Source organism: Pseudomaricurvus alkylphenolicus, from assembly GCF_011683955.1.
In the GTDB taxonomy this organism is placed as follows: Bacteria; Pseudomonadota; Gammaproteobacteria; order Pseudomonadales; family Cellvibrionaceae; genus Pseudomaricurvus; species Pseudomaricurvus alkylphenolicus.
On the sequence record NZ_JAAQPI010000007.1, the window covers coordinates 230,685 to 288,355 of the forward strand.

Annotated in this window: 39 protein-coding genes (2 of these 39 cut by a window edge); 17 read left to right on the plus strand and 22 right to left on the minus strand. The window is 53.4% G+C overall.

All coding sequences use genetic code 11. The features are described 5' to 3' along the window. Positions 1-457 carry the beginning of an aminotransferase class III-fold pyridoxal phosphate-dependent enzyme gene (locus HBA55_RS18755; RefSeq protein ID WP_166994600.1) on the minus strand. It extends 776 nt beyond the left edge of the window, so the window shows 457 of its 1,233 coding nt (coding positions 1-457); the start codon lies at positions 455-457; its stop codon lies beyond the left edge, outside the window. A gap of 126 nt (positions 458-583) precedes the next feature. Here HBA55_RS18755 and HBA55_RS18760 point away from each other — a divergent pair, with 126 nt between their 5' ends. Next, positions 584-1,630 carry an AraC family transcriptional regulator gene (locus HBA55_RS18760; protein ID WP_166994602.1) on the plus strand — a complete coding sequence of 349 codons (1,047 nt, stop codon included), beginning with the start codon at positions 584-586 and terminating at the stop codon, positions 1,628-1,630. A gap of 495 nt (positions 1,631-2,125) precedes the next feature. On the opposite strand, the gene HBA55_RS18765 is transcribed toward HBA55_RS18760, so the two are convergent. From HBA55_RS18765 to pdxR, 8 genes are all read right to left on the minus strand, one after another. Then, entirely contained in the window at positions 2,126-3,457 is a 1,332-nt protein-coding gene (locus tag HBA55_RS18765) for a DUF58 domain-containing protein (RefSeq protein ID WP_166994604.1), read from the minus strand. Further along, positions 3,454-4,437 carry an AAA family ATPase gene (locus HBA55_RS18770; RefSeq protein WP_206019880.1) on the minus strand — a complete coding sequence of 328 codons (984 nt, stop codon included), beginning with the start codon at positions 4,435-4,437 and terminating at the stop codon, positions 3,454-3,456. The genes HBA55_RS18765 and HBA55_RS18770 overlap by 4 nt, the downstream gene beginning before the upstream one ends. 5 nt (positions 4,438-4,442) lie before the next feature. After that, on the minus strand, positions 4,443-5,822 hold the full coding sequence (locus tag HBA55_RS18775) for a DUF4350 domain-containing protein (protein ID WP_166994608.1): 1,380 nt from the start codon (positions 5,820-5,822) through the stop codon (positions 4,443-4,445). After that, positions 5,815-7,371 (minus strand): hypothetical protein, encoded by a 1,557-nt coding sequence (locus tag HBA55_RS18780; RefSeq protein WP_166994610.1) that lies wholly within the window; start codon positions 7,369-7,371, stop codon positions 5,815-5,817. The genes HBA55_RS18775 and HBA55_RS18780 overlap by 8 nt, the downstream gene beginning before the upstream one ends. After that, a complete protein-coding gene (locus HBA55_RS18785) occupies positions 7,358-8,320 on the minus strand; it encodes a stage II sporulation protein M (protein ID WP_166994612.1) in 963 nt (320 codons plus the stop codon). The genes HBA55_RS18780 and HBA55_RS18785 overlap by 14 nt, the downstream gene beginning before the upstream one ends. Before the next feature lie 3 nt (positions 8,321-8,323). Continuing rightward, positions 8,324-9,025 carry an RDD family protein gene (locus HBA55_RS18790; protein WP_240946166.1) on the minus strand — a complete coding sequence of 234 codons (702 nt, stop codon included), beginning with the start codon at positions 9,023-9,025 and terminating at the stop codon, positions 8,324-8,326. Positions 9,026-9,085: 60 nt separating this feature from the next. After that, positions 9,086-9,832: a DUF2189 domain-containing protein gene (locus tag HBA55_RS18795; protein ID WP_166994616.1), complete on the minus strand. Its 747-nt coding sequence runs from the start codon at positions 9,830-9,832 to the stop codon at positions 9,086-9,088. A 75-nt stretch (positions 9,833-9,907) separates the two neighbouring features. Beyond that, positions 9,908-11,395 (minus strand): MocR-like pyridoxine biosynthesis transcription factor PdxR, encoded by a 1,488-nt coding sequence (pdxR, locus tag HBA55_RS18800; RefSeq protein WP_166994618.1) that lies wholly within the window; start codon positions 11,393-11,395, stop codon positions 9,908-9,910. 125 nt (positions 11,396-11,520) lie between these two features. Here pdxR and HBA55_RS18805 point away from each other — a divergent pair, with 125 nt between their 5' ends. Next, complete coding sequence (locus HBA55_RS18805; RefSeq protein WP_166994619.1) at positions 11,521-11,976, plus strand: GNAT family N-acetyltransferase; 456 nt, start codon at positions 11,521-11,523, stop codon at positions 11,974-11,976. Between the two features lie 45 nt (positions 11,977-12,021). Here the strand turns inward: HBA55_RS18805 and HBA55_RS18810 are convergent, their stop codons facing one another. The 6 genes from HBA55_RS18810 to HBA55_RS18835 all read right to left on the minus strand — a co-directional run bounded on the left by HBA55_RS18810 (position 12,022) and on the right by HBA55_RS18835 (position 20,872). Then, positions 12,022-12,783, minus strand: a complete 762-nt coding sequence (locus tag HBA55_RS18810) for an SDR family NAD(P)-dependent oxidoreductase (protein ID WP_166994620.1) — start codon at positions 12,781-12,783, stop codon at positions 12,022-12,024. A gap of 15 nt (positions 12,784-12,798) precedes the next feature. Then, the gene (locus tag HBA55_RS18815) at positions 12,799-13,992 is read right to left on the minus strand and encodes a thiolase C-terminal domain-containing protein (protein ID WP_166994621.1); all 1,194 of its coding nucleotides are present in this window, start codon (positions 13,990-13,992) and stop codon (positions 12,799-12,801) included. A gap of 36 nt (positions 13,993-14,028) precedes the next feature. Further along, on the minus strand, positions 14,029-15,582 hold the full coding sequence (locus tag HBA55_RS18820) for a class I adenylate-forming enzyme family protein (RefSeq protein WP_166994622.1): 1,554 nt from the start codon (positions 15,580-15,582) through the stop codon (positions 14,029-14,031). Positions 15,583-15,585: 3 nt separating this feature from the next. Beyond that, on the minus strand, positions 15,586-16,692 hold the full coding sequence (locus HBA55_RS18825; protein WP_166994623.1) for a saccharopine dehydrogenase family protein: 1,107 nt from the start codon (positions 16,690-16,692) through the stop codon (positions 15,586-15,588). A gap of 44 nt (positions 16,693-16,736) precedes the next feature. Further along, complete coding sequence (locus tag HBA55_RS18830) at positions 16,737-18,011, minus strand: acyl-CoA dehydrogenase family protein (protein ID WP_166994625.1); 1,275 nt, start codon at positions 18,009-18,011, stop codon at positions 16,737-16,739. A 113-nt stretch (positions 18,012-18,124) separates the two neighbouring features. Beyond that, entirely contained in the window at positions 18,125-20,872 is a 2,748-nt protein-coding gene (locus HBA55_RS18835; protein ID WP_166994627.1) for a winged helix-turn-helix domain-containing protein, read from the minus strand. Positions 20,873-21,191: 319 nt separating this feature from the next. Between HBA55_RS18835 and HBA55_RS18840 the strand changes: the two genes are divergently transcribed. The 9 genes from HBA55_RS18840 to HBA55_RS18880 all read left to right on the plus strand — a co-directional run bounded on the left by HBA55_RS18840 (position 21,192) and on the right by HBA55_RS18880 (position 45,069). Next, positions 21,192-23,540, plus strand: coding sequence for a TonB-dependent receptor (locus HBA55_RS18840; protein ID WP_166994628.1), 2,349 nt, complete (start codon positions 21,192-21,194; stop codon positions 23,538-23,540). A 296-nt stretch (positions 23,541-23,836) separates the two neighbouring features. Beyond that, on the plus strand, positions 23,837-24,691 hold the full coding sequence (locus tag HBA55_RS18845; RefSeq protein WP_166994630.1) for an alpha/beta hydrolase: 855 nt from the start codon (positions 23,837-23,839) through the stop codon (positions 24,689-24,691). A 375-nt stretch (positions 24,692-25,066) separates the two neighbouring features. Beyond that, the gene (locus HBA55_RS18850) at positions 25,067-26,518 is read left to right on the plus strand and encodes an HAD-IB family hydrolase (RefSeq protein WP_166994632.1); all 1,452 of its coding nucleotides are present in this window, start codon (positions 25,067-25,069) and stop codon (positions 26,516-26,518) included. Next, positions 26,511-28,307 carry a WS/DGAT/MGAT family O-acyltransferase gene (locus tag HBA55_RS18855; protein ID WP_166994634.1) on the plus strand — a complete coding sequence of 599 codons (1,797 nt, stop codon included), beginning with the start codon at positions 26,511-26,513 and terminating at the stop codon, positions 28,305-28,307. Before HBA55_RS18850 ends, HBA55_RS18855 begins: the two co-directional genes overlap by 8 nt. A gap of 63 nt (positions 28,308-28,370) precedes the next feature. Further along, the gene (locus HBA55_RS18860; protein WP_166994636.1) at positions 28,371-29,351 is read left to right on the plus strand and encodes an alpha/beta fold hydrolase; all 981 of its coding nucleotides are present in this window, start codon (positions 28,371-28,373) and stop codon (positions 29,349-29,351) included. A 65-nt stretch (positions 29,352-29,416) separates the two neighbouring features. Continuing rightward, positions 29,417-31,849 (plus strand): 1-acyl-sn-glycerol-3-phosphate acyltransferase, encoded by a 2,433-nt coding sequence (locus HBA55_RS18865; protein ID WP_166994638.1) that lies wholly within the window; start codon positions 29,417-29,419, stop codon positions 31,847-31,849. Positions 31,850-31,861: 12 nt separating this feature from the next. Next, entirely contained in the window at positions 31,862-32,863 is a 1,002-nt protein-coding gene (locus tag HBA55_RS18870; RefSeq protein ID WP_166994641.1) for an NAD(P)H-dependent glycerol-3-phosphate dehydrogenase, read from the plus strand. A gap of 273 nt (positions 32,864-33,136) precedes the next feature. After that, positions 33,137-34,624, plus strand: coding sequence for a DUF3336 domain-containing protein (locus HBA55_RS18875; protein WP_166994643.1), 1,488 nt, complete (start codon positions 33,137-33,139; stop codon positions 34,622-34,624). A 155-nt stretch (positions 34,625-34,779) separates the two neighbouring features. Beyond that, entirely contained in the window at positions 34,780-45,069 is a 10,290-nt protein-coding gene (locus tag HBA55_RS18880; RefSeq protein ID WP_166994645.1) for a pre-peptidase C-terminal domain-containing protein, read from the plus strand. 269 nt (positions 45,070-45,338) lie between these two features. Here the strand turns inward: HBA55_RS18880 and HBA55_RS18885 are convergent, their stop codons facing one another. Together HBA55_RS18885 and HBA55_RS18890 are read right to left on the minus strand one after the other, a co-directional pair. After that, entirely contained in the window at positions 45,339-46,121 is a 783-nt protein-coding gene (locus HBA55_RS18885; RefSeq protein WP_166994647.1) for a substrate-binding periplasmic protein, read from the minus strand. Between the two features lie 126 nt (positions 46,122-46,247). Beyond that, positions 46,248-47,414: a hydroxymethylglutaryl-CoA reductase gene (locus tag HBA55_RS18890; protein WP_166994649.1), complete on the minus strand. Its 1,167-nt coding sequence runs from the start codon at positions 47,412-47,414 to the stop codon at positions 46,248-46,250. 134 nt (positions 47,415-47,548) lie between these two features. On the opposite strand from HBA55_RS18890, the gene HBA55_RS18895 reads away from it, so the two are divergent. Then, entirely contained in the window at positions 47,549-48,226 is a 678-nt protein-coding gene (locus HBA55_RS18895) for a Crp/Fnr family transcriptional regulator (RefSeq protein WP_166994651.1), read from the plus strand. A 51-nt stretch (positions 48,227-48,277) separates the two neighbouring features. Next, positions 48,278-48,844, plus strand: a complete 567-nt coding sequence (locus HBA55_RS18900) for a gamma-glutamylcyclotransferase (protein WP_166994653.1) — start codon at positions 48,278-48,280, stop codon at positions 48,842-48,844. A gap of 75 nt (positions 48,845-48,919) precedes the next feature. Here the strand turns inward: HBA55_RS18900 and HBA55_RS18905 are convergent, their stop codons facing one another. Both HBA55_RS18905 and HBA55_RS18910 read right to left on the minus strand, forming a co-directional pair. Then, on the minus strand, positions 48,920-49,603 hold the full coding sequence (locus HBA55_RS18905; protein WP_166994655.1) for a YiaD family glycine zipper/OmpA-like lipoprotein: 684 nt from the start codon (positions 49,601-49,603) through the stop codon (positions 48,920-48,922). 120 nt (positions 49,604-49,723) lie between these two features. Next, a complete protein-coding gene (locus tag HBA55_RS18910; protein ID WP_166994657.1) occupies positions 49,724-50,398 on the minus strand; it encodes a hypothetical protein in 675 nt (224 codons plus the stop codon). Positions 50,399-50,532: 134 nt separating this feature from the next. Here HBA55_RS18910 and HBA55_RS18915 point away from each other — a divergent pair, with 134 nt between their 5' ends. Beyond that, positions 50,533-51,507, plus strand: a complete 975-nt coding sequence (locus HBA55_RS18915; protein WP_166994659.1) for a helix-turn-helix domain-containing protein — start codon at positions 50,533-50,535, stop codon at positions 51,505-51,507. Between the two features lies 1 nt (position 51,508). Here the strand turns inward: HBA55_RS18915 and HBA55_RS18920 are convergent, their stop codons facing one another. Continuing rightward, entirely contained in the window at positions 51,509-52,903 is a 1,395-nt protein-coding gene (locus tag HBA55_RS18920; RefSeq protein WP_166994661.1) for a tetratricopeptide repeat protein, read from the minus strand. 154 nt (positions 52,904-53,057) lie between these two features. Here HBA55_RS18920 and HBA55_RS18925 point away from each other — a divergent pair, with 154 nt between their 5' ends. Further along, positions 53,058-53,234 (plus strand): hypothetical protein, encoded by a 177-nt coding sequence (locus tag HBA55_RS18925; protein WP_166994663.1) that lies wholly within the window; start codon positions 53,058-53,060, stop codon positions 53,232-53,234. Positions 53,235-53,237: 3 nt separating this feature from the next. Beyond that, positions 53,238-54,014: a CLCA_X family protein gene (locus HBA55_RS18930; protein WP_166994667.1), complete on the plus strand. Its 777-nt coding sequence runs from the start codon at positions 53,238-53,240 to the stop codon at positions 54,012-54,014. Here HBA55_RS18930 and HBA55_RS18935 read toward each other — a convergent pair. Both HBA55_RS18935 and HBA55_RS18940 read right to left on the minus strand, forming a co-directional pair. Beyond that, positions 53,965-55,287 (minus strand): malonyl-CoA decarboxylase, encoded by a 1,323-nt coding sequence (locus HBA55_RS18935; RefSeq protein WP_166994669.1) that lies wholly within the window; start codon positions 55,285-55,287, stop codon positions 53,965-53,967. The two genes, HBA55_RS18930 and HBA55_RS18935, sit on opposite strands and share 50 nt — an antisense overlap. 5 nt (positions 55,288-55,292) lie before the next feature. Next, positions 55,293-56,825, minus strand: coding sequence for a malonate--CoA ligase (locus HBA55_RS18940; protein ID WP_166994671.1), 1,533 nt, complete (start codon positions 56,823-56,825; stop codon positions 55,293-55,295). Between the two features lie 147 nt (positions 56,826-56,972). Here HBA55_RS18940 and HBA55_RS18945 point away from each other — a divergent pair, with 147 nt between their 5' ends. Beyond that, positions 56,973-57,671: the 5' portion of an AraC family transcriptional regulator gene (locus HBA55_RS18945; RefSeq protein WP_166994673.1), read on the plus strand. Its footprint extends 318 nt past the window's final position; the window shows 699 of its 1,017 coding nt (coding positions 1-699); the start codon lies at positions 56,973-56,975; the stop codon falls past the right edge of the window.

The window sequence follows — 57,671 nt, forward strand, 5'->3', positions numbered from 1 at the left end:
ACCAGGGGTCCACACCGTGATAGGTGCCTTCCGCCATCAAGATGGTGTTGCGGCCGGTCTGAGCACGGGCGATCATCAGACAGATAGTCGTGGCATCGGAGCCGTTCTTGCAAAACAGACTCCAATCCGCATGCTCACCTTTTTCAATCATTTTTTCGGCCAGCTCTACCATCACTGGCGAGGGGCCGGTGGTGCAATCGCCCTGCTCCATTTGCCTGCGCACCGCCGCCTCGACCTTGGGGTGCTTGTAGCCGAGAATATTGGGGCCATAGGCACACAAAAAATCGATATATTCGTAGCCGTCCACGCCCCACAAGCGGCCACCTTCAGCTTGGGCAATAAACTGCGGATAGTTATCCGGCAATACCTTAGTACTCATATGACCGTAAATTCCCGCCGGGAAAGCGGATTCCGCACGCATTCTCAGCGCCTTATCTTTATCAAGCGTGTAAGCCATTTCGAACTCCTGTTTGTTATTCACTACCAGTAGGATATGGCTTACCTTATCTCGAACCCCGACGCACGACTTGACCTTTGCGGCACGATAATTGACAATTTCGGCCAAGGCGATTGCGGGGTCTACATGAAAAAGGGCGCTATGCAGAACAACACGTTAAAAGCAGTCCGTAGTGGCCTGCCGGCGGAATGGTTGCTGAGCGCCTTGTCAAAACGTGGTGTCGGCCGCGACGAAATCTGCCAGTCGCTGGGGCTCCAAGACTCGATCTTCAACACGCCGGCCACAGTGCTGTCGCTCGAGATTTACAACCGACTCTTCGAGTGGGGAGCCGAGCGGGTTGGCGACAGCGCCTTGGGCATTCATATGGCTGAAGAGGTTGAATTCCACCAATTTGGTTTGTTGGGTTATTTGAGCAGCAATGCCGCGACTCTAAGAGATTGGAGCGAATTAATAGAGCGGTATCACTGTATATTTTCTCCAGAATTCAGCATCACATTTCGGCATCAGGCGAAGACCTGCTATTGCGTGTATCAGGAAGCGAAACTCCCGGACAGCGACACCCGTCAGGATATTGCTTTCAGCATGGCTCTGATGATACAGACGATTCGCAGAGTGCTGGAAATCGATTGGATACCGGAACGTTGCGACTTTACCTACTCGGCACCGCAAGATCTGGAGGAACACCATCGGTTTTTCGGCCCGAACCTGCACTTCGATCAAGCCCACAATACCATCAAGTTGGAAGAGGATTTATTGGAGACTCCTGTGGCGACAGCGGATCCCAACCTGCTGCTTATCCTGAAGCAACAGGCTAACCAGCTGTTTGATCAGATTGCAGGCACGCAGGATTTGGTGCGGCATGTACGCGTGTTGCTCACCACAGGTCTGGGCAACAAGGAGCTGACCACAGAAACCATGGCGCGGCAATTGAATATGTCTGTGCGGAATTTACACCGGCAGCTGCGTGAGAGAAATACATCTTTCAGTGAGCTGCGGGACGAGACTATATTGCAAGTCTCCAAGGAGGCGTTGCTGGAAACCGATGCCAGCATCACCGATATTGCCCTTAAGCTGGGTTACTCTGAGGCCAGTGCGTTTGTGAGAGTTTTTAAACGCCTGTCAGGTAGCAGCCCTTTGCAATTTCGTAAACACTCTTCGCAAAAAGCTCCTTAGATAATATTATGGCCTTCGGGATAAATTATGGGTTGTTTGGGTTCGGACCACGGCGGCAAAGTGCCATAACCGGTCTTAGAAATTCGCAGGATTGGTACTCTGACGGCGTTGTTTATGCGTAGGGCGGATTAGGCGCTTGCGCCGTAATCCGCCGGTTCTGCCGGAGATGTTCGTTGGCTGCGGCCCAGTTTTTAACACCCTTGAATGTGCCTGCAGCAGGTGATTTGTACACGGCCGCCGCCAATTTAAACCTTCGGCGGATCGGTGGATTACGAAGCGCAAAGCGCTTCTATTCCACCCTACGTCGTGCGGCCGTTGCGGACATTATCGAACGCCCATGGTGCCCTGAACCAGGATTATGAACTTCCGGTTATGGCACTTTGCAGCCTATCCGGTCCTGCCAGCGCTTGCTGAAAATAGTGCGCAAAGAGAAAGCTCGACCTTCAACGTCAAAGCCGTTATTCAGGTCATGGTCGTTACCGCACCCAACCACAATCAAATCCGGCCGCTTCGCTTGAGCTCTAGATATTTATTTACCAAAGCAATATGCAGCTGCGAGGGCATATCATCGAGCACAATAGCGCCAGATGAGACCAGACGCTTCAAACTGGCCTGACGCTTGAGCTGAAAATCCAGGGCACTGGAGTAGCTCAGCGCCCCCATAAAATCCTTCACCGGCGTTTCCAGCTGCTGATCAATTACATATTCGCGAAGACACGCAAACATCACCAAGTGATTTCGGGACAAGAGCGCGTAGGCAGACAGCAGGTCTTCGTTGTCCTGACCATTAACATTGGAAACGATGATGATCAGCGATCGCTTGCGATGCTTGTCCATCAGGTTTTGTGCCGCAGACAGGTAATCACTGGTGGCGACGCTACTGTGCAGATCATAAACCTGATGCAGCAGCGTGTTAAGGTTGTTTTTGCCCTTCACCGGATTCACCCATTTTTGGTCACTGCCGAAGATCTGGAGCCCTACGGCGTCACCTTGGCGCAGAGCCACATAGGCGGTCAGCAAAAACGCATTCAGGCAATGGTCAAAGTGGCTGAGTTCACCGTCTTTGGCACGCATGCGACGGCCGTTATCGAGCAGGAAGATAATGTCCTGGTCCCGTTCATCCTGAAACTCGCGGGAAATGGGTTTGTGAGTTCGGGAGGTAGCCTTCCAGTCAACCTGCCGGAGTGAGTCGCCCGGACGGTACTCTCGCAACTGATGAAAATCCAGCCCCTCACCACGACGTTGGTTCAGATGGATTCCCAGTTGTCCCGCCTGCTGGCCGTGTGCCAACAATTCAAAGTTGGAAATGGCGGTAAAGTTGGGAAAGACCTTGACCACAACCGCTTCCAGAAAGGTTTCGCGCCTGGCCCATAAACCCCAGCGGGATTCAATGAGTACATCCACGCCGCTGAAGTTGGTATCACCACGCCTCAAAGGATAGGCATGCGGTTTGACTTCAACGGTTTCTTCCGGTGCCAGGGTCAGAGCCAGTGGCAGACCTTCGATCTGCATATCGTCTTGCGTCAACTCGGTAACCCGTAGATTCACTGTATTGAGGGTGAGGTTACTCAACCGCAGTGTAAATTCATTGCGGGTGCCAACCGCCAACCCCTGAGGCAATTCTCGCTCAACATCAAGCGGCTGTGTCTTGCGCAGTACCAGTGCATCGATCGCGCCAACCACCAACAAAACAGCCATCAACCACCACCAACCACTAGTAGCCTGCTCCAGGGATCCGGCCACAGAATAGGCCGTGAGCCCGCCCAGCAAAAGGGCGACAACCCAGCCGGCCAGCAACAGATACAGCAGTTTTTTGGTCGGCCTCATAGGCGTGGCGCTTCGATTTTGTCCAACAGATTATGCAGCATTTCATCTGCGGTGACGCCATCAATTTCGGCATCCGCAGCCAGGGTGATTCTATGGCGCATCACAGCAACCGCCACCGCCTTGATATCGTCCGGCAGCACAAACTCCCGCCCCTGTAGCACCGCATTGACCCGTGCGCAGCGCACCAGCGCAATAGAAGCACGGGGGCCAGCGCCCTGGCGAATAGCCGTGTTTTCACGGGTGGCGCGCACCAGACGAACCGCATAATCGACCACTTGCTCATCCAGTGTCACCTGGTTGATCGTATTTTGAAGCAGCTGAAATTGTTCGGTATTCAGCAACTGCGCGCCATTACCACTGTCGGGATCGTCGCTGGTGGTTTGGGTGATCATACGGGTCAGTTGCACTTCGTCGCTCTCATTGGGGTAATCGATGAGCACTTTCATCAGAAAACGGTCCAGCTCCGCCTCAGGCAACGGATAGGTTCCCTCTTGTTCCAGGGGATTCTGGGTTGCCAATACCATAAAGGGCAAGGGCACTGCCTGGCTCTTGCCTTCAATCGTCACCCGTCTCTCCTGCATAACCTCCAACAGCGCCGCTTGGGTTTTGGCAGGCGCGCGATTGATTTCATCCGCCAACAGCAAATTGGTAAACACCGGACCCTGGCGCACCCGAAACTTGCCCTCTTTCATGTCGAACAGCGCATGACCGGTGATGTCGGAGGGCATAAGATCCGGGGTAAACTGAATGCGTTTGAAGGTCCCGCCAAAGGTCTGGGCCAATACCCGCACCAACAACGTTTTGCCCAAACCGGGCACCCCTTCGAGCAGAACATGGCCACCTGCAAACATGGCGATCAGTACTTGCTCCACCACGGCCTGTTGCCCGATAAGTGACTTTCCGATCTGCTGAGTGAGTTTTTCCAGCAGCTCACTGGCCTCGGCAAAACTCGGCTCGGTAACCGAGCCCGGTGTGCTCATGTCGTTCATAGTGATTTCCTTAGGATTTGCAGTGCTTTCACCAGATTCAGGTATTGGGTTTCCTGAAAATTGATCTTGCTGTTCATGGCACTGTCGATAGTAATGGCGGGCAGTACACCGAGCGAAGCCAGGTTGCGGGTTTGCTCCGCCCGGTTGAGATTGGGAAAGTCCGGCCAGCGCCGGTGCGCACGGCGCTGAATATCCTCACGCATATGCGCTACCAGACCTTCATCGTCTTTGATCTTCCAGCGGTACTGGGCCAGCGCTGAAAAGTTTTGATGGCGGGAGCGACGCACGGCATCGCTCGCCCCCTGCACTGGACCAAAGCGTCGACCGAAGTAGAACAAGGCGCTAATGATCAGCATGGCACTGGCAACCAGCGCTTCGAAAAAATAACGATAAATCAGCGTGCCCAGGGAGGGCATGTCTTTGCCGTACAGAATCAGTACGTCGCTGTCTTCATGCACAAAGATATCCAGTAAATAAGCATGGTCGAAGTGGCCGATGCGGTAATTGTTCCAGATATTGGTGCTGCTCATTACCGTGATCAGCCCCTGACCGTATTCGAGTTGGGCGAAGTGTACGCCCCGTCCATCTCCCGTCCAGTACACCAGTTCATTGGTCTCTGGCTCCTCTTCCGATATCTCCGGGTGATCCAGTACCTGGCTGCCCCAGAAATGGGCCTTTAATTCTGCGTCTATACCATCAAAAGTCAGAACGGTGGTCTGACGTTCAGTAATTTCAGGTTCAGATCTTGGCTCGCACTGATTGAGTACCGTCGCACAGCGCGGCACATCCGGCCCGGCATCGGCAGGGTTTTGCTTTTGTTCAGCGCGGCGTTTGCGAATGCGTTCGTTCTCCTCCCGGAGTCGCTCTGCCAGGGACTTTTCTTTATCCTCGGTACGGTCTTTGTCTTTTTCCTGTTGTGGCGTTTCTTCGTCGCCGTGGCCCCTGACCTCAACACGATTATCAATGAAGGCTTCTTCATGCTCGTCGTCCTGAACATCACCAAAGGTGGTACTGAAACCCAAATCGGACACCAGGGTGTCGGGGTCGCCTTCATCAGCACCGATAATGAGTACTCCGCCTTCTTGAACCCATTGCAGAAGACGGCTTTTCTGTCGGTCAAAATTCAAGTGGCTGGCCTCGGATACCAACATCACGGAATAGCCGCTGAAATCTTCATCCCGCTCTACTTTCGGGGCACTGGTAACACGGTGAACCCGAGTTTGCAGATACTGTTCCGCTGCCAGATAAGGGTTACGCAGTGCTTCCACACTCCAACCCTTGTTGATGAGTTCATTGTAAAATTCGAGATTGCGATAAATCAGCCAGCCGCTTCCAACGACCAGCAACACCACCAGGCAGATTAGCAATCTAGGCATGGCGGAAAGCCTCCGTCCAGCCTTCGCACAGCGACTGGAACTGTTCCTGCTGGCAATCTTTGTGGGCATAGGCGATAGACAGCCACTGGCGGGTAAGCGCCTGAAAGTAACCGGCAATTTTCTGAATATCGCCCCCTGAAGGATCAACCAAACCGGCTTGATTCACAATCTGAGCGCATTCCAGTTCCGTATGCCCTTCCTGAAAAGGACAGCGATGGTCATGAATCAATTTGATGATCGATGAGCGTAGCAGTATTCCGATGGCCTGGCGCTGTTGACCGGATTGCCACTGCGACTGCGCTGCAGCGATAACATCTTTGGGTAAGCTGTCTTTGGTCACGTCCAGCCCGAACAGTACCTCCGGAGGCTCTACATCCAGGTGACCCTGATCTCTATCACTGCCCATAAATTGCCGCAGTTGCTGCCGATACCGGTACAGCACGTAGATCACAATACTGATGAACGATATCCAAAGCAGAAATTCGAGAATGGATGCACCTGATCGGAAAAAGTCTGCCAATGCCGAGAAGAAGCCGCCGTGTTTGTCCAACCATTCGGCGAATTCGATCAACCAGTCCGGTATTGTGGCTTCTTCTTCATCTTGCTTGTCCTTAAAGCGCCAGCCTTCTTCGGTTTCAATGCGGCGAAAATCTTCTCCCTCCAGCACCGCTTGAATATCTGCCTTGGCCCTTGTCTGTGCCGATGGGAACGCGCTTTCATCCTGCGCGTAGGCGATGTTAGTATCAAGGACGCCCATCAGCACGGCCAGTCCCAGACCGATGACGGCCAGACGAGGGCGCCCACCGCCGGCACTGCTGCGCCGCTTGGCCAGTTGACGGAAGTTGATTTCAATGTCCCAGCCTTCCAGATCGATCCGCCGTTGCAGATACAGGAAGAATCCACAGCAGACGTAAAAAGGCGCTATCAAAGCCATGGTCAGCACCCAGAAGGTGTTGTACAGATGCGAGCTCAGGGTCTCCTGCTCTGTCACCAGCTCGTTCCAGTTCAATTCCACACCCTGAGGCAACAAAAAGTACAACCCGGTTAGAAACCCGAACAGCAAGAAGCCTTCGATATGAAACAAGGTAATCAGCAACCAGGAGGCGCCGCTGCTAAAGCGTCGATGCAATAAACCAAGTCGCTTTTGTCGCTCCTTACCCTTTAGCCCTTCCAGCAAGGTCACCGGCATATCGAAGGCCCGGTAGATGGAGAATCGACGCAAACTGAGCCATAGAAACCAATCGGTTTTGATCATACTGAGGTATTGGCGAACCACCTGACGCGGACTGACTTGCTCATCAAATAACTGGCGGCTGGCGATAAACAGGATAGGGCGCTCCCACAGCGGTTTACACCACCAGATAATGAAAATCGAGATCCAGGTGCTGTCCCAGAAGAAAAGCAACAAGACACTATAGACCAATACAGCCGGCACCGCCCAAGCCACCAGCAACTTGAAATACCATGCCCGGGCCATCACGATACCCAGATCAATAGCCTGCCATTCGCTGCGGGGCCGGGCAATCGCTTTAAACTCACTCAGCTGCATTGCGAGAGCGCCCCGAGAACAGAATGTAGATGATAGTCAGTGCCCAAAAACCGGCACCCACGGAGTATTTGACTGAAATGGGCAGAGTCGAACTTGAGGACCAGAAAGCCTCGATAAATGCCGCCAATAACAACATCGCAGTGGTGCCATACACCATAATCACCGCATCCTTCGCCGCCAGTTTAAGTGCCATGAGACGCTTGTAGGGACCAGGGCTGATCAGCGCCCAGCCCAGTTTCAGTCCGGCAGCGCCGCTAAAGGCGATGGCGGTCAGTTCGAAAGCACCATGCCCCACCACAAACGGGAAGAAGGTGTCGGTGTAACCCACTTGAGTGATATGGCCGGCGGCGGCACCAATAAAAATGCCGTTGTAAATCAGAAAGAACAAACTGCCCAAACCAAAGAAGATGCCGCTGGCAAAGGTTTGAAAGCTGATGCCGATATTGTTGTAGATGTAAAAACAAAACATTTTCAGATCGGTATCCGACTCACGTGTTCTGCCCAAGGCCCGCGAACCGGGATCATACATGCGCTCGAAATCCCTGACCTGGTCATAGGACATCAGGCTGTAGATCAACTCGTCGGACGTCAGGCATAAAAAGAAGAAGATAAAGCCAGGAATAAAAAACAATGCCAGCCCGGCCCAAACGAAAGGTGCGTTGCTGCGAATTGCCCGTGGAAACCCCACATAGCATTGATAGAAAAAGTTGGCCCGAAAACGGGGCAGGTCACCGTAGAACCGTTTGTGCCCCTCGACTACCAAATGATTCAGTCGGTGAATCAGGTTGGTGCTATAGCGGCGCTGCTTTGAGATGGCCAAGTGGTGGCTCACTACCTGATAAAGATCCGGAAGGCGCTTGCGATCCAGGGTTTTATCATCGCCTTTCAGTAATTTACTGAATTCATCCCACAGGGGTTGGTGCTGTTGTTCAAAGTCGTTTTGTTTCATAGGTTATCGAGAACCCAGTAGCCAGGCGCCAATGCTGCGTAAGTAATTCAATGCGGAGTCCGGCTTTTTACCCATAGTTTCCGCAACGATGGCAGCCAATTCCTGTTGCCGGCTGTCAGTTAATGACTCATGTCGCAGTGACAGCTCCACAACTGCAGTTTGCTCGGATTCATGCAGCTCAAACGGGGGCGGAGCGGGTGTAGTGTCCGGCAGGCTCGGGGCACTGGTTTCGGCGGCTTTGTGAATAACCAGTGTGCCGGCGGCGATATCCCCCAGCCGCTGAAATTGCGGATGCATCGTCATGGAGATAAGGCCAAATGTATAAAACGACGGCAGAAAATCGGCGGCCCTGAGCAGGTTTCTGATCAGGGAACCTCCCAGAGTAACGGGCGTCAAATCATCGTTGACCACGGTAATGCCCATGGCTTTTTTCCCCGGGGTCTGGCCACCACGAAAGGTTTCAAACAGAACCGGATACCACCACTCCACTAGAAAGTAGAACAACAGCCAAACGGCCCAACCCACGTTTCCGCCCAGCAAGAGAGCGGCAATCATGATGATGAACATCGCCAGACAGCGAATGCTGAAGTCAATAACAAACGCCAGGGACCGAACCACCGGTCCGGCAAGATCAGCCTGCATATCCACCCCCTCGGGGGTTTCTACTGCATGACTGATGTCAAAAAGAGAGCGGGATGGGTTCAAGCAAAATCCTATGTGACGGCCGTTGCGGCCGCCGACCATTCTATCAATCTAAACGAGCAGTTATTCTGCCGCCAAAGTGTCCTGTTCGACGCCAAAGATAATACGGTAGGTGGTTCCAAAAGCGATCAATGCCCAGGGTAGTGTCCAGATGAGGCCGATCAACAGAGGAATCATGGAAATAACCACGGCCAACCAGGTGACAAAGACAATACCAAACACCGTGAACCAGTTTTTGGTGACCGCTTTTCTCGAAGCTTCCATGGCCTCCCAGGGCCCCAGATTCTTTTCGACCACCAGAGGGATGGCGAACATATAGGCAACAGACAGGTAAATGCCTGGAATAATCAGTAACAGAAAGCCGATCATAAGCATGACATAGACCAGGATCATGCAGATAAACAACGGCAATATCATACCGAAGTAATCAAACACGGAGCTGGAACGAATACTGGCATTGGAGGCACGACGAATACCGATAATCAGCATGCCGGCGGTCAACGGAGTGGTCAGCAGCGTAATCACCACCTGAGACAGGATGGCAGGAAAAAGCGCCGCTTCGGCACCGGAGGACATCATGCCGGCAACAAACTGGCAGACACCCGACACCACCATGGTGACGACGATCATGATAATACCCGCGACAAGAATGGTGGTCTTGGCGCCTTTGGTATTGTTCCAGGCTTCGCTGAGCACACTGCCCAGTCTAAGATCGTAATCGCCCGCAATCCCTTGCTCCAGCGAACCAAACTGGCTGCCTGCGTTCGATTCGGTCAGCTCGGACTCGGGGGCAGAATAGATATCACTCATACACCATTACTCCTTTATTGGCCGATTGATACACCCTGCCAGAATCATACGCCAACGGGATGCCAGAAAAAAGTGTCAAAAGCTCAGCTCGGTACGGTGATCTTCCAGAATGCGTTCCAACTGTTGGCAGCCCAGCTGTAATTGCTCTTCGTTGGAATGGGTAAATCCCATCATAAGCCCCTGGCGCGCCGGTAGCGTTCGGTAATAATGCGATAAATACCCGCAACCCAGCCCGGCTTTTGTAAGCGCCGGCGCCAGCTGTTGATCCTCCACGCAAGTAAACACAGGTACGTGCAGCCCCCCGGGATTGAGCTTCTGGCGGGCACCCCGTATACGCTGCAACTGCTCTTCGAGACATTGGCGTCTGGCGCCGTATAAATGACGCATGCGCTTGATATGATTGGAAAAATAACCTCGACTGATCATCTCTGCCAGCGCCGCCTGGGTGGCGACGCTGCTTTCATTGCCGAGCATCGGATAGACACGCCGAAAACCATCAATCAGCACCTCGGGCACAACGATATAACTGCACCGCAGAGTCGGCAAAAGGACCTTGCTGAAGGTCCCCATATAGAGAGTGCGTTGGTTTCCTTTCAACCCCGCCAGTGCCGGTATCGGACTGCCGTGATAGCGAAACTCACCGTCGTAGTCGTCTTCCAACACCCAGGCGTCATGGGCTTGTGCTAATGCCAACAGCTCCAATCGACGCGCCATCGACAGTGTGTGGCCGAGAGGATACTGATAAGAGCTGGTCACATAAATCAGGCGTGGGGGAGGCGCTTGTGCCTGACAGCCTGGCAGTATGCCCTGATCATCCACGGGCTTCGATTGCAGTTGCAGGTCGGCCATTGCCAGGCTGGTGCGCGCGACGTCGTAACAAGGGTCCTCAACCCAGGCCGTGTCACCGGGATCAGTCAATACCCGACTGGCGAGTAACAGCGATTGCGCCAGACCGGCGGTAATAAATATCTGCTCCGGCTGCGCGCTCACTCCCCGTGATACCTTCAGGTACTGGGACAACGCCAACCGCAATGGCAGATGACCGGCACACAGATCCAAATCGCTGAAGGCCTGCCCGATATGGCGATTATGCCGATTGTACAGTCGGCTCCAGACTTTGTAGGGAAATTCGTTTAAATCCGGCAAACCCGGCAAAAACGTCGCACCGCCAATGCCTCCCTGCAATAAAGGCAATGTTCGCACACGCTGCGCCAGCCGCGGGAGCGGCTCAGTCTGTTTCTCCTGATCACGCCCTGCCCCGCTGCCCGCCAATGGTTTCACCATATTTGCGGGCAGGGACGCAATGCGCGTGCCGGAACCCTGGCGGCTGACCAACAGTCCTTCCGCCTGTAACTGTTCATAAGCGGTAATAACGGTATTGCGGGAGACACCCAGTTGTTTGGCCAAATGGCGACTGGGCGGCAGGGGCGTATCCGCCGTCAGACGTCCGTCCAAAACGGCACTGCGGATGCGTCCATAGATTTGGCGGTGACGCGGTTGACCGGCATCGCCGGCGTCTTCGAACCCCAACAGGTCCTCCAGAAGGGTGTGAGCGGTCTTCATAATTGGACCCTTATATATTCCAAAAGCGGATCTTTTCTATAGGTCCATTTAATTTAGACTGATTTCTACCGGATCACAATCCAACTGATAAATACACACAGTCGACACTTGACGAGGAATCACCCATGACCATTGCCATCCGTTCCCTGACCGCAAACGATTATGCTCAGTGGGCCCCTTTGTTTGAGGGCTATTGCGCATTCTACGAGCAAGACTGCGATACCCAGAAAAAAGAAACCATGTGGGGCTGGCTGCAGGACCCTGAGCACATGCTCGAAGGGGTAGTCGCCGAAGATGAAAACGGTAACCTGCTGGGGTTGGCCCATTTTCATGAGTGGCCCATCAGCATCTACGGTTGTAACAGTTGTTATCTAAGTGACCTGTTTGTGAGCCCGGCTGCACGGGGCAAGAGCGTTGGAGAAACACTGTACCGCTGGTTGATGGGCGAGAGCGCTGAGCGCGGCTGGCCAGTGCTGACACTGTTAACCCAGGACGGCAACCGCGTGGCTCGTGGGCTCTATGACAAATATGGTGAGAAATCGGAGTTCGGGTTTTACATCACTCCAACCGTTGCTGATTAATTCTGGCGGGCATTGCAGCAGCAGGCTCAGAGAGCCTGCCCTTTATTACTGCTCCATTGAAACACCGGCTATAATCCCACCATCTACCTGATGGAATGAACCCGTCACATAAGAGGCCTGATCGGATGCCAGCCACACCACCAGATTGGCAACCTCCTGAGGTTCTGCACCTCGCTTACCGAGCGGCACCATATTGGCCAGTCCGTCCAGCTCCTCCCGGGCAAAACCACCGGCAGTCATATCGGTTTTGATATAGCCCGGTGCTACCGATACACAGCGGATATTGTCCTTGCCGTACTCCAGCGCCACCGTTTTGGTAAAGCCGATGACCGCGTGTTTGGTGGCAACATAAGGTGAGATACCGCCCATACCGATCAGACCATCTACTGAAGCGGTATTGATAATGACTCCTCCACCGGCGTTTTGCAGATGAGGCAGTGCTGCGCGGGTACCATAGAAAACACCGTTGAGGTTAATGTCGACCACGCGCTGCCAGTTTTGCAGGGATTGTTCGGCAGTGTAGGCACGATCTCCGGCGATACCGGCATTGTTAAAGATAACGTCCAGGCGACCAAATTTTTCCACCGCGAGTTCCACCATATCGCGGCAGGATTGCCAGTCGGCCACATCCACCTGGGTGGCGATAGCCTTGTCACCAATGATTGCAGCCGTTTCCCGCACACGGGTTTTATCAATATCCGCCACCAGAACCTTGGCGCCTTGCCCGGCAAAGGTGATTGCGGCCGCTCGACCGATGCCACCGGCGGCGCCTGTGACTATAACTGCTTTTTGATCAAATGAAGTCATCGCTGTTACCTCTTATTACCTTTGTCTCTGAATGATATTTACGAAGCCGGCGCTGCCCAGGCCGCCATTGTGTTGCAGAGCGGTGCGCGCACCCTGCACCTGGCGAACACCAGATTGACCGCGCAGTTGCTCCACCAGCTCTGTGATTTGAGCGAGCCCGGTGGCGCCCAGTGGATGACCTTTGGCGAGTAATCCACCGGACGGTCCAATCACGTAACGCCCGCCGTAGGTGTTTTGCTTTTCCAGAATAAATTTTTCGACTTCATCGTCTCTGCAAAGCCCCAGGGCTTCATAGGTAATGGCTTCATTGCTGGTAAAGCAGTCGTGCAGCTCGATCACATCGATAGCTTCCGGACCTATGCCGGCCTCTTCGTAGGCTTGATTGGCCGCCTCCCTGCTGAGCGCGCGGAACATAATGTCGAGTGGGTCACTCTCAAAATATTCCTGCTTATCGCTGCACCAACCGGAGCCAATCAATCGAATATCGCTACGAACACCATGACGCCTGGCAAAGCTTTCATTGCAGACGATAACCGCCGCCGCGCCACAGCTTGGCGGACAAGCATAGAGTTTGCGCAGGCCTCGATAGATGGGTTCGTCCGCTAGAATGTCATCTTCGGTCAGAGGCGAACGAAATATCGCATTGGAATTGTGTTGCGCGTGGCGACGGGCCTTGATGGAAATCTGAGCGAGTGCGCTGTCACTGAGGCCGTAGGTTTCTTTGGCCAATTCCACCTGGCAGCCGAACAACATCACCGCCGGCGGCAGTTTTTGTTCTTCTTCCGACAGGCCCAACAGCTCAGCCGTTGCTTGATTGTGACGATGCAAGGGACTGATGCGGTCGGGAAATACCATGTCCAGCGCACCGGGCATCATTTGTTCAAACCCCATAGCCAGCGCGCAATCCACCGCTCCGCTTGCCACCGCCTGAGATGCCAGAGCAAAAGCCGTAGATCCGCTGGCGCAATTGTTATTGACATTGACAATCGGCACGCCGGTAATGCCCAGGTTGTAGAGCGCGGCCTGACCGGCGCAACTGTCGCCATAGACGTAGCTCGCATAAGCCTGTTGGATTTTTTGATAGTCCAGCCCGGCATCCGCCAACGCCGCCCGGGTGGCCTTGCTACCCATCTGGTCGTAGCTATCGCTCTGACCGGGCTTTTTAAACGGGATCATACCGACCCCGGCGATCACGACTTTGTTTGTCATAAATAGATCCTTGGTGTGTCCAGGCAAAAACTGTCACTAATTCACTGCGCGTGCCTGGCCCTGCCAGTAACGCTTACGCAGTTCGGTTTTAAGCACTTTGCCCACCGGACTGCGTGGCAGATCATCAATAAAATCGATGCTTTTGGGGGCTTTAACGCTGCCGAGTTTATCCTTGGCAAGAGCAATCAGTTCCTGCCCGGAAATTAGCGCACCGGGTTTGAGTTGAATCACGCCCTTAACGGCCTCACCCCACTTTTCATCCGGCACTCCGATCACGGCACAGTCCTGCACAGCCGGATGATGGGTGAGCACCTGTTCGATTTCGTTGGGGAAGACATTAAAACCGCCGGAAATAATCATGTCTTTCTTGCGATCCACAATGGTGATGTAGCCATCCTCACTCATCACTCCGATGTCTCCGGTGTGGTGCCATCCAAATTCCCTGGCTTCGGCTGTGGCCTCGGGGTTTTGATAATAGCCGGGTGTCACCAGGTTTCCCTGCACGCAGATTTCGCCGGCCTCACCGCGAGGAACTTCAATGCCTTCGTCATTCAATATGGCGACTCGATTGAACACACAAGGGCGGCCAATGCTGTGCAGCCGCGACTCATTGATGGAACCGTCGGGATTGAGATAATCCCAGGGCGCCTTGGCGGTAATGGATGCCGGTGCCTCCGTCTGCCCAAAGGCTTCGGTCATGACCGGACCAAACACCTGCAGCGCTTCTTTCAGTTTTTGCAAAGACGTGGGGGCCGCACCGATAAAGATATGATGCAATGAGGAATAGTCGAATTCCCCCACGTTTGGCAGCGCCAGCATCATATAGAGCACCGTTGGTGGAATAAAAAAGTGGGTAATGCCGTAGCACTCGATCGCCTGGAGAATACCCTCGGGATCCGGGGCCGCCATCATGTAGTTGGTGCCACCACGAGCGAAATGGGCCATCCCCAGTATTCCCGCCGAGTGAGTCATCGGTGCCACCACCAAATGACGACTGTTGTCGTGGTAGTTAAAATGCGCCCAATAGTTGGCAAACATGGTTTCGAGATTTTTGTGGGCAATCATGACCCCTTTGGGTTTGCCCGTGGTGCCGCCGGTTGGAAACAGGGCGACAATGTCGTCCGGGTTTTCCGCTGTCATCTCAAAGCGATGTTGGTAGTCAGCCGTCCACTGTCTGAGATCAGAACCCGTTCCGCTGTCGCTATCCAGGCAAACAATCTCCCGAATACCCGGCACCTGTTGCGCGATGGAGACGGCCTCAGACTCGAAGCTGCTGTGATAGAACAGCAACTCACCACCAAAACGGTCCAGCAACTCGATATTATTATCGAGAGCGTTGCGCGGATTGATCGGCAACCAGGTGCATTCCGCGCGAAACAGTCCAAGCAGCGCCAGAAATGCCAGATTGGAGTTGGGCGCTAACACGCCCACCTTACTGTTTTTGCCAAACCCACGCCCGCGAATCGCGGACGCTATGTGGTGAGACTCAGTGTTCGCCTGAGCGTAGGTAATCTCCGAGCCAGGCTCAACAAACGCCAGGTTCTCGGGGTATAGTGCTACCCCCTGGTCAAAGAAATCGATAATACGCATGGCTTACTGAACCTCAACGTCCACCGGCAAGAAGGACTTCAGCGCACCCAACAGGTAATGGTGGCCAGCCGCCTGACAGGGTGAGGCAAAGCCGACTTTATCCGGTCCGGCGTGAATCAGTTTGTGGGCCATGGCCGCCTGGAACACACCGGTTTGTAGATAGCCGGGGCCGCTGCGAATCACACAGCGACGGGTACCCGCTGTTCCGCGCCCCAGTGCAAAATCGACACAGCGATGCTTAAGCATGTTTTCCCGTGGCGGCATGCCAGGCTGCATTTGATCCGCAATAGCACTCAATGCCTCCAGTTGCTCTTCCTTGGGCAGCTGCTTGAGGTTTTGTTCATAATGCGTCTGCAATTCGAGAATCTTTTCAAACATGGGGCGATTGTCGAATGCCGTCAGCTGGCGCAGATTTTTCACGCGGTAATCGTCCTGAAACCACGCCGGCAGGCTGCCGCCACCCCAGGGATGCGCCAATTGGGTCATCATTCGGCCGGGCACCTGCATCTCGAATCCACGAGCCTTTTGCCAGGGTACCAGCTGGTCATCTTGTAAATAGAAATGCTCACTCTGCAGCATATCAAAGATGGTTTGGGTCGAGCCGTAGGTGGGTACACCGGCCGCCAGCAGTCCCACATCCAGGCTATCGATGCCGCCCTCTTCCAGCACGATCTGGGCGGCGATTTCCGAGGTAACGTACATATAAGCGGTACTGGGTACCAGTGCCAGACCCGCCGCCTCATAGGCTTCACCGAACTTCTCTTTGGCGGCCAGCATATAAGCCTGTTCACCGGTGGTGTCGATATAGTGCACTCCGGCTTTCAATGCAGCTTCGATTGCGGTTTCGCCAAATTGTGAAAACGGCCCCACGGTATTGCACACGACCTTGGCACCACTGAACAGTTCGGCCAGCGCGTCGACATCGTGAGCCACTTCCTTCACTTCGTATTGGGCGGTTTCAATGCCGGGTACTTGAGCCATGGCTTCCTCAACCCGAGCCTGGTTACGGCCGGCGGCAATAAAGGGGATGTCGTATTCGCGCAGGTATTCAGCGACCAGTCGGCCAGTGTATCCGCTGGCGCCATAGATAATTGCAGGTTGCTTGCTCATTATTTTCTTCCTCTTTCGGTTGTCTCTTTGCAGGCTCTCGGAGTTCAGTGATTGGCTTTGTACCAGTGGCTCAGCCAGCTGCCACCTTTAAGCGACAGCACCGTGTTCTCGCCGTCTTCGACCAGGGCAGCACGCGCATCGCGCAGCAGCTTTTCCAGGGGGTATTCGCGGGTCAGGCCGTTGCCACCAAACAACTGCATGGCGTCGTTACAGACTTCGAAGCAGCTTTGGGTAACAAACGTCTTGCTGGTCAGGGAAGCCAACAGATGCGGACCCTTGGGGCCGTAGTTGTAATCAAACACCCGCTGACTCATTGCCCGGCTGCTTTCCACTTTGCGCCACAGATCGAACAGACGCAGGCGCACGCTTTGATGCTCGATCAATAACCCGCCGCCCTGTTTGCGCTCGTGCACGTAATCCAGTGCATGTTCAAACGCCGCCCGGGCAACACCGGTAAAGGTGGCGGCCATTTCCATATTGGCGAAGGTCAAAGCGCCGTAGAAACTGGGGTAGGCCAGCTCTTTGTCCGCAATCACATAATCCAGCGGAATGCGCACTTCATCGAAGTAGATTTCGCCCTGGGGCAATGCACGCTGGCCAATCTTGTCAAGCGCCTTGCCTTTGGAAACACCGGGCAAGTCGAAAGGCACCAGTGCCACTAAACTGTTTAGGCCGCCGTCTTCACGATAGATACCATTGCCATCGTAATCACAGGGGCAATTGAGGAGGCCACATTCTGCGATGGGAGCGCCGCTGACCCAGGCCGAGCTCTGGCCGTTGACAATGAGTTCGTTGCCTTCCACCCGAGCGTGCAGGTTGGGTTTATTGTGCCGACTGCCGACGACGGCCTCGCTCTTGTCGTAGTCAACCATGTCGCTGCCACGGTCTGGCTGGGTACCAATCCAGCAGCCTCTCAGGTGACCAAAGCGTTCAATCAACTCGGGGTTACCGGTGTTGTAGGCGGCAAAAGCAGGAAAAGCGCCCGCCAGCGCGCAGATGGTCAGACCGGAATCGCCCCAACCCAACTCTTCAAAAATAATGGGAACCAGGCGAGCTTTTTGCGCGTTGTCCATGGCGGCGATCGCCTCCAGATCAATTAATCCGGAGTCACGCAGCTGTTGCAGAAAACTCCACAGCGGAGATTCCGGAGCCGCCACTTGCTCGGGTGTCATTTTGTCCAGTTGCTCACCGATGGGTCGCATCACATCACGGGCAAAACGGTGGGCCACGTCCTGGATCGCCAGCTCCTCTTCGCTGAGGTTAACGGCCAGGCCGGTGAGCCCAAGATTGGGCATGGGAATCTGTTCAACGGTAAACATAAAGGCTCTCCCCTTCATCAGTGCATGAGAAGAGATTACCGCTGCCCCCAGGGGATGAATTCACTAGAAAGAACCAATTTGAGACTCACCCGAACGGGTGAGAAACGATTGGGTCAGTCGAAAATGGACAGTTCCTGCAGACGTCTGACCGCCTGAGTGCGGCGGCTGACGCCGAGCTTGGCGTAGGCGGACTGGAGATGGGTTTTGACCGTGTTGATAGAAACGTGCAACCGATCGGATATTTCTTTGTTGGAACAACCGGTCACCAGCAACTCCAGGGTTGCCAACTCACGCTTGGTCAGGGATTCGACCATCAGGCCATCGACTGGAATTTTGTCCGGGGCCGATAACCCTTGAGAGGATTGTGGTTTAAAAGCCTTGTCTTGCTCGAGAATACGTTGAATTTGTCGTTGCCAAAGCAAATGTTGTTCTTCACCCGTGGTCTGCTGCAGCTCTGTAAGCAAGGCCTGCAGCTCCTGCAACACAACGTCGCCCTCTTCCCGAAATAACTGGATGACACTGTTTTCGGTATCCAGCGCCAATGCCTGGGTCAATGCTTCATGAGCCGATGGTTGTTGACCCTGCAATGCGTAGCCCTTGGCCAGCAGTATCAGAACCTCCATCGCCCTAATATTGCGCCCATGTTCCAGAAACTGCGTCAGCAAGGCTTTCAGTAAGACGGCGGCGCGGTTGATATCTCGCTCTGCAATCGCCAGACGCGCTTCAGTCATGGCTTCCCACTCGTCCCCCTGACGAGTCAGGATCTGGTGGGCGCGGGGTTTGGGTGCCTGCGTTTGCTTCCACTGCCGGTAAAACGTTTGCGCCTGTTGTATTTCTCCAAGCGCGAGATATGAACGCACCCGCTCATGCATGACACAAGCCAGTAGTCGTTGCCAGCCTCTCTGCTCACCGACCTGCTGGGCTTCCTGTAAATAGGTGAGAGCTTCGTCAGTTCGCCGCAGATACAGCAGCATGCGTACGCTGGTGCGCAATACCACCACCATCAGGTCAGGGCTGGCATTATGGCGCTGGGCATCCAAGCCGTGTTCAAACAGGGGTTCGGCGACGCTGAGATCCCCCTGATAGTAGCGCATCACGGCCAACAGAGGTTCCATCAGCATAACCACTCGCGAATGTGTGCCAACCAGCGCTGTCAGGCGCTTGATTTCGCCGCTGAGATGAGTGTCAGCCTTAAGAAGATGTGCGCGGGTAAAGCTCAATAGCGCCGATAAACAGGCCGCATAGGCTTGCGAATAGGCCAGGTCGGCGTCCGCATCGTAATCGCGCATCCAACCAATTTCCGCTTCCGCCTCGGGATATTCAAGCGCGTTGAAATGTTGATAGGCTTTAATGGTTTTGAGCGTGGCCTTTATGTATACGCGTGATTCGGGCGCACGTGGCAACCAAACATCAATCAGTTTTCGCGCCGCCGTGTAGTCATCGGTAATAAAGTGCAGCATCACCTCAATGGTATAAACCTCAACAAGACGCTCTTGGGGAAGCTCTTCCTCTGAGCGATGCAAACGCGCCAGTAACTGTCGGGCTTCTGCCAGTTGATTGTTGAGGGAGTTGAGCCAGGCCATTTGAATCCAGATTTCACGACTCTGTTCCGTCAGTTCCGGCGGTAAACGTTTGAACAGGCTGAACATCAATGAGAAATGACCACAGGCCGTCAGGTGTATACCGTAATCCTCCAGCAGCTCCAGCGCACGACTGGCTTCACCGGCACTGAGCGCATGTTGAATGGCATCGCCGCCCAGCCCTTCGGTTTCGAACCAGTGGCTGGCACGCCGATGCAGGTCCGCCAGGTCTTGGCGATAGCGCCGCTGCAACAGTCTCAGGCAGTAGCCTCGGAACAGCGGATGCAGACGATACCAGCCATTTTCTCCCCCCAGGCGCTGCAACAGATAGCGCGCCTCGCACAAAGCCTGCAGTTGTTCTCCCGTATCAGCCTCGCCGGTGATTGCCTGGCAAAGCGGTGCGCATAAACGCTCTACAATGGATGACCGTATCAGCAGCCGCGCCTGTGGCTCCGGCATTTGACTGATAACCTCCTCGGCAAAAAAGTCGGTCACTGAATCCTGGTGCCCGAGGGACGCGGTCAGGAACTCCTGGGGATCACTGACGCTTTTGACAGAGAGTGTCGCCAGCTGCATAACCGCCGCCCAGCCCTCAGTACTGCCGTGCAACAGGTCAATGTCACTGTCCGACAGTTGCAGAGCATTGGTGTCCCGGATAAGAGCCCCGGCTTCCTCCCGATCAAATCGCAAGTCGTCCCGATCCAGGCTGACCAACCGGTTGTTGGCTCGTAGTTTCGCTAGGGCAAACGGCAGCGGATTTCGCGAACCGATCACCAGAGTGAAATGGGGCGGCATGTGCTTGAGTAAGAAAGCCAGTGTATTGTGGATGGATTCCTGCTCAATCACATGATAGTCATCCAGAAACAGCACCATGGGGCGCTCTGATCGCGCCATGGCCTGCAACACGGCTGAAATAAAGTGTTTTCCCTGTCTATCTCCCTCCAGACTCAGGCAATCTTCCGCCAGGCTTTGAGCAATATCCGGATGCAGTGTGTGGAAAGCTGCAGCGGCATAGTAGTAAAACTGTGCCTCTTCGTTGTCGTCCTCGTCCAGCGTCAGCCAGCTGACCGCTTGACCCGCCTCTTGCAACTGCCGATGGCATTGGGCCAATAGAGTGGACTTGCCATAGCCCGCGGGAGCCGATACCGCCAACAATGCTCCCCCCAGCTGCGCTCCCTCCACCAGCCTTTGCTGCAGACGGACACGCTCCAGGGTGCCAGCGGACAGCGTTGGCGGTATCAAACGGGTGGTAATCAACGGTACAGGCGAGATGAACGGCATGAAGTGTGTGTCAGGTCCCTGTTCAACAGATCAATCACTAATCCGGACTATAGACAAGGTACCCTTGCCCAGCCTCACCCAAAAGTATGACCCAAATCTCTGAACTCTGCGCGAAATCCCCCTCGGCAACAAGTTTTCTTTATATTTCAATCAGTTACAAATCAAAGCAGGAGCCGGTGTGTACGCTGGGAAATCGATGCCGGGCGCGACTAAAATATCGTAATAACGGGTGAGGTGATGGCCAGCGGGAATCGATAGCCTAATCAAACGATGAGCTAACGATACAGCCAGCCAATAACAAGCCTTACAGGAGAGACCCATGCAACGTTCACTACTCTGTGTTGCGATTGCCACAGCCGCCTTTTCACCCATCAGCCATGCGTTGGACGACGGACTAATGCTGGAAGAGGTGATTGTCACCGCTCAAAAACGCGCCGAAAGCATCCAGGATGTACCTCTGTCAGTTACTGCCATGAGCGGCGAAAAGATCGAAAAGTCTGGCATTTCTGATCTGTCTGAGCTGTCGGCCTATGTACCCAATCTGAATATCGCCGAGGGCACTGTTAGCACCAATATCTATATGCGCGGTATGGGCTCCGGCATTAACCGGGCCTTTGAGCAGTCCGTGGGGATGTTTATCGACGGCATTTACATGGGGCGCGGCCGTCAGTTTCGCTCACCCTTTCTCGATCTGGAACGGGCGGAAGTGCTTCGCGGCCCCCAGGGCATTCTGTTCGGCAAGAACACCATTGCCGGCACACTCAACCTGACCACCGCCAAGCCCGAAGTGGGGGAAGTGCTCAATGGCCAGGTAAGCCTCGAATACGAACCCGAATACAACACTCAAGTCATCAGTGGTTACGTTACTGGCAGCCTTAATGATGAATTTGCCCTGCGCCTGGCAATTAAGGACAGCCGCTCCGATGGCTATATCGAAAACACACGGGTGGACCGCGATGGGCCTGAGACGGAAGAACAGATTGCTCGCCTCACTTTTACCTGGGAGCCCAGTGACGAGCTGAAGTTTACCGGCAAACTGGAAAGAGATGAATTTGAAAGCCTGGGCACCAGTGTTCAGGTCACTCATTTTGACCCGCTGGATCCACTGGCGGGCTTTATGGCCAGTGTTATCCCCACTCTCGACCCCAACTTTGAGACCCGCGCGGATCACCGTAAATCCAGCGACGACGAGCTGGCAGACGATTCCCGTTGGACACAGGTGGACAACGCGGTGGTTACCATTGAATACGCTCTGGGCGAGCACACTCTGACATTGGTCAGCGGTTATTCCGCCTATGAGTCTTCTGATCGTCAGGAAGTGGATTTTGGTCCTGTGCCCTTCCTGGCCACCAATGATGATCACGACTACACCCAGTGGAGCCAGGAAATTCGCCTGACTTCTCCTGGCGGTGAGACTTTTGACTATATCACCGGCATCTATTGGCAGGGCAGCGACTTCCAGGCCGACTTTTGGTCTGATGTGGATATCGCCACCATCAATCCGGTTCTGCAGGCGGTTTACGGTAGCACCGGCGCTGTGGACCCCACTCAAGCGGTTGGCCCCGGTAATCCCAGCCTGAGCGATGTCGGGCTGGCACCCACACCCTTCTCGCGGGATACCGCGTTCGAGCAGGATGTGGAGACACTGTCGGCATTCTTTCAGGGTACCTGGTCGATCACCGAAAATGTGCGTTTGATTGGCGGTGTTCGCTATACCCATGAAACCAAAGAAGCCACTCGCCGCTCTGCCATTACCCGGTTTCAGGATTTGAATACTCCCGCCGGCATGCAGGAAGTGGTCATGGCCACGGCCCTGAAGGTCAATGTGACCCTGCCGCAATTCGAAGGTAAACGCACCGAGAAACAATTCACCCCCTCGCTCAAGCTGCAGTGGGATGTAAACGAGGACGTAATGGTCTATGCCTCGGCTGAAAAAGGTTTCAAGGGAGGCGGCTTTAACGCCAATCCGGACGCCACGCTGGAAAATCAGGAGTTTGAAGAAGAGAGTGCGCTGGGACTGGAAGTGGGTCTGAAATCGACGCTGCTGGACGGCCGGGCCCAGCTCAATGCCGCCCTGTTCCGTACCAACTACGAAGACCTGCAAGTCACCACCTGGAATGGTTTTGGGTTTGAAGTGGGTAATGCGGCGGAGTCCGTCACCCAGGGTGTCGAACTGGACGGTATGATCCGTCTCACCGAGGGCCTGACGCTGGGCGGCGCCATCGCCTATCTGGATGCCTATTACGAGAACTTTGACACCGCACCCTGCCCGGCGACCACGATTGCAGCCGGTACCTCCGTGTGTGATTTGTCGGACCAACCCACCACCTATGCCCCCGAGTGGTCCGGCAGCCTCTACGCTGACTACTTCACGCCCCTGGGCGACAAGCTGGAGTTGCGGGCTGGTCTGGATATCAACTACTCCAGCGAATTCTATTATGACTCGGATCTGGACCAGCACACCCGCCAGGACAGCTTTTACAAGCTCAATGCCCGTCTGGCCATCGCCGATATTGATGATCGCTGGGAGGTCGCCTTGGTGGGCAAAAACCTGAACGATGAGAGCACGATATCCTACGGCCTGGACATGCCATTGGTGGCCGGCGGTATTGTGGGATATGTGGAAGCCCCGAGAGAAATTTCAATTCAGCTCAAGGCCTCATTTTAATCTCAACCACCAAAACTCTGACCGGCACCAAGGTATACCCACTCGCACCACTTTGGTGCCGGCTCGATAATTTGCACCATCGTTCAAGCTCGCAGGTTACGGAGCGGTAAGAAAAAAGCTGACTAGTTCGCTGGAATTTTTGACGGAAAATTTAAGCAAGTGAATTACGGCCATAATCGACTTTTTCGATCACAAAAATATGCATAAATGATCAAGCGAAAATAAACGAAAAAAAATCTTTGGCATTTTGAAAATCGGATGTTAGCTTCTGCCTGACGTTGGTAGAGGACAGATGGATGAAGCAGTCCGAAGGTAAATTGGTCACTCAGGGTTTGGATGAGACCGACAGCTTCAATTGTCATTATCGGCAATGGTTGCCCGACAATTGTCCGAATGCGCTAATGCTGATTGTCCACGGAATGGGAGAACATTGCGCCCGCTATCAACACGTCGCTAAATATTTTGTCGAACGTGGCTTTGGCGTTTACGCGCTCGATCACAAAGGCCATGGCAAGTCCGAAGGCCGCCCCGGTCATATCGACCGCTTTTCAAATTATTCCGCCGGTGTGAATTCGCTGCTGCAAAAAATCAAGGCGGAATATCCAGAGCTGCCTCGCTTTTTGGTCGGACACAGTATGGGCGGATTGATCAGCGCCGACTTCCTGCTGCAACAACAGGATGAATTTGTCGGCTGTGTTCTCTCCGGCCCGGCGATGAAAGCCGTGGACGAACCTCCGGCATGGCTGTTAGCGATTAATCGATTGATCTCCCGTATTTTTCCAACGCTGGGAATGATGCAGCTGGATGCCAATGGCGTCAGTCGCGACCCGGCGGTGGTCCAGGCCTATCTCGATGATCCCTTGGTATATAAGGGCAAAATGTCGTCGCGCCTGGTACACGAACTGCTCAGCACCATGACCAGCCTGATGAATCAGGCTGCCAAAATACGTTTGCCCGTGCTGGTGCTTCACGGCGAAAGCGATACTCTCACCTCTGTGGATGGCTCCAGGCAATTTCACCAGAGTATCAGCTCAACAGACAAAGATTTGCGCATCTATCCCGGCCTGTATCACGAGATTTTTAACGAGCCGGAGCAGGAGCAGGTTCTCAATGATATGGCAACTTGGTTGAGGCAACGCCTCCCCCAATAAGTCTCAAAATAACTGGAAGCGTCGAAACAATTGGAAACCTCAAAACCATAAGAACAACGACGAGGCGTGGCACCTGGGGGAAAACTTCCAGGATGAAATTGCTGTAGTCTTTTCATCATCTTCGCCCAGTAGAATGCCGGGCTTTTGCCACTATTGACCCATACTCTGGCCGCCAAAGACTGCTAGTATTCAAGTAAGATCTCGCACCCTGGAGGCTGGCCCAATAATTGCTCACTGATGGCGTTATTAAATTGATTGGTGGCGTTACTTAGCTGACTGATAGCCAAATGCTCTGACTATGCTGTTTAGATATGCAGAAACACCTCACCACAGAATTCAAAAATTTTTGCTTTACTATCTCTGAGGGTTCAAACCATGAACGTACATGCTGATGTTATTAAAGGAATAGAACGCCAACCGGATGGCCCACACATTGGCGCCTTTTTCGATTTTGATGGAACCGTTATCGCCGGCTTCTCCGTCAAGGTGTTTTTGCAGGAACAATTGCGCCGTGGCGACCTGGGTCCGCGTGAGTTTGCGGAACTGATGGCCACATTTACCAACTTCTCGATGGGACGCCTGGGTTTCTCCGGTTTGATGGTGGCCAGCGCCCAGATCATGAAAGGCGTACCGGAGCAACAGTACATCGATTTTGGTGAAGAACTGTACGAAAAACACATCTCCCGTATGATTTACCCGGAATCCCGCGCGTTGATCGAAGCACACCTGCGCAAGGGGCACACGGTTGCACTGATTTCCTCCGCCACTCGTTATCAGGTGGAGGCCGCCGCTCAGGATCTCGGCTTTGACCACATTCTTTATACCGAGCTGGAAGTTGAGGATGGCGTTTTCACCGGTAACGTCATTCGTCCGACCTGCTACGGTGAAGGCAAGCTGACTGCCGCCCAAAAGCTGGCCAAAGAGGAAGGCATCGACCTGGATCAAAGCTTCTTTTATACCGACAGCCATGAAGACCTGCCTTTACTTGAAGGTGTGGGTCACCCACAGGTGCTTAACCCCAACAGCAAACTGGTGACCATAGCAGAGCGCCGCGGTTGGCCGATTCGCCGATTCGGCAGTCGTGGACGGCCCAAAGTGACTGATTATCTGCGCACGGCCGCAGCCACCTGGAGCCTCGTGCCCAGCTTCGCCGCCGGCCTTCCGATTCGTTATCTGACTGGCTCAAAGCGCGAATCCCTGAATTATTCCATGGCGCTGTTTGGCGATACCGCCGCCGCGCTGATTGGTATGCATGTGGAAGCCCGCGGAGAGGAACACCTGTGGTCCCAGCGCCCGGCGGTCTTTATCTTTAATCACCAGAGCCAGGCCGACGCCGTCATTATTGCGAAACTTCTGCGACGGGATTTCGCATCAGTGGGTAAGAAAGAAATCAAAGACGATAACTATATTATCGGCAAGATCTTTGAGTACGGCGGCACCGTGCTGATTGATCGCAAGAATGCACCCAGCGCCATTGAAGCCATGCAACCGCTGGTGGATACCCTGCAGAATGAGGGCCGATCCGTGGTGCTCTCACCGGAAGGAACGCGGACCATCGGCCCCAAACTGGCGCCGTTTAAAAAGGGTGCTTTCCACCTTGCGATCCAGGCAGGGGTACCCATTGTACCCATCGTGATTCACAACGCCGGCGACGTGCAGCCCAAGGGGGATTGGGTATTCCGCTCCGGCACAGTGGAAGTGGACGTACTGCCGCCGGTGGATACATCCAAATGGACCGTGGAAAACATCGATCAGCATGTGACAGACGTACGCAATATGTTCCTGGAAACCCTGGGACAGACCGAGGAGGAAACTGTCGATGCCTAACCATCAGCTTTCCGCCCAGGATGCCCAATTTCTGTTTTTGGAGACGGATAACAATCTGGGTTATGTCACCGGCATACAGGTTTTCGAGCCCACCAGAGGCAAGGCCAAGGCCAACTCTTTGGAAACATTCCTGGAACATGTTCAATCACGGCTGAATGTCTCTCCCATCTTTACCCAGCGTTTACAGAAAGTCCCCTTTGAGCTGGACTTTCCCTACTGGGTGACGGACGAATACTTTGACCTGAAATCCCATGTCTCGTCTATTTCACTGCCCAAGTCCGCCACCTGGTCGGACTTTCGCGAGATCGTGGGTCGCTTTCACAGCCGCCCGCTGAATATGCAACGCCCATTGTGGGAAATGCTGCTGATTGAAGGCGTAGGTCACATAGAAGGCTTTGCCGCCGGCAGCTTTGCCGTTGCGTCCAAATTCCATCACTGCGCCATTGATGGGACCTCCGGCGTCCGCGTGATGGCAGCCTTAACGGATATCGACGCCAAGGGAACTCCGGTATTCCCTGTACCGGAAAAGCCACCTGCGCCAATCAAGCCACTGTCCTGGAAGCAGATGATGAGCAACGCGGCGCGCAGCAACATCAGCTCGCCGGTGAAGCTGGCCAGCTCATTGCTGAGTGCCTACCCGATGGTGGTGCCCGCGCTGCGACGTGCCATTGCCGGTGGTGACGAGGAACATAGCTCGGAAGTGGCGGAAACACGCTTTAACGCCAACACCTCGCCGCACAAGGTTTTCGACGGTACGGCATTCGATCTGGCGGACTTTAAAAAGATTCGCACCCTGATCGAAGGCTCAACCATTAACGATGTGGTGCTGGCGATTTGCAGCGGCGGTTTGCGCAACTATCTCAAGCATCATAAGGAACTGCCCAAAGAGTCCCTGGCCGCCTGTGCTCCCATCAATGTTCGCGCTAAGACCGGAAAACAAAAAAACGCGAATGAGGTCAGCGGCAACAACATCACCGCTATGAACATTTCGCTCTTCACGCAGGAAAGCGACCCCGTCATACGCCTGGCGCGCATTCATCGCCTCGCCTCGGAGTCGAAAGCCGGAAAGGCCGGACTCTCGGCCCGACTGATGACGGATATCTCCAAGCACATCCCCGGTTTTACCTTGTCTATGGCGACCCGCATGCTGGTCCGCTCCGGCAATGTCAGCAAAATGGTCAACACTTTTATCTCCAATGTGCCCGGCCCACAGATGCCCGTGTATCTGAACGGCGCCAAGTGTACCCACAACTATGGCATGGCACCTCTCGCTGATGGCATGGGCCTGTTTATCGCCACGCCCAGCTATAACGGCAAAATGTATTTCTCAATAACTTCCACCAAAGAGATTCTGCCTGACATCGGTTTCTTTATTACCTGTCTGCAGGAGGCATTCAACGAATTGCTGAGTTTTGCGGAAAAGGCGGCTTCTCAAGAAAAGCCCAAAGCCAAAGCAGCGGCCAAGAAGGCGCCTGCGGCCAAAAAGACGGTGGCGAAAAAAACCACCCGTAGAACAGCCACCAAAACCACGGCAAAAGCGGTGAAAGACAGCGCTGCTCCGACCAAGAAGAAAGCACCAGCTCGCAAACCGACTGCCGGCAAAAAGAAACCCGAAACTGCAAAAGAAGAGGCGCCGCTCAAGCCCAAAGCCGATACCGAGCAAACCGCTGTGGAGACCGCTGCTGCTCAGACGCCCGAACCGGCTCAAGCTGAAGCCAACTCCAGGCCTGAAACCAACGCCGTTACCAACGAAGCAGCCGCCCCTGCCGAAGAAAAGGCCACCCCATAGGGTGGCCGCGGCAGAACATTTAACGCAAGACATGGAAGCACTGACGTTTAATAGAGGTATTCAATGTACTGGGTTCTGTATGCCCTCATAATAGCAATCGCCATCTTTGCCGGGCTCTATTTTTACAACCCGCGCGCGCTGTTTCATCACACCATCGACCTGATGCGGCGCCTCACAGGGTTTCAACGCAAAACGCTGAACGTAGACGGCGAGCAGTGGTACTACCTGGAAGGCGGTGCCAGTGATTCAGCGGTCATGGTTTTGGTGCATGGTTTTGGCGCCAATAAAGAAAGTTGGCTGCCCTACGCCCGGCTGCTGACCAGCAAGTATCGGGTTATCATTCCCGATGTGCCGGGTTTTGGTGAAAGCCCCCAGATCATGGACAAGGACTACCGCTCCAAAACTCAGGCCGATCGCCTCAACGCCTTTTTGAATCGGATTGGTATTGACCATTGTCATATTTCCGGCAATTCGATGGGTGGATTGATCGCCGCACGATACACCATTGCTTACCCTGAACAGGTGGACACGCTGACCCTGTTTAACAACGCCGGCATAGACGCGAAAAAGCAGACACCCTTTTATGAGCAAATGCTCGGCGGCGAAGCCACTCTGGTCATTCGTACCCGCGAAGAATTCCAGCAACTGTTGTCCGTTGTTTCCCATCGTCCCATGAAAGTACCGGCAAGATTCCTGGACGTGATCGCCGAAGAGTCGATCGAACGCGCGCCGCTGCTGGACCGGATTTTCGCGTCTCTCAAGGAAGAGATCATGGACGACTACCTCAATCAGTACCTGCCGGACATTCGGGTTCCGACTCTGGTACTCTGGGGCCGACAGGACAAAATTTTTGATTATGGGCTGGTCAATGTGATGGTGGAACAGATTCCCGACAGCCATGGCGTGATTCTCGAAAGTACCGGACACACCCCCATGATCGAGCGGCCGGCGGACACCGCCAGGCACCAGCTGCACTTTTTGGAGACCCGTGCACTGAGTGCAGGCAAGACTGATACATTGGCAGGGCTGACCAATGACGCATAACAAAATGACCGATAACCACAGGGCGTTAGGCACCACAACAACAATAACATCGGAGGTAGTTCAGTATGTATTCTCTTGAAACCGCGTGGCCCGATGAACAACATTCCAATGTGGTGTTTCTGATCGAAGGCAACAACCGACTGCAAACCCGGGTGCTAAAACGCTGGATCGATGCCACCAATAGCGATCAACGTGAATACGACGCCATTGTATTTACCAAGGGGTCGCGAACGCAGATGGCCAACAGCCTCAAGGCTCTGTACGACCTGCCCGATGATACCTACCTGGTACCATTGCGAACCCTGTGGTTTTCAAAAAAAGCCAGCCAACGTACGTCGCTGCAAGAGTCACTCAAGTGGCGTCATTTGATCTTTGGTGATCCGAGAACGCCTGGAAATTGGCGTCAGTCGATGATTCACATGCTCGATCCGCAACGCTGCAAACCGCTTTCCGCCGAGGGCGCTACCTTCAAGGATTTAAAGCAGCGCTTTGAGATGGCCCACCCGGAGGCTGGCAATGCCCCGGACCTGCTGGTTGATTACGTTGGCCGCCAGGCAATGCTCACGCTTGAGCGGGCCGAACGCCTGATTCGTGGTGTGCGTTACAAAATCCCGGCTCTGGTGGCGGAAGAAGTACTGTCCAAGCCCAATCTGGTAAAGAAATTGGTGGATGAATCCGAACGCTCACTGAAGCCCATGGACTCATTGATGACCTACGCGGGCAAATGTCTGACGGAAGTTGCCGCCCGCCCCACCTCCCTGGCGGTGGATACCCTCGCCAGTCTGGGTCGCTACCTCTATACCCGGGGATTTGACCCGGAAATTGAGATGCAGGAAGAAGACGTCAAACGTGTCCGGCAACTGGTGAGTGAGCGGCCGGTGGTATTTCTGATGACTCACCGCTCGCATCTGGACGGGTTCTTGATGACGACCCTGTTCTACGATATGAATCTGCCGCCGCTGCACACCTTTGGTGGCATTAACATGAATTTCTTTGGCTTCGGCACACTGTTTCGCCGAGGCGGCGCTATTTTTATCCGTCGCTCATTTGAAGGGGATCGGGTCTATAAGTCGGTCTTTTCCCAGTACATCGAATATCTGGTGGAAAAGCGCTTCCCATTGCTCTGGGCGCTGGAAGGAACCCGCTCGCGTACCGGCAAGATGATGCCTCCCCGCTATGGTCTGATCCGCTACGTGGTTGACGCCGCCAAGCGCAACGAAAATGCCGACGTGCTGTTTGTACCTGTTTCGATCGTTTACGACCAGGTACCTGAAGTCAAAGACTACGGCAATTTGCAGTCGGGTGGTAAAAAACGCCCCGAGTCCGCCAGCTGGTTTATGCAATATATCAGCGGTCTGAAAAACCCCTTCGGCAAGATACACGTGAAGTTCGGCCAGGGGGTAGCCATGTCTGACGTCACCCAGGGAACCAAGGAGATGTCGACACTGGAGATCCAGAAGTTGGCCTTCCAGTTGTCCGTCGATGCCAATAACGCCACGGCGGTGGCGCCGACATCCATCATTACCTATGTACTGCTGATTCAGGGCACCCGAGCGCTGACGCAAAATGAACTGGTTACTGAAATTTCCAGTTTGCTGGAACTGTTGCGACGCCTGAATTACCCGCTGACGGCTGACGCCGACCTCAGCCAGCCGGAAGTGCTGAGCAAGGTTCTGGACCAGCTCACCCAGACCGGCGTTATCGTGACTTACAAAGATGGCCCCGAGCCGGTTTACGCCGTGGCTCCTGAATCCGTCCGTACCGCCGCTTACTATCGCAACGGCATGATTCACTTCCTGGTTGTCGGTGCCATTGCAGACCTGGCGCTATTGCACTTGGCGGAACAGCCACAATTCAGCAGTCGTGATCAGGCCCTGGATGCCATGCGCGAAGAGGCGCTGCGCATTCGTGATTTGATGAAGTTTGAATTCTTCTTTGCGGAGAAGGAGGCCTTTATCGAACAACTGGAAGACGAATTGACGCGCCGCGTGGGTGAGACCGACTGGCGCAATCTACTCACCGCAGGCCGACAGGAAATACGCGCTCTGCTGTGGCGCATCAATCCCCTGCTGGCCCATGGGGCCTTGAGGCCGTTTGTTGAGTCTTACCACTTGGCCGCCGAAGCTGCGGTGACCGAATTACAGGCTGAACCCAACGAAGTGCCTGACAAAGGCACGATTGCCAACTCCGCTCTCTCGCTGGGTAAGCAACGCGTGTTGCAACAGCGTATCAACTGCGAAGAATCGGTCTCTCAGACCTACATCGACAATGGTCTGAAACTGCTGGAAAGCAAAGGGTGTTTGAATGGCAGCCGACTGCAGCAGCTGGAACACTGTAATGTGGCCCTGCAGGAGTTGAGTGCGCTGGTCCGCCGAATCGAGTTTGTCGCCTCGCTCGCCGAGAGCCGGCGCACCCGCAAGTCTCCAGAGTATCTCGATACTGCGGTGGCTACGGAAGCACATGATTACAACAATAATCAGCTGGATAAGGCTGTATAAGAGGTAGCAGATATGAAATTGAAAGTGGGCGTATTGGGCGGCGGCAGCTGGGGCACCACAGTGGCGTCACTGGCAGCCAGAAACACGGAAACCGTTATCTGGGCCAGAGACGAAGACACCGTTGCCGAGATTAATGACAACAACTCAAACGAAAAGTACCTGCCGGGAGCCAAGCTGTGCCCGCGTCTGACGGCCAACAGTGATATCGCCAAGGTGGTGTCTTCTGCCGATGTGTTGGTCGTCGGCATTCCCTCACAATCCTTTCGCGATGTACTGGAGAGCGTTAAGGAGCATGTGCGCCCCTGGATTCCGGTGGTCAGTCTGACCAAAGGCCTGGAGCGCAACACCAATAAGCGCATGACCGAGGTGATCAACGAGATATTACCCGGCCACCCCACCGGTGTACTGACCGGACCCAATCTGGCCCGCGAGGTTATGGCCGGGCACGCGGCGGCCAGTGTGATCGCCATGGAAGACCCCTTTATCCTTAAAGAGCTCCAGAAAGTGTTTAACTCTGGCCTGTTTCGCGTATACACCAACCGTGACGTGATCGGCTGTGAACTGGGCGGTGTGCTCAAAAATGTGATCGCCATTGCCGCCGGTATGGGAGACGGACAAGGTGCCGGAGTGAATACTCGCTCCGCCATTATCGCCCGTGGTTTGGCGGAAGTGACTCGCCTGGGCGTGGCAATGGGGGGAGAACCACAGACCTTTGCCGGCCTCGCCGGTCTGGGTGACCTGGTGGCCACCTGCACCAGTGAACAGAGCCGCAATCGCCATGTGGGTTTTCACCTGGGGGAAGGGCAGACCATCGAAGAGATCATCGAAGCCATGCATATGGTGGCGGAAGGGGTGAAAAGCGCCCCGACGGTGATCGAACTGGCGAAACAATACGACGTCAAGATGCCGATCGCCTACGAGGTGCACAAGGTTGTTACCGGTAAGGGTACCGCGCGGGATGCCTACCGGGGCCTGCTGCGCTCTACTGCGGGGGCAGAACGGGACGCCGGATGATCAGTCACGGCCACATCAATTTCACTGATAGCCCAATTTAGAAATTCTGATTTTGCAACTCACTGAGAGAAAAGGGCATAATTAAGGATAACTATTCAGGTTACACATCAGGGACGACACGTTACCAACGTACGCCGGGGGTTTAGACACCGATTTTAACCCGGCTGGCCCATTAAACAGCCTTGCAGAGAGCTGGGGTCACAGACCCGGGATGAGTGCATACACAAAAAACCGCACCTCCTGAGTCGCCGCTTGACTGAGAGTAACTTGTCAATGCTCGTATCTACAACTCGGAAATTTGAAAAGGCCATGGCCGCCGCCACGACCTACGATGAATGGCGCGATGCCGCTCTGGCCTTCGACAAAAAACAGGGGCTGGATCGCTGGAAGGCGATGGACCAATCCCGCCGGTACGATTACGTCTCCATCCGCACCCGCCTCGACCGTTTACGGGTGATGCGCGCCCGCCACGATGACCAGGGCCTGCTGTTTACCCTCAATGAAGGTATCCACGGCAATATGGGAGGCATGGGCAGCTCCAAGCTGTACCTCAAGGCCAAATTCGGCACCAAGCAATTGGTCGTTGATTACGTCAATGAGATCGTCGATGCCCTGGAGCATTTGGCCGACGACAAAACCGACAGCATTCCATTCGAACAAAAGCTGGACTTCTTCCGTCGTGCCCACCATTGCTTTGGCAGCAGCGCGTTTATGATGAGTGGCTCGGGAACCCTGCTCTACTTCCATATGGGTGTGGTCCGTACATTACTCGATCACGATCTGTTGCCGAACGTGCTGTCCGGCTCCAGTGGTGGCTCCCTGGTGGGTTCAATCGTCAGCTGCTACCCCAAGGATAAGCTGCAGGAAATGCTCAGCGTTGAAACCATGCTCAACGCCTATGAGCGGGACGAGGAGCGCGGTGGAGTCCTGGGCAATTTGTTGAATGAAATCATGCCCCGGCAAATGGGCGCAGAAGCTGTGCGTGAGACCATCAGCCGAATTCTGCCGGACCTGACCTTTCAGGAGGCATTCGAGCTCACCGGTCGCCACCTGAACGTCTCTATCGCGCCAGTGGAAACCCACCAGACTTCACGCCTCCTGAATGCGTTTACCTCACCCAATGTGTTTGTTCGCGAAGCCATCTTTGCGTCTACCGCGGTACCGGGTGTTTACCCACCGGTGACACTGGCGGCCAAGAACGATCACGGTGAGCGTCAGGCGTACCTGCCCTCAAGGCAGTGGGTAGACGGCTCGGTCAGTGACGATCTGCCGGCCAAGCGCCTGGCACGCCTTTACGGTGTGAACCACTATATCGTCAGCCAGACCAATCCCCATGTGATTCCGTTTGTTACCGACAGCAAGCGCGAAGGCGGCCCCATGTCGCAGATCAAGTACGCGGGAATGCAAACCGCTCGCACCTGGCTGAACACCAGTGCCGAGATTATGCGTAAACCCATGTCCCGCAGCCCCGCGCTCTCGCGGCTGTCCAACATGGCACTGTCCGTGGTGAATCAGGATTATATCGGTGACATCAATATTTTGCCGTCAACGAAGTTCTTTAATCCCGCCAAGCTGTTATCTCAATTGAACGAAAAGGATGTACGCAAGCTGGTATTGATGGGCGAGCGCGCCACCTGGCCGAAGTTGGAAATGATTCGGGTGCAGACGTTGATTGGCCGCACCCTGGATCGTATTTTGAGTGAGTACGAGGACAGGTATCTGGAAAAGTATCAGCCCTGTAAGAAAGCAGCCGAGAGCTGATCACCTCCCGCTCACATTGACCATAAATCACACGTCAACGATATCCAGCTTGCCTGCTGTTTGACCGCCTTCCCAAGCGACGTATAATCGCACGAAGTTAGCGCCCTCTGTGGGCGCTCTGACCAAGGACATTATATCCCAGGGAAAGGCGGAGCATGGCTTCTGAGCTAGAAAGCAACAACACCTACAACACTGCAACCCATACCTCTCTTGATACTCCCACCAGCGGACAACTTTCCGATAGCAGTGATCAGGACTTTTTCAGAATCGATCTGAAAAACTCCGGAATACTGAATATTGACTTGGACCTGCCAACCGATCATCAACATATCGATTCTTTTACCTTTTCTGTACTGGATGTCGAAGGAAACACGATAACGGAGCACCGTACCGGGGCGGGCGGAAATTACAGAGTGTTGGCACAATCCGCAGGAGCGTATTACGTTGGGATCTCGGTAGGCCATAGCTTCTACTACGACGATGGCATCTACGAGTTTACCGCAAGTCTCGATGATGTGCCGCTTGAACAAGAACCCAATGACACCTCCGGGAGTTCGACCTCAGTAGTCCTGGGCCAATCCATTGCTGGCCGCTTGTCATCAGGCACCGACGAAGACTATTTCGCTCTGGAGCTAGAAAGTGCTGGCATTGTTGACATCAGTCTGAACCAGGCCTCGGAAAACACTAACTATCCTTTTGCTATCACGCTACTACACAGCGACGGTACGCTCCTGGGGCGTTTTCTCAGCTCGGACGGGGGCGATTATCAAATCGCCAACCCGGAGTCAGGTACCTATTATGTAGGTGTATCAGCCGAAAGCCAGTACCGATTCAGCTCTGAACACTATGAGATTACGGTCAACCACGAGAATGGCTTTGCCCGGCAATTCGAAAGAGAGGGCAACGACTCGACGCTGGCAGCAAACAGCCTGACCATGGGTGAATCCATATCTGGTCAACTGGCCTTCTCAGATGACCTCGACTTCTACGTATTCAGTGTTGATGAAGCAGGAGCTGTAGATATAGAACTTGACCTGGCTACCAATTACGGTCAAGCCGAGTTCTTTAGTCTGTCGATACTGGACCAGCAAGGCCAGGAGATGGCCCGATACAATACCGGGCAAAATGGAACCTATCCGGTCGGGTTAGCCGAAGCCGGGATTTATTATCTAAGCATCGGTTCCAGTGAAGGCCGACATGACTCAGGCGTTTACAGTATTACTGTCAAGAACACCCAAGAGTCTTCCAACGCTTTTGAGTTCGAAAACAACAACACCATTGGTACTGCCAACCGACTTCCCCTCGAAGTAGCGACTACAGGTCAAGTATCTAGCAATAGCGATAGCGACTTTTTCTCAGTCGAAGTTACGTCAGCGGGATTCCTGACCATTGAACTGGACATCCCCGAGCTTACTCACAGCTACCGCAACTATTTTGCATTACGCCTGCGCAACTCCGAGGGTGAGTTGCTGCAACATGTAGAGACACGGCAGGACAGCACCTACAGCTTTCCCGTACATGCAACTGGCACCTACTTTGTAGAGATATCCGGCACTGACGAAGGTGGTTTTACATCCGGCGCTTATCAACTCTTTGCCTCCCTGACCAGCGGTGGTCTTGATGGCCTGGAAATTGAAAACAACAATTCCATGAACAGTGCCACCGCCATTCATCTCGACGAGAATATGAGTGGGCAGGTTGTCTCCAATACAGACCGGGATTACTTTTTCTTTACAGTCGAAGACGCTGGCACCCTCACAGCGGCGTTAGACGTGTCATCCAACAACCAATACTACGATTACCTTGAGTTTTCCATTTTGGATGCCGCTGGTACTCCCCTGGCCACCTACCCAACCGGGGCTGACAAGCCGGTTAAAGTCGCCTTGCCTGCTGCTGGAACCTATTTCGCCGAATGGTCTGCTGGTTTTAGTTACAACCATTTAGCGTACCGGGATTACGAGTTTTCCCTCAGTTTTTCTGAAGGTGATACGACTTCCGTAGAAAGTGAACCCAACCATACACAAAGTACCGCCGATGAACTCAGCATAGGCATTTCCATCAACGGACAACTGATTGACAAGGAAGATCAGGATTATTATTCCGTCAATATCGACGAACCGGGAATACTGGATGTCACATTGGACTTACCGACCATCTCCAGTTACGAGAAATACTTTAGCCTGGAGTTCCTTGATGAAACGGGAACCCTCCAGAGTCGGTTTATGGCAGGAATGAATGGAAACTACAAAGTAGCCGCTCCAGAGGCTGGAACCTACTATTTTCGGATCGCCACCGCCAACGATTACCTGCATGACTCCGGCAGTTATGAGTTAACCACCTCTATCAGCTCAGCGACTGCAGCAGGCTACGAAATCGAAAACAACGACAACCTGGCCGACGCAAATATTCTCATTGCCGGCAATAGCGTGATCGGTCAACTGCTGAGTACCGATGATCGAGACTATTATCGGCTCGAGTTCACCGAACCCGGTTTATTGAATATCGAATTTGATGCTCCCTCGGATCAATACCGTAACAACTTCAAACTCGCCTTTCACGATAATGAAGGCAACAACCTGGATGAGTTTGAAACCGGCAGGGATAGCAGTTTCCGATTGGCGGTACACTCTGCAGGAACCTATTTCGTGAGCCTCACCAGCGCCTCTTCGCACGACGACCGCAACTATCAACTGAACACTGGCTTTGTTGCCGCTCCGACTGATGGATATGAACAAGAAGTTAATGGCACCCCGGCCACGGCCTCTACCCTGACACTGAACACCGACATGATTGGGCATTTAACCAATGCAGATGATGTTGATTACTTCGCTGTTACCTTTGTTGAAGCTGGAGTCGTGGATATTGATCTGGATGTTCCCACCAACCGCACCTCAGACTATTTCAATCTTAACCTGAGCAACGATGAAGAAACCATACTCTCTCAATTTCAAACCGGCCGGGATGAGGTTTTCAGCACTTATATAGCGGAGCCAGGTACCTATTACATTGGCCTGTCTGCCACTGGGCGCTATTCGTTCGACTCAGGTGATTATCGGTTTAACGTCAGTATCACCAGTGACTCCAGCAGGGATTTTGAAAGAGAAGATAACGACAGCCTGATGGAGGCAAACACGATAATCCTTGACGGAACGATGAACGGGCAACTGGCGAGCAGTGACGATCAGGATTTCTATCAGGTTGACATAGACAGCGCCGGACTCATCACCATTGAGTTAGATGTACCTACTTCAAGTAATTCAGATATATTCCGGCTTTCTGTCCGAAATGCCGAGGGAGCCGAAATTGCCCGCTATCATACTGGACAAGACAGGACCTATCTAGTCGCTGCACCTGACGCCGGTCGCTACTATGTCGAAGTCGGGACCGCCATAACGAACGCTTTTGACTCAGGAACCTACGGTATTACTCTCAGCCATTCTTCCGGCAGCAATAATAACTATGAGCTGGAATCCAACAACACCCCCAATACTGCCAATCCAATAGAGCTTGGTCAGACTGTTACGGGGCAACTGGCCAGCGAGATCGACGAAGACCTTTATCGATTTTCCGTAGGCGAGATAGGTCTGCTCGATATCAGCATGGCTGTTCCAACCGACAGCTGGCAAGCCTATTTTCGTTTAACACTGCTGGATGCAAACGGCTCTCCCCTTGCTCGACAAAGTATGGGGAGAGATCAAGTCGTCGAATTCTCCACCCCCTATGCCGGTGATTACTTCTTGCAGGTTTCGGGAGAGGAGCATTATCTGGAAACAGACAACTACACATTTACAGCTTCCCATACAGCCACTTCTCTGGAAGGCTTGGAGATAGAAGGTAACGACTCCATCGAAAACGCCAATTCACTTGCATTGGGGCAAAACATTGCGGGGCAATTGGTTACCATTGATGATGTAGACTTCTATGCCGTTGAAGTTGATACCAGTGGACACCTGCAAATCAATCTGAATGTGGTTTCTACTAACTATTATGACGATCACTTCGCGATAAAAGTTCTGAACAGTGAAGGCTTGCGCCTGGAACAATGGCAAAGTTGGCAGGATGACAGCTTCAGTGTCACTGTCCACAGTGCCGGTATCTATTATATTGCCATGTCAAACAATATGGATAGGTACAATTCCGGCGCCTATGAGATATCTGTCGATCACATTGCAGAACCCATCATTGGGCAGGAAGTAGAAAATAACGACTCTTTGCAAAATGCCACCCCTATAGACCCTGGCAACCCAATTACCGGATATTTGATTGATCGTGATGACAGGGATGTATTCTCATTTGATGTCGATTCCCCAAGCGCCCTGCAACTTAACCTGACGTCGTTGATTGGCAACAGCTCCCAGACCCGATACCTTATGCAGCTGTTGGATTCAGAAGGAAAAACGCTGGCAAATTTTCATGTGCAGGATAATTCCGTATTTTACGCTGCCGCTCCCGAGGCTGGTCTCTATTACTTAGAGGTGTCTCCCTACTCGTCGAACAACTACAGCCTTGAAGATTACGCACTCGAAGTCAATCTGACCGCCATGGGTTCTGAAAACTTCGAAATCGAAAACAACGATCTGATCGCTCAAGCTAATCCACTTGACCTGCACGCAAGTGTTATCGGGCAATTGTCCAACGCCGAAGATGTCGATTTATATGAAATAGAAACGGACAGTTCCGGTGTATTAAGTATCGACGTTGATGTTCCAACAGACAGCAGTAGTGATCACTACACGTTTAGCCTATTGGATAACGAAGGAACCGAGCTGGTGCAGTACCGTACAGGTAGAGATGAAGATTTTCGTTTCGCGGCACATGCAGCGGCAACCTATTACTTGAAGGTATCTACGGAATCTTCATATTACTTCCACTCCGGAAACTACACGCTTACAACCGGGTTTAGCGAAATCCCAGCAGATGCCTTCGAGCAAGAATCAAATGACGACCTTGCCAGTGCCAACGCTATCGCTATTGGTGGCACAAAAACCGGACAGCTTTCCAGAGGCGACAAGGACAGTTATAAAGTTGATATCGACTCCCCTGTTTTGTTGACGACTGGGGTAACGGTCGACGAGGAAGAAGTGGTTTCCATCGAGGTATTTACTCAGCAAGGTGAGCAAATCGCTTCGGCAAGAGCACAAGGTCAACAAGATTACAGCTTTTTACTGCCTGCTGCAGGCAGCTACTATTTTCGTCTCTCCTCCTACGACACTATCAACAGCTATCATTTTAGCGTTAATGAGGTGTCGAGCCCGCTGGATGACTTTGAGTCCGATCACAATGACCTTCTCGTTACCGCCCAAATAATTGAGCTGGGCCGCGATGTCATCGGCACCTTCGAACAATCCAACACTAGAGACGTATATCGGGTTGACATTGGCAGTGGCGGCATAATCGGCCTGGAAGTAGAGCCACCGGAAGGAGCAGTATCGTTCTCATTGACAGTCATGGATCAGGCCGGCAACGTCATTGTACGATTACCCTCCAGCTTCGACCGGCAGTACCAAATTGCACTCACCAATGCTGGCACCTACTTCTTCGAGTTCCAGTCCGATGGTAATCACTATGCCGGTACTTCTACTTACAAATTCAGTGTCAACCAAGAGCCCTTGCCAGACGGAGTATTTGAGTCAGAACCCAATAACAGCTTTGAAACCGCCGAACCGCTGATAATGGGAAGGGGAATAGAGGGAAATCTACTGCAGGGGGATGAACGGGATATTTACGCTCTGACACTGGATCGACCGGGGTTGCTGTCACTAGGGCTGGAATCGTTAATTCGCAACGGCTTCAGTAGATTCAGTGTCAAATTCTACGACAATGAAGGGGTATTGCAGGCCAAGGAATCTGGATGGGGAGAGCATGTTTTCACATTCGCGGCACACCAGGCAGGCATATACTATGTGGAATTGACCCCGGCTACCGGAACAACCCCGGTATCCGACGGCTATCGTCTGACACCACTGTCCCTGGATGATTTCACTCAGTCCTATGAGCAGGAGGATAACGACACAGCCGTCGGATCCACGGAGTTGATCCTGGGTGAACCGGTAGCTGCTCAGCTGATGGACAATTTCGACATCGATTTCTTTAGCGTTTCGGTCGCCGGCGAAGGCGTCCTCGATTTGGCATTTGATCTTCCAACTTTTGGCAACGATACCTCGCCTTATTCTATGGTTGTGAGTGACGCCTCAGGAAATGTCCTATCGACCTATCTTGTTCACGGAGTAGGCACTCGCAGTCTTCCACTCCATGAAGCGGGGACCTACCAGATTTCTGTGTCCTGGAGTGGTTATTATTACTTTTCCGGCTTTCATTATCAGCTGACGGCTGATTTTAACCAGGGTAGCACAGCTGCATTTGAACAAGAGAACAACGATAGCCGCAGTGAAGCCAACGAACTGAGTCTCGAACAGACACTGTCAGGACAATTGAGTTCTCAAGCAGACACCGACATTTATAGCATCGATGTCGATAATAGTGGTTTACTGACTATTGAACTCGAATATCCGGATAACCACTGGCACTACACCAATGTTTTCGTTTTCCATGAAGATGGAAGGGAATTGGCGTACTTTCAAGCACTGGACCAATCTGCCTTTCATGTCACTACTGAGAACGCAGGCCGCTATTACATTCAGTTATCCGCCGACCGATTTTATTACCGGCCTGAGGTCTACCGCCTCTCGGTGTCCCACGATACAGATCTGGCGGATGCTTTTGAATCCGAATCAAATGAAAACAGCACATCGGCCAACTCCCTCGCTCTGAATTCCACCATAGCCGGCCAAATCGCTAACGAACATGACACTGACCTGTATGAACTTGTGATCGATGAAGAAGGCGTACTGACACTGGATTTTAATGTACCCACCCATGACTTTTACGACGATGATTTCAGACTGTCTGTGCTGAATGAACAGGGTCTTCAGATCGTTCAGTTCCAGACGGGGGTCGATAGAGTCTATGAGGCAGCCATCAGGTCGGCAGGCACCTACTACCTTTCCGTCTCCGCGGGAGAGGAATTCAGTTACCCCCGGGATACCAGCGCCTATGTGTTGACCACCTCGCTTGCTGCAGGCGATACCGGCCATTTTGAGTTGGAAGACAATGATAATCCTGAACACGCGAACGTTATTGTTGCTGGTCAGACCATCAATGGTCAGATAGTGGACTCCTCCGATCAGGACCACTTCCGGTTCGAGACGAGCGACGCAGCAGTGCTAAACGTTCACTTCGATGCGCCATTTGAAAACTCAGAAGACTATTATTCACTTTCTCTACTAAACGGCGACGGCAACCTGATAAATACATTCGGAATCAGTGGCGACACTTCATTGCTCATGCCGATCGCCAACGCCGGTGTGTACACTCTAAGAGTGACCTCGGAGGGATATTGGACCCACTATGACTCTGACCCCTACGCGATTTCCACTGAGCTTCTGCCCAGTACCTTTGCGGTTTTTGAGGTTGATCACAATAACACTCTCGATCTTGCCACCGATATCGAGCTCAATCAGGCCATCAACGGGCAGCTGCTGGGCTACGACGACCAAGACTATTTTGCGGTCACCGTCGACTCTATCGGAATTTTGTCTGTTGAACTGGACTTGCCGACGGACGATCCAAACTACTCCACTTTCGTTTTCACGGTTCTCGACGGCAATGGGCAATTATTGGCCAGACATCTTACGGGTTCAGATGGCATTCACCGCGTCATAACAGAGGCCGCTGGAACTTATTATCTGGGGCTTTCTGGTGACAGCCACAATGATTTTGACTCAGGCCCCTATCGAATCACTGCCAGTCATGTAAGCGGTAGTGTGGAGGGGTTGGAGTTCGAACTAAACGACAGTCTCTCAAGCGCCAATATCATAGGGATGGACACTTCGATCAGTGGCCAAATCATTGCCCCACCTGATAAAGACTATTTTGCTTTCGATATAAGCTTGCCCGGCACACTGTCCGTTGATTTTGATACTTTCAGGGATCGCGACTGGAATGCATTTACGCTGACGCTATTGGATGAAAGTGGTAATCGATTGGCAGAATATCGAACAGGCGCCGATCAGGATTTCAAACTGTCGCTTGCTGAGTCGGGCCGCTATTTTCTTGGTATCTCTGCAACCAATGACTACGACTACAGCTCTGACACTTACCAGTTTACCCTCAGTCACGAGCATTTATCCTGGCAAGCCGAGATTGAAAAAAACGATTCCGCGGTCAATGCCACTCCGCTGCTGCTGGGACAAGAAATGACTGGTCAGTTGCTCGATGCTATTGACAACGATTTTTTTGCTGTAGAAGTTACCGAAGCGGGGATTGTGGGTATCGATTTCAATCTACCCGACAGGGAATATGGGGATTATTTCATCTTATCCTTGTTAGACGAGCAACAGGAAAGTCTGGCGTACTTTGAAACTGGAACCAGCGACTATTTCCAAGCCGCGATTCGCGAACCAGGTATCTACTATCTACGACTATCCACCAATAACGACCGGCACCAGAGCAGCGGAGTTTACCAAGTATCAGTCGAGTTTGATGCTGGAACCCAGAATCTGATCGAGCAGGAGGATAACAACAGCCTAGACACTGCTGAGTTCTTGAATCTCGGCTCCAACAAAACCGGTCAGATTGCAGGAGCGACAGACCAAGATTTTTACGCCATCGACCTGGATAACAGGGGAGTACTAAGCCTGTTCCTGGATACGCCCAGCACCAGTGGCACTAATTATTTCACCCTGTCATTGTTTGATAGCGAAGGGGTTGAAATCACGGAGTTTTCGACCGGCAACGACCGCAGTTATCATCTTGGCGTCGATAGCGGTGGACGCTACTACATTGGAATAGCGCCATTCGGCACGGACAGATATGATACCGGCAATTACCAATTAGCCGCCAATCTGGAAAAAATTCCCTTGGCACAGTTCGAAAGCGACGGCAACGACTCGCTGCGCAATGCCGACCGCCTCTCATTGGAAACCGCAACGAACGGTTGGCTCTCCAATCAGGATAAGGTTGATACCTACAGTTTAAACCTGGGGGGCGCCGGCAATTTGAACCTCGATCTGAATGTTCTTCCGGGTAACACTCTCGGCGACATTACCATCACAGTCTTTGATGAAAACCGGGAAAACTTGGTGCGCTATACCACTACCCACAGCGATAGTTTGACCTTGCAGACCCATTCTGAAGGACTGTATTACGTTGTTATCTCCGCCGAAGATAATAGCTCTTGGGAAAATTATGCAGCTTATCAATTGACGGTATCACACGACGGTCCTGAACCCCAGAGTTCAGTGAATACTCCCGTTGCCGGCTCCATTGAAATTCTGGGTGATACACGAGAGGGAGAAACTCTCACCGTTAATGCCGGGCTAAACGATCCGGACGGTTTGGGAGATCTCAACTATCAGTGGTACGCAGACGGCGACGAACTTGAGGGCGAGACGGGAGTTAATCTGAATCTGCGTCAAGAGCACACGGGCAAACAGATTCACGTTATTATTAATTTTACAGATGCTAAAGGACACGTTGAACGACTGGGCAGTGCCGCCACCGCGGCAGTCACCGATGTATCGGAATCACGATATGGAGATGAAGGTGACAACATCCTGATTGGGACCAAAGGGGACGATGACGTATTTGGAGGCGCTGGTACCGACATTTATGCCGTCCGCTACCTCCCCAGTCAATATATCTACCTTGACGGTGCCATCCAAAGTGATGAGGGTAATGACCAACTCTCCGATATTGAATACATTGGCTTCGGTCACGAACTCGGTGATGCATTTACTGTCAATGTCGAACTACAAGATCTTATTGACCCTGATGGCAGTGAAGGCGAATTGGAGTCGACCGTGTCGCAACAGCTAGACAAGCTCAGTGATCTCTATCTGGCCTATTTCGGCCGTGCTCCCAACACTACGGGTCTCAGTTATTGGTTTAAGGAACTTTACAGTGGATCAATGACCTTCGCGGATATCGCTACCAGTTTTTCTCAACAACCTGAGTACCAGTCCACCTATCCGGCGGGCTCCAGTAGTAGCGATTTTGTCAGTGCCATATACCAGAACCTGTTTAACCGCGCGCCCGCGCAGAAAGGCCATGATTATTGGGTGGCCGAACTTGACAGAGGTCTGCCCAAAGAGCTTTTTATTCTGGCAGTGATCAATGCGGCGTACAGCCCTACCGGAGGTGAACAGGATCGCGCCCTGCTTAGGAACAAACACGATGTCTCTATGTATTATGTTGAACAACTTATGCTGCATTCTGATAGAGAATTTGAATACGGTATCAGCGAGGTACTGTCGGCCGTTTCTTTCGACACCCGCACAGTGGAAGCCGCCAAGGAGGTAATCGATTATTCTATTGACAGTGACAACATGACTTTAGAAAACGTTATTGAAAATCAAGCACTCTGGAACTCCTTTTGGATTTCCTGAGCGCTGCTATTCGTCGACTACACCGCAATATTGATGTAGCCTCAGTGGTTTACTGCCCAATGCCAAGAATCTAATGGCGATCTCATCGGGGAAAAGCGCTCGTTCAGAATCATCGTAGCCGTGGCATCGGTAGGGAGTGTAGATCATCCCGTCGATTACGACATGACACCATACCCTTGATTTTGCTGCGTAAGATACCGATCGCGATCAGCACTTCTATCTTTTCGTGCTCTAGCATATTGGCCAGGACTTTGGAAGATGACCGAGGCCTATTCCTGAGTCAGCGAAGGCTTCCATTCATAGGGCTCACTGGGTCGATAGTCAAATTCCATATAACGATCGCCCATTATCTCTTTTAGGGTCCCATCCTCTTTCATATGCAGCAACGCGTATGAAATCTTCTCCGCAAAACGACGGCCTTTGGGATTGTTCCAGACGATAATATAGTCGTAGCCAACTTCTATCGGAAATTCGGGGTCATAGGACAGCGACTCCAGAAACGGGATCCAGTCAGGCAGAAAACCAACGATCGCATCGACACGTCCCGCATATAGTCTGTTAAATTGGTATTTCTCGTTGGAAAAGTGCTGTAAGTTTATTTGGTACTTGTCCCATTGAACGGAATTAAATTCGTAACCAAGCGTTATCCCCACGACCTTGCCATTAAGTTGGCTCATACTTGATATGGCCGGTTCGCCCTTCCTGGTAAAAATAAAAGCCTTGTACACGCTTAGAGGGTATGTGGCCACGATATTCTTGCTATCGACATTCCGCAGTATTTCAGAGGCCAAACCGACGACTGCCAGGCTTCGCCCCGACATGAAGGTCATAATTGCGCGTTTTATGGGATATACGTTCTCAGAAATTGAATAACCTGATCTCTTTGAAGCTTCGGCTAATATTTTCTGGTATGGGCCCGGTGCATCAGCCTGAATTAGGCCATATATTTCGGGCAAGGAGACTTTGACGTCTTCAGCAGCGCAAGAACCACTGTACCAACAAGAAAGGGTAATGGCCGACAAGTGAAGAAAAGTAGTCATCACCGATTTCATTTTGCCCACTTGTCGGCATGTTGTCACAAATGCAATAGTAGCATGTTTTTATGCTTTCATGGTTTTAGTCGATATGCTCAATGTCAATTGGAATCGCACCTTCCCTGTGCGTTTTCAGAGTGTAACTTAACGATTACGCCCCAACGCATCGTGACTGGTCACCCAGTCTCCGGCCAGCACTGCACTGCTGAGCGACAACTCACCAGCAAGCACCACACCACCAATAATTTCCGCCAGCTTGCGGGCCTTGCCGGCACCGTCACAGCCCAGCAATTTCAGGCACTCCTGCTGTGTCGGCAAACCGGTGCCACCGCCAAAGGTGGCGACAATCAGGGAAGGTATGGTGATGGCGATGTAGTAGTTGCCTTCGTCATCCACGTCGGCAAAGGTAACCGCTGCGGAAGATTCTGAAACATTGGCAACATCCTGCCCGGTGGCGATAAACATCGCGGTAATACCGTTGGCGGAGTGGGCACCGGTATTGGAGGAGCCGGCCATAAAGTTGCCGACCTGAGTAATGGAACGCTGTTTATAGAGCATGTCTGGCGTCACGCCCATAATAGATTGCAGCAAGTCACCCGGAATGGTGGCCTCGGCGATTACGCGCTTACCGCGGGTATGCAGGGTATTGAGTTGGGAATGCTTTTTGTCAGTATCCATAGCACCGCTCAACACATAGCGCTTGGCACCCGGATAGTTAGACATGATCCACTCGCAAGCCACAAAAGTCGCTTTGCCCACCATATTCTGCCCGGCGGCATCGCCGGTAGTGTAGTTAAAGCGCAGGTACTGCATGCGGGCAGCGGGGTACTGTTCAATATTGCGAAGCTTGCCGGATCGGGTGGTGGTTTCTGCCACTTCCTTGATCAAAGCAAAGTTCGCGGTTACCCATTCACTGAAATCGCGTGCTTCGCGAGCATCATCAAAAATAAAGACTGGGGCACGCTGCATGGCGTCATCCACCACGGAGACCTTTACGCCGCCGGCCTCACGCAGCAGGCGCATACCGCGATTGTAGCTGGCCACCAGAGTGCCCTCGGAGGTAGCCATGGGGATATAAAACTCGCCTTTGGCGTGCTCGCCATCGATCAACAGGGGCCCGGCCAGACCGACGGGGACTTGCGCCACCCCCATAAAGTTCTCTATGTTGCCGGCGGTGACCGCTGGGTCAAAAGCATAATTGCCGATATGCTCAAAGGCAACGCCGGATTTTTCCGTGGCGAAGTCACGCCGGGCCTGGGCGATTGCGTTGGTGTAGTCGTTGTTCTTGTCTCTGGGGATGCGATTTGACATGGGTCTCTCTGTCTCTGGTTCAGTCAATATTGAGAAGTGATGGAAACATAATAGGGATTTACCCCAATGAGACCGTTAAAAATGTTACATTCTTTGGCGATTACCGGACAGGACACCAGAGGGAGCCCAGACACTTGGCTATCACCATTCGACAGCAGCTGGACCAAAGTGGCCTGTTCCAGCACTTTCCAGCCGACGCCAAACAAAAGCTCGCCGGCTTCTGCCACACGCAGATATACGCTGATGGAGAGATGATCTACCTGAAGGGCGACGAACCTACGGCGCTGTACGGGGTTCTCGATGGCGCCATCAAACTGATCGGTGAAAATCCCAGCGGCAAGTTCTTCCTGTTTGGTCTGGAGGGCCCCGGCCGCTGGTTTGGTGAAAGCTCCGCCCTGGACGGTGAACGCCGGGGCCAGAGCGCCCAGGCAGTGGGAGAAGCGCGCATACTCTCGCTTCCCCGTGGCGATCTGATGAAACTGCTGGATGCAAAACCGGAGCTGTACCGGCATTTTGTCTCCGTATTCTGTCGCCGACTGCGACTGGCCGGTGAACGCTTTGAGGATACGGCCTTCCTGCCCGTCAATATCCGGCTGGCCAAGAACCTGCTGCAAATGCACAGGGTACGCGAACAACATGGGATCAAACTGCCCCAGGAAGAGCTGGCGGCGAGCCTGGGCGTGACCCGCCAGAGCATTTATCGTGTCATCAAGGAGTGGCAACAGAAGGGGTGGGTCAGTACCCACTACGGTGATGTGAGGGTTGAGTCTGTGGAGCAGTTGCAACTGCTGGTCAATAACTATGTAGGATAATGGTTCTCGGGATAATAGAATAACCGGCTGACACCGCATTGAGATTCATCCGTGACCGCCAACACCATCGAAATCAATCGCCTGATGGCCGACTTTGACCCGCACGAACCCGTGTGGGTGTTCGGCTATGGGTCCCTGATCTACAAAGTGGACTTTCCGTATCTGCAGCGACGTCCCGCCAGCATCCGCCACTATGCCCGGCGTTTCTGGCAGGGCTCCCATGATCACCGGGGCACCCCTGACTCTCCCGGTCGGGTCGTTACCTTAATCGAGGAGCAGGATGCCCACTGCGGCGGCGTGGCCTATCTGATCACCCCCGGGGAATTTGAGCATCTGGATTACCGGGAAAAAAACGGATATCTGCGGGTGGCCACCGAGCTGACTTTTGACGATGGCAACCATGCCACTGGCGTGGTGTATATAGCCCGGGAGGACAATGGCGCTTTTCTGGGGCCGGCTCCCGAACGGGATATCGCACAGCACATTGCCTCATCTCAGGGCCCCAGCGGCCACAATAGTGATTATCTTACCGAGCTGGCCCAGTCACTGCGGGAGCTGTGTTACGAGGACGAGCATGTGTTTCGGCTGGAGAAATATCTGGCAGAGATCAGTTGTTGATATTGCCGACACCTGCCCGCCATGGACGGAGGGCAGGTATCGGCTGCAGGCAATGCCTGGTTGGACCTCAAACCATCAGGTGGTCGACTCTACAGGAACCAGTGTGATTTCCACACGTCGGTTCAATTGTTTACCCTCAGCTGTCGAATTGCTGGCCACAGGCTGGCTTTCGCCAAAACCCACGGTTTCCAGTCTATCCTTCAGGATGCCCTGGCTACTGAGGTAACCCGTCACGGAACTCGCCCGACCTTCGGACAGGGTCTGATTATAGCTGGCGGCTCCATCGCTGTCGGTGTGGCCACCGACTACAACCAGCGTACGGTTGTATTCTTTCAACACCAATGCCACAGAATCCAGAATCGGGAAAAAGTCCGATGCGATATTGCTGCTGTCGGTGGCAAAGGTAATATTGCCTGGCATGATCAGATTGATGTTATCCCCAACCCGCTCAACACTGACGCCTGAACCACGTAGCTGTTTACGCAGTTTGGCTTCCTGTACATCCATGTAATAGCCGATACCACCGCCAATAGCGGCACCACCCGCGGCGGCGGCCAGAATGCGTTGATTGCGTTTGCGACTGTCATCGTCCCTGTTGTCCAGATAGGCCAGTACGGCAGCTACGCCGGCACCAACACCGGCACCAATGGCAGTATTGGTGGTTTTTTCTTCGCCGGTATAGGGGTCGAAGGTGGTGCATCCTGGCAGGGCGCCAAGGAGGCAAAGACCCGTGAGTATGCCCGTAAAGCGCTTGTTCATTGTATCTCCTGAAACTTCCGTTAAACCAATCTTGAGCCTAACAGTATAGTGATTGGCGGAAATCCGCGACGGGCGCCGTTGGCATTTTTCAAAGTTTTTACAGGTGGATGCCTGTCAAAATCAGTAGGCGTATGTGAGCCCAACCGCCAGCTGATCTCTGCGCGGCTCCTGCGGATTTCGCTCCTGTAAAATCGCAAGCGCCTCTACAAATACCGAAATACCTGCTATTGGCAATGACCAGGCTGCCTTGGCTTTGCCGTAGACAATGGGATCATAGGCAAAAGGGCCGTCTACGTAACTCAAACTTGCTTCCAGCTCGAGACCGCCTTCCAGGCGCCAATGCCCACCACCACCGAAAAGGTGGCCGTCATCAGCGCCGTCAGCCTCATAGTGAATTGCCTCCAGGTACCAACCTCCCCGGCTCAGCATGACCTTGGGGCTGAGAATATCACCGACAAAGTCCAGTACCCGAGGGTTTTGGATATCGAACAGAGTCAGCGATAAATCCCATTGCCAATCACCCAGTTGGCGGCGGTAACCGATACTTGGCTCAACTTCGAACGAGCGCCTGGGATTGCCGTCTTCGAGGGGAATATTCAGCCACAGGTAACCGTACCAGCCGTTGTCGTGGCTAGCCCCGATATAGGGTTGCAACACCGCGTGATCATCAACCGTGGTACCCAACTTGCCCAGATACTTGGTTTTTACGGAAACCTGGGCAGCGTAGGACACTTCTTGCGCCTGAAGGCCAAAACCCAAAAGAAATAACACAACAACCCAAATCATTGATTTCATCGTCAACCCTCCTGTTTCCTTGGTTGCGTTTCTGGAGGGATATTGTTGGTTAATTTACGACCGCCAGACACTGGCTTAAAAGACAATCTTCGTTAATAATGAGCCATGTGTAGCGATCCACCGCAGGAGACGAAATGATCAACGTCGCCATCCTTACCTACGACAACCTCGCCACCTTTGAATTTGGTTGTGCCGTCGAGATCTTTGCGATGGAGCGGCCGGAATTTAAGGACTGGTACCGGGCCGAAGTGGTGTGTTTTGATTCAGACCGAATCAGTGCGCGGGGCAATGTGGAAATCCAGGTCAAGAAAATCGAGAACCTGGACGACTACGACATGCTGATTATTCCCGGCTGGTGCATCGCTGATGTCGCCGTGGATTCTGACTGGGATGCATCGCCAAGCAACCTTACGCAGCAACTGCAACGGTTTTACACCAACGGCGGTCGCATTCTGTCATTTTGTACCGGTGCGTTTTTACTGGCCGAAGCGGGATTACTGAACGGCCGTGAGGTGACCACTCATTGGCGTTACGCCGAACGTTTTACCCATCTTTTTCCGCAAGTGACGTTTGTGAACAATGTTCTCTATGTGTACGACGGACGCATCGGTTGTTCCGCCGGCAGTGCGGCGGCACTGGATCTGGGGCTGGAGGTGGTGCGGCAGGATTTTGGACACGACAAAGCCAACAAGGTGGCTCGTCGGCTGGTGATTCCTCCCCATCGCAGCGGCGGCCAGGCGCAGTTTGTAGAAACACCAATGATTGCCACCCAAAGTCATTTTTCCTCGACCCTGGATTGGGCAATACAACGGCTTCGCAATCCCATCGACGTCAATATTCTCGCCGAAAAAGCCAATATGTCGCGCCGAACTTTTGACCGTCACTTCCGCGCTTCGCTGGGTATGAGCCCAAAGGAGTGGATAACCCGACAACGATTGAACCTGGCACAAAACCTGTTGGCCGCTGGAGACGAGTCGATGGAGACCATTGCTCAACGCGCTGGTTTCGAAACTGCAATGAATATGCGTCACCATTTTCGTAAAGTGTTTGGTATCTCACCGAGCCAATACCAGGCCCAGTTTGCTGAGCAAGGTCGTGCCGTGGGCTGAGCTATCGCTCAACGCTGGTAAGGCGATCGCCGTACAAATCGAGCAACTGATTAACCGAAAATTCCCCGCTGTTACCAAACTCCAAGGCCAAGTGACGCCTGAGATCCGCTTCCACATTTCGGTTGCGGGCGCCATCTCCCGCCAGGCTATAGGCGACCCAGTATTCAAACCGGTCTGAAGGAGAATCTGAACTGCGGGCGGCCAACAGGAAAGCCTCTCTGTGCTCCCGAACGGCTCCGCGTAAGATATCTGTAACGCGAGCACCGGCCTGCGCCTGTAACCGGTCGCGCAGAGTCTCATCGCTCAAACGCACACTCGCTTTCGCCGGCAGCTCAATAGTAGGGTGGTGGCCGTGTTCAAAATCGGTGTGTTCCACCGCGACTTGATTCGATCTTTCCACATCATTGAGGAGATAAACCAGATCAGCCGTCAGGATTTGACTGAGCAAGGTAACATCGTAGCGATAGGTTGAGAAAAGATCCCGTTCAACCGTAGGTGCGGTATAAGACAGGCGCTCGTAGTGATGCTCAAGATTGCGCTCGGCACGGCGGCAACGGCGTTGGTATTTATTGAGCTTTTTCTCACTATTGTTGAGCCTGTGTTGCAGCTCCGTCAGAGTCTCCCGCTGTTGTTCCAGCTGCGCTTCGTTACCTTCGAAATTGTCGAGTTCGGTCTGCGCCCGTTGCAGACGTCGCTCCAGTCGGCGATGACGCTTGCGATGTTTGCGGTAGGTTTGCCGACTGTTATATACATCCGAGCGCAGATGTTCAATGTCGTCCTGAAGGTGGACAAAGTCAGGATTGGCAATGACTTCCACCCCACTCAGATAATCTTGCTGACGGGTTTCGTCTGTGTAGGCGACGTTGCCGTTAAGGTTCTGTAGCGAAAACCGGTACTGATCTGCCGCGCCCGGGAGAACTTCCAGGCCGGCAACATGGTGGAAGCTATCGTCGAACAGCTCCGCATCGAACGCCTCAAAAGCAAGATCAACCTGAAGCCGATATTGTTGTTTAAGCTGGCTGTAGAGTTCGCGATAGCGCTCCAGTGAGGCTGAATCGCCACGTGCCTGTGCCAGCTTACCATAGAGCAACAGGGCTTTTCCCGGTTGATGATTGTCGTAGGCGTGGTCAGCGGCCTGCTGCAGGTTTTGCAGCCACGCGTCCAGGTGATGCTTTGCCGCCCGGTATCCCATCTGGCTCTTGGCGTGGTCGGGCTTTTCCCTGAGCGCTTGATCATACTCTCGCAGCGCCAATTCATAGCGCCCCTGATGCAGGTGGTCCTGAGCACTGTCCACCAGGCGTTGGTGCGCGCAACCCGCCAGGGTGCCAAGGGCAATCATCACCAACACCAGCTTGCTCCACATTGATCGATCCTCTCCCCAAAACGCATTTGTCATAGTGACATCGAAGCGAAGTATAGAAATTTCAATCTGAATCAGTACTGAATCGAACAAAGTCTTACAAAACTCTAACAACCTGATACTGTACAAAACAACAGTATCAGGGTATAAATAGCCACATCCTGTATTAGGCTTGCCAAGGAGGAAGTCAATGCGCAATTTGCTGGTATTTGTTGTGCTGCTGGGCAGCTGCCTGGCCACAAGCCGCGGCTGGAGTTGGATTGGCGGCATCGGGATGATCGCTGTCATCTTCCTGCTGGCTTCCGCCGATAATATGGCGATCAATAAGTCCGACTCTGATCTTGCCTGCAGGGACGAGTGCCACTGAGTTATGCCTTCGAACCGGCAGTTTTATCGCCGCAGTCCAATTGCGCGGCAGCAGCAGCGGGTGACCTTCGGCGATATTCGGCGCCGTTTCGATTTCCGCTCCGTCAGTATTGGCCGCTGGGTGACAGAGCCCGAACAGGAGCGCGCCGCCGGGCTCTTTTACGATGCCCTGGTGGACTTGATGGCCATACTCCAGGGCCCTGAGAACCTGATCTCGCTGCGAAGCACCCTGTCGTTTCAATACGGCATTGGTGGCCGCCCCGGTATCTCCGCTCACTACGATCTGTCACAGCGCAGTTTCTCACTGGCCAAGAACGCCGGACCCGGCAGTATCGCTCATGAGTGGTTTCACGCCCTGGATCATTACCTGGGTACCAAGGCCTTTAGTGATGCGCCCCAACAGATGTTTGCCTCGCAAGCCTGGCTCAAGGATGCAACCCCTGTCGCGCACCCACTCAACGATCTGCTGTTTAAATGCTTCCAGGCCATCATGCTGGATGAGGCGGGTGATCAGCCCAGCGAGCTGTTTCAGATATCCTCCCGGGTGGACCGAGACAACGGCATCGTTTATTACAGTCAGCCCGAAGAGCTGTGCGCCCGAGCCTTTGAAGCCTTTATCCAGGACGCAGCCATTCGCAATAATTTTCTGGTAAAAGGCACCAAGGAAAGCGAAGAAGCCAAAATGGGGCTCTACCCTCAAGGCGAGCACCGAGCCCGGATTGCCACCGCCTTTAACCAGTACTTCGCTGCCTTGGGCGGCGCCCTTCGCAGAGGCGCGTAACCACATCAGAGGCAGCCACCGTCCCCTGATTCACAAACTCCTCGTGGTTCTTTTCCACCGTCGGCAAGTCGTATTGATAGTTGACCAAAATGCCATAGGACTGAGCCAGGCCATTTTCTGACAGATCACCCTGCCAGTTAAGCCGCTCCAGTCGCGCACCGTTGCCTAAATGGAACCGGGCCACCGGATCTCTGGGTTGTTCAGCGCGTTTGGCCAGGCACAAATATTGTGCGCATAGGCGCATTAGCAGGCTCTGCATTTCTGACGATTGCTGGAGATACCATTGCGGATCGTTCAAGGCCTCAATTAGTGCTCTGTCGTCGGCGTTGATCAGAGGACTGGAGTCTTCCCCCAATTGCGCCCGCAGCCAGGTCCGGAACCCGGGAATGGGTGACAAGGTTGCGAACTGCTTGAGCTGGGGTAACTCCGCCTGAAGCTCCATCACCACCTGCTTGATCAGAAAGTTGCCAAAACTGATGCCTGTCAGGCCCTCCTGACAGTTGCTGATTGAGTAGAAAATGGCGGTGTCCACCTGATCGTCCAGTGGTCGTTCCGGGGCTTCCAATAGGGTTTGTACATTGTCTGCCAGGCCATTCACCAACGCCACTTCCACAAAGATCAGGGGCTCTTCCGGCAGTGCCGGGTGGAAGAATGCAAAGCAGCGTCGATCACTGGCCAGACGCCGACGCAGGTCATCCCATCCGTCCATTTCATGCACCGCCTCATAGGCAATCAGCTTTTCCAGGATCAGAGCGGGCGTTTTCCAGTCGATGGCCTGCAAACTCAGGAATCCGCGATTAAACCAGGAAGATAGCAAGTGCTTGAGGTCTTCATTGACCGGTTTGAAGGAGGCATCTTCTTTTAAGAGACCCAATAAATCCCGCCTCATCGCCACCAGCGTTGAGGTGCCTTCGGGGGCCATATTGATCCGCCGAAACAGATGCTGTCGCGGCGCCTCCAGCGCGCGGCTCAAGTCTGACAATGAAGCCGAATCGCGATTGAGCCGAAAACGTTCCGCGCTCTCAATGACACGATCCGCATTGACACTGTATTGCTCCAACAGCAGTTGAAAGAACTCGCGCTTTTGCTCCAAAGTCATCTGCTGGTAACGTTCAACCACCTGCCGGGCCAATGCCGTGCCCAGAGCTTCTCCTTTGCGGGAGTAGAGTTCCGAGCACAACTGCTTAAGTGATTTTTCAGGTTCCCGCTCTCGCCTGCGCAGCAGTTTGCTGCCGGCCTCTGCCACGGAATTCAGCCAAAGATTAAATCCCATAGTGACTAGTGAGAACCTCCGGACAGACAGTCCGCGTAGCATTCGCGCAAAACGTTTTTCTGCACCTTGCCCATGGTATTGCGCGGAAGTTCATCCACATAAAAGACTTTTTTGGGGACTTTAAAGTTCGCCAGATTCTGTTTAACCGCATCAATTAACTGCGCGGGTTCTGCTGAGCATCCACTCTGCGGCACAACAACCGCAACCACCGCCTCACCAAAGTCAGCGTGGGCAACTCCAATAACCGCGCTTTCCGAAACTCCATCCAGATCATCGATAAAGGCCTCGATTTCCTTCGGGTACACATTCAGCCCGCCACTGATAATCATGTCCTTGGCTCGGCCGACAATCGCCACATAGCCATCTTCGTCCACACGGCCTTTGTCCCCGGTATTGAAAAATCCGTCTTCCGTAAAATCCTCGGCGGTTTTCTCTGGCATACCCCAGTAGCCCTTAAATACGTTGCGCCCCCTGACTTGCAGATTGCCAATCTCACCTATCGGCAGAGGTTGATTCTGTACATCGGCAATACGGACCTCTACACCCGGCAGTGGCAAGCCTACTGTCCCCGCCTTACGCTCACCTTCCAGGGGATTGCTGGTGTTCATATTGGTTTCGGTCATGCCATAGCGCTCAAGAATGGTATGGCCAGTGCGCTCGCGGAAGGCATTGAAGACTTCCACCAACAAAGGTGCAGAGCCGGAAATGGCCAATCGCAGCGAGCGGCACTCTTCCCGACCGAACTGCGCTTCTTCCAGCAGTCGTGTGTAATAGGTCGGCACGCCCATCATCACTGTACAGTCAGGCAACGCCGCCATCACGGCTTTACTGTTGAACGAGGGTAGCCAACGCATGCGCGCACCACTCATTAGTACACAGCCAAGGGCGACAAATAAGCCGTGAACATGGAATATAGGCAAGGCGTGAAGCAAGCAATCATCCGCACTAAACCCCCAGGCTTCGACCAGCGTTTGCGCGTTGGCTGCCAGGTTTTCGTGAGTCAACATAATACCTTTGGGGCGACCCGTGGTGCCGGAGGAATACAGCAGAGCCGCCAGATCATCCGCTGCCCGGGCTACGGTGTCAAAATCAGCGGGGTAATTGGCTGAGCGTTCGGTCAAACTGCCCTGGCCGTCGGCATCCAGCGTCAATACCGGAATGCCTTGCTCCGCCACCAACTCACTCATGGTGTTCTCAGCATCACTGCCGCAAACCACCAGCGAAGGCGCGGCATTGCTGAGGAAGTACTCCAACTCACTGCGCTGGTAAGCGCTGTTAAGTGGATGGAACACCAGACCGGCTCGCAAACACGCCAGATATAACCACAACGCCGTCGGGCTCTTTGGCACCTGCACGGTAACGCGATCACCGGGCTTAAGGCCCAGGGAGACCATAAATCCGGCCAGGCGCGACGACTCCTGCTCCGCGTCACCATAGCAATAGATCACGCCTTCATCGGTCTCCATCAGAGGTTGGTTGAGGTCACTGGGAAAATGTTGCCGAAAACCGCTGTACAGATTGTGGTCCTGTTGCGTCATGTCCTGCCTGCCCTTTGTTGATCAGTTATGCATTAAACAAAAGATGAGTATAGTTGCCCACCGGGGATTTGGGCTTTGACATTAGCGGTCAAGCTCTTGACGCGATAACCGTTGACGCCCGGGGCGGGGCAAACATACACTGAGGACATGAAACTTTCACCCACACTCTCTTCTCGGCATGTCCTCTACGTCAGGGATCATCTGGTTGACCAGGGGGCTGATCCCAAGGCAGTCTTCCACAGTGCCGAACTGGATCTGGAGGCTCAGCTGGCACACAACACTCCCCTGCCGGTCGCCGACTTTGCACGGCTGCTGAGGGTCGGTGCAGCCGAGCTTAACGACGATTACTTTGGTATGCATGTCGCCCGCGGCTTCCATCATGAAAGCAGTGGCCTGATGATTTTGACCATTTTGTCGGCCCCCAGTGTGGAAGCGGGATTAAAGACTCTGGTTCGATATGACAAGTATATCGATCCCGGCATCGATACCCGCCTGGCCCTGAATCCCGATGGCTGTGAACTCTCGCTGACGCTGCTCGACCCGCTTAATACGGAACGCAGCCAACTCAATGAATACTTGATCACTCTACTGTTGCAACTGCTGAGAACCGCCACTCGCCTCGACATCAGTCCCAAAGAGGTACGACTGCAGCACGCTGCCACTCGCCCCAAAGGCGCCCTGGCCGATTTTTTTGATTCACCCATACACTTTAACTGTGAACGCAACGCGCTGGTGTTTGACAATGCCCTGCTAAAGGAAACCTTTGTCACTTCTCATCAGTTGCTCTACAGCTTGTTAACCAAGGCTCTGCAGAGCTATCTTTCCTCCACCGGAGAAGAACACGAC

Coding starts and splice junctions, on each gene's coding strand:
- HBA55_RS18760 (WP_166994602.1), top strand. CDS start 584: ATGAAAAAGGGCGCTATGCAGAACAACACGTTAAAAGCAGTCCGTAGT.
- HBA55_RS18765 (WP_166994604.1), bottom strand. CDS start 3,457: ATGAGGCCGACCAAAAAACTGCTGTATCTGTTGCTGGCCGGCTGGGTT.
- HBA55_RS18770 (WP_206019880.1), bottom strand. CDS start 4,437: ATGAGCACACCGGGCTCGGTTACCGAGCCGAGTTTTGCCGAGGCCAGT.
- HBA55_RS18775 (WP_166994608.1), bottom strand. CDS start 5,822: ATGCCTAGATTGCTAATCTGCCTGGTGGTGTTGCTGGTCGTTGGAAGC.
- HBA55_RS18780 (WP_166994610.1), bottom strand. CDS start 7,371: ATGCAGCTGAGTGAGTTTAAAGCGATTGCCCGGCCCCGCAGCGAATGG.
- HBA55_RS18785 (WP_166994612.1), bottom strand. CDS start 8,320: ATGAAACAAAACGACTTTGAACAACAGCACCAACCCCTGTGGGATGAA.
- HBA55_RS18795 (WP_166994616.1), bottom strand. CDS start 9,832: ATGAGTGATATCTATTCTGCCCCCGAGTCCGAGCTGACCGAATCGAAC.
- pdxR (WP_166994618.1), bottom strand. CDS start 11,395: ATGAAGACCGCTCACACCCTTCTGGAGGACCTGTTGGGGTTCGAAGAC.
- HBA55_RS18805 (WP_166994619.1), top strand. CDS start 11,521: ATGACCATTGCCATCCGTTCCCTGACCGCAAACGATTATGCTCAGTGG.
- HBA55_RS18810 (WP_166994620.1), bottom strand. CDS start 12,783: ATGACTTCATTTGATCAAAAAGCAGTTATAGTCACAGGCGCCGCCGGT.
- HBA55_RS18815 (WP_166994621.1), bottom strand. CDS start 13,992: ATGACAAACAAAGTCGTGATCGCCGGGGTCGGTATGATCCCGTTTAAA.
- HBA55_RS18820 (WP_166994622.1), bottom strand. CDS start 15,582: ATGCGTATTATCGATTTCTTTGACCAGGGGGTAGCACTATACCCCGAG.
- HBA55_RS18825 (WP_166994623.1), bottom strand. CDS start 16,692: ATGAGCAAGCAACCTGCAATTATCTATGGCGCCAGCGGATACACTGGC.
- HBA55_RS18830 (WP_166994625.1), bottom strand. CDS start 18,011: ATGTTTACCGTTGAACAGATTCCCATGCCCAATCTTGGGCTCACCGGC.
- HBA55_RS18835 (WP_166994627.1), bottom strand. CDS start 20,872: ATGCCGTTCATCTCGCCTGTACCGTTGATTACCACCCGTTTGATACCG.
- HBA55_RS18840 (WP_166994628.1), top strand. CDS start 21,192: ATGCAACGTTCACTACTCTGTGTTGCGATTGCCACAGCCGCCTTTTCA.
- HBA55_RS18845 (WP_166994630.1), top strand. CDS start 23,837: ATGAAGCAGTCCGAAGGTAAATTGGTCACTCAGGGTTTGGATGAGACC.
- HBA55_RS18850 (WP_166994632.1), top strand. CDS start 25,067: ATGAACGTACATGCTGATGTTATTAAAGGAATAGAACGCCAACCGGAT.
- HBA55_RS18855 (WP_166994634.1), top strand. CDS start 26,511: ATGCCTAACCATCAGCTTTCCGCCCAGGATGCCCAATTTCTGTTTTTG.
- HBA55_RS18860 (WP_166994636.1), top strand. CDS start 28,371: ATGTACTGGGTTCTGTATGCCCTCATAATAGCAATCGCCATCTTTGCC.
- HBA55_RS18865 (WP_166994638.1), top strand. CDS start 29,417: ATGTATTCTCTTGAAACCGCGTGGCCCGATGAACAACATTCCAATGTG.
- HBA55_RS18870 (WP_166994641.1), top strand. CDS start 31,862: ATGAAATTGAAAGTGGGCGTATTGGGCGGCGGCAGCTGGGGCACCACA.
- HBA55_RS18875 (WP_166994643.1), top strand. CDS start 33,137: ATGCTCGTATCTACAACTCGGAAATTTGAAAAGGCCATGGCCGCCGCC.
- HBA55_RS18880 (WP_166994645.1), top strand. CDS start 34,780: ATGGCTTCTGAGCTAGAAAGCAACAACACCTACAACACTGCAACCCAT.
- HBA55_RS18885 (WP_166994647.1), bottom strand. CDS start 46,121: ATGAAATCGGTGATGACTACTTTTCTTCACTTGTCGGCCATTACCCTT.
- HBA55_RS18890 (WP_166994649.1), bottom strand. CDS start 47,414: ATGTCAAATCGCATCCCCAGAGACAAGAACAACGACTACACCAACGCA.
- HBA55_RS18905 (WP_166994655.1), bottom strand. CDS start 49,603: ATGAACAAGCGCTTTACGGGCATACTCACGGGTCTTTGCCTCCTTGGC.
- HBA55_RS18910 (WP_166994657.1), bottom strand. CDS start 50,398: ATGAAATCAATGATTTGGGTTGTTGTGTTATTTCTTTTGGGTTTTGGC.
- HBA55_RS18915 (WP_166994659.1), top strand. CDS start 50,533: ATGATCAACGTCGCCATCCTTACCTACGACAACCTCGCCACCTTTGAA.
- HBA55_RS18920 (WP_166994661.1), bottom strand. CDS start 52,903: ATGACAAATGCGTTTTGGGGAGAGGATCGATCAATGTGGAGCAAGCTG.
- HBA55_RS18925 (WP_166994663.1), top strand. CDS start 53,058: ATGCGCAATTTGCTGGTATTTGTTGTGCTGCTGGGCAGCTGCCTGGCC.
- HBA55_RS18930 (WP_166994667.1), top strand. CDS start 53,238: ATGCCTTCGAACCGGCAGTTTTATCGCCGCAGTCCAATTGCGCGGCAG.
- HBA55_RS18935 (WP_166994669.1), bottom strand. CDS start 55,287: ATGGGATTTAATCTTTGGCTGAATTCCGTGGCAGAGGCCGGCAGCAAA.
- HBA55_RS18940 (WP_166994671.1), bottom strand. CDS start 56,825: ATGACGCAACAGGACCACAATCTGTACAGCGGTTTTCGGCAACATTTT.